This window comes from Streptomyces sp. NPDC030838 (genome assembly GCF_055572035.1).
Genome location: NZ_JBVIED010000012.1, coordinates 115,343 through 173,013, shown reverse-complemented (window position 1 = coordinate 173,013; position 57,671 = coordinate 115,343). Strand labels below are relative to the sequence as shown.

The window sequence follows — 57,671 nt, the reverse complement described above, 5'->3', positions numbered from 1 at the left end:
TCGAGGTAGGCGGCGAGCAGGTCGGGTCCGAGGACGGCCCGAGCCGGCCGGGTGGCCGCGACCGCGTCCGCGAAACCGGCGAACGCGGCGCCGGCCCGTCCGGCCAGCTCCCTGAGCGGACCGTCGGCCAACTCGGGGTGCTGATCGAGGAGTTGATCCACCAGTCCGCGGACGGACACCGCCCGGGCCCTGGCGTTCTCGACGCCGCTGAGGCGCTCGCCCGCCGGCAGGGTGCCGCCGAGCGTCTTCGCCGTGGCCGCGAGAAAGTCCGGCAGCCGCGCGAGATGACGCGACAGCGCCGCGACCCGTTCGTCGAACGGCGCGTACGCGCCGCGCAGATAGACGTGTACGTCGGTCTCGGCGAGCCATTCGTCGGGCCCGCGGTGGACGCGGCCCGCCTCGCCGATCCTGAACCGCTCGTCGGTGAGCACCCGCAGTGCCGTACCGAGGTCCGCCCGGACCTCCGGGTCCGCATCGTCCGGCAGGGCGTCGAGCTGCCCGGAGACCGCGGCGAGCAGACCGTCCACGTGGGAAAGGGAATCGGGTGCGACCTCGGGCAGCCGACCGTCGAAGTCATGACGGCCCGCCCGCCTGGCGACCTGCGGATAGCGGTCGAAAACGTAGTCGACCACAGCGGAAACAGAACTCAGGGCACCAGGCGTCATGCCACTTCCTGTCGTGCCGCTCCAGGGAGGCGACAAGGGCGAATCGTTCGGAAATCAATGTGGCTCGCGGCACGCGAAAAGGGACGCGCTGTGCGTGGTCACGAAATTGCGAGAGGGATTCGTCCGGTCAGGGCGCTTTCTCGGTACCCGGATCGGGGCTGGTCCGGCTGTCAGGCCGTTTCGGCGTTCGGGTTGGGCTCGATGACGTCGCCGTCCTCGCCGTAGACCACGTCGTCGTCGAGGCTGGCCAGCATCTCGCGCAGCTCCTCCGGCGACATGGCCTTCAGTTCATCGGCGTCCACAAGCTGAGAGAGAACCATGTGACTTCCCTGTGCGATAAGAGATCCGGCATTGTCGAGGGCCTCGCGCACGCTCTTCGGGCGCATGTCGGTCCAGACCCGTTCGATGTGGTCGAGGCACTCGTTGCGCGAGCGGGGACCGCCCACCGCCGTCCAGCCGGCCGGCAGATCGCGCGCCGCCGGCCAGATCGAGTACTGCTCCTCATCGTTGATCACGACCAGGTATTCGGCGTTCTCGTCGTCAAACATCAGCTCTGAGATCCCCCATACACAGTCGTTCACGACCGGAGCAACACAGGATGCGCCTTGACAGGATTCACTGCTGGTCACTGCTGGAATTCAACCGTCGCTCCCCGGGCGCCTCGGGCAAACCATCTTCCCCGCAGCTCAACGGGCCTCAAGCTAGATCGCGCCGCCAGAGACTGTCAAGGGTTGCCGACCCCCTGTCCATCGAACAGCCAAGTCAGCCAAGGGACTTGATCGCCGCCGCATATGCGCTGGTCAACGAGGGGGTTGGAGATGTGGCGCAACAGGGCGATTGCCGCAGGAACATGACTGGCCATTAGGCGATCGAACGGCCGGTGGGCGCCGAGAACCCACTCCCCAACCCGTCGATCAGCAGGTAGGGTCCGACGCAGTCAGAGTGGAGGCGAGGGGGCGCGCTTGCCGGGCGTCGACATCCGTGCGCCACGACATCAGCCGGCCCGGGCCCGCCTCCTCGGATGCCACGCCTGACCGGCGCCGACCGATCACCACCCTTGACACGCGCGCAGGCGACCCCGGTCGCCCCTGCCCGCGTGCGCACCGGCCGACGCGGAAGACGATAGGAGAGGTCAGTGACGACAACAGCCCAACCGTCCTCTGTGGACGTGCGGACCGAGCTGAGCCCCGACGAGTTCCGCGCCGAGTACATGGGGCGCAGGCCCGTGGTGATGCGCGGCGCGGTCGCCGGCATGCCCGCGGTGTCCACCTGGTCGGCCGACCGTCTCGCCGAGGTGGCGCCCGACCAGCGGGTTCGGCTGAAGGTCGGCACCGTCTCCGCGGGCCGCACGGCTGTCGTCCGTCTCGCCGACTACGCCCGCGAACTGGCCGCGTGGGAAGCCAGGTTGGCCACGGAGGACGACCCCGGCGACCCGCCCGGCTATCTGCACGACGTACCGCTGCTGTCGATGATTCCGGCGCTGCGCCGCGACCTGGAGCCGTTCCCCGTCGAGTACTTCCCGCCGTTCTTCCGCGAACAGTGGTGGTCGTTCACCCAGTTCTTCGTCGGGCCCTCGCGCGCGCAGACCCCCCTGCACTTCGACACCCTGCTCACGCACAACCTGTTCTTCCAGATACAGGGGTCGAAGCGGTTCGTGATGGTGGCCGACGCCGAGCGCGACAAGTGCTACACCTACAACTGGCGGTGGGCCGCGGTCGATCCGGAGGCGCCCGACCTCGACCGGTATCCGCGCTTCCGTGACGCGACGGTGCTGACCTGCGACGTCGAAGCGGGTGACATCTTCTACATGCCCCCCGGTACGCTGCACAAGGTCACCTCGCCCAGCGCGTCGATCTCGTTCAACATCGACTGGCACGACCGCGCCAGCGCCCTGCGCGGCATCGCCGCGGTGCGCGACGGCATGCCGCTGACGAACCTGCGGTACAACCTGCTGTTCGCGCTCGGCGTCGCCGGCCTGCCGCGCCGCCTGGTCATGCCGGGCCTGCGCTCGTACTACTCGTACATCTCCTAGCGAGGGCCGGACAGCGAGGGCCGGGCCGCGCTCCTACTACTCCCGTGGCAGGGAAAGGACTTCCTTGAACATCTTCGAGCAGCGCGAGTCCGGCGTACGGTCCTACAGCAGGCGCTGGCCGGTGGTCTTCACCCGCGCCGTCGGAAGCCGGCTGTACGCCGAGGACGGCCGGCGCTGGCTCGACTTCTTCGCCGGGGCCGGCTCACTGAACTACGGGCACAACAATCCGGTGCTCAAGCGGTCGCTGCTGGAGTACATCGAGAACGACGGCGTCACCCACGCGCTCGACATGTTCACCAGCGCGCGGCGTGATCTGCTCGACACGCTCGTCGAGGTGGTGCTGCGGCCACGGGGCATGGACCACAAGGTGGTCTTCCCGGGCCCCGGCGGCGCCAACGCCGTCGAGGCGGCCCTGAAACTGGCCCGTACGGTCACCGGCCGCACCGAGGTCGTGCACTTCACCAACTCCTTCCACGGCGCGACGCTCGGCGCACTCGCGGTCACGGGCAACCCCCTGCATCGGCGTTCCGCCGGGGTGCCGCTCACCGGAGCGACCCCGGTGCCGTTCGACAGCCACGACGAGCCGCCCCGCCCGGAGCAGCTGGCACGGCTGCTGGACGGCCCGGCCAGCGGGCTGGACCGGCCCGCCGCGGTGATCGTGGAGACCGTGCAGGCCGAGGGCGGGGTGAACGTGGCCCGCGCCGACTGGCTGCGGGCGCTGGCGGAGCTGTGCCGCGCGCACGAGATCCTGCTGATCGTCGACGACATCCAGGTGGGCTGCGGGCGAACGGGCCCGTTCTTCAGCTTCGAGGACGCGGGTGTCGTGCCGGACCTGGTCTGCCTGTCGAAGTCGATCGGCGGATACGGGCTGCCGCTCTCGCTGCTGCTGGTCCGGCCGGAACTCGACGTATGGCCGCCGGGTGCCCACAGCGGGACCTTCCGCGGGGTGAACCCGGCGTTCGTCACCGCGACGGAGGCGCTGCGCACCTACTGGCGGGACGACGCCCTGGAGAAGGCGACACGCGCCCGGGGCGAGTGGGTCGGCAGCGCGCTGCGGGACATCGTCAACGCCCACCCCGGGGCGGGCCTGTCCGCCCGCGGCCGCGGCCTCGTCCATGGGCTCGTGGTGGGCGCGGGCCTGGCCGACCGGGTGTCCGACGAGGCCTCCGCGCGGGGCCTGCTGGTGGAGACCTCCGGTCCGCGGGACGAGGTCGTCAAGCTGCTGCCGCCGCTCACGATCTCCGACGCGGACCTGACCGAGGGACTCGCGATCCTCGAGGAGTCCGTCCGCGTGGTGCTGGAGCGGACCGGATGAACGCGATCCCGGCCGCCGTCCGGCCCAGTCCGCCAATGATCCGAGATGGGGAGCCTTTTGTGACCTCGCAGAACGTCCGAGTGCCGGGGCGGACCGCCGCCACACCGCTGGGGGAACGCTGATGGCACAGGCCAAGGAGAGCGGCAGGCGGCGCGCCCTCGCGGAGGCGCTGGCGCCGTTCTCGATACGGGAGTTCCGCGTCCTGTGGACCGGGCAGGCCGTGTCGGCCGCCGGCGGCGGGATGACCAAGGTGGCGCTGATCTTCGCCGTGCTCGCGGTGGACGGCTCGGTCACCGACATCGGCTTCGTGATGACCGCGCAGGTCCTCACCCAGGTCCTCTTCACACTGGCCGGCGGGGTCTGGGCGGACCGGATGCGCCGCCAGTTCCTGATGCTGTCGTCCGACCTGATCCGCGCGGGCGCGCAACTGGTTCTGGCCACACTGCTGCTGACCGACCAGGCCCAGGTGTGGCATCTGATCGTCGGCTCCGCGATCTTCGGTGCGGCCCAGGCGTTCTTCGGTCCGGCGTCCAGCGGACTGATGGCGGAGATCGTGCCGCCGGAACAGCTCCAGCGCAGCAACGCGCTGATGTCCTTCTGCACCAGCGCCTTCACGGTGCTGAGCCCGGCGCTGGCCGGTGTCGTGATCGCGCTGTGGGGGCCGGGGCTGGTGCTGGCCATCGACGCCGTCACCTTCATCGTGAGCGCCGTGTCGCTGGCGATGCTGCGCCTGGCCCCGCGGGTCGTCCCCGCGCCCGAGACGTTCCTGGGCGAACTGCGGGCCGGATGGCGTGAGTTCGCCAGCCGGCGCTGGCTGTGGCTCAACATCATGGCGCACATGCTGCAGAACCTCGCCGTCGCGGCGTACTACGTGCTGGGCCCGGTGATCGCGGACAAGTCCCTCGGCGGACCGTCCGCCTGGGGCATCATCGTCGCGGGCTGGGCGGCCGGTGCCCTCACGGGCGGGCTGGTCGCGCTGAGGCTGGAGCCGAGCAGGCCGCTGATCGTCGGCAACCTCGCGCTGATCCTGACCGCGCTGCCGCTGCTGGCCCTCGCGGTGCCGACGCCCTTGTGGGTCGTGGTGGGCACGGCGTTCCTCAGCGGCACGGCGACCCTGTTCCTCGACGCGGTCTGGCAGGCGTCGATGCAGCAGATGATCCCCCCGGAGGTGCTGTCCCGGGTCGACTCCTACGACTGGATGATCTCCACGATCGCCGCACCGGTCGGCCTGGCCCTGGTGGGCCCGCTGGCCGCCCAGACCGGCAACGCCCAGACCCTGCTGATCGCCGCCGCGATGATCGTCATCCCGTGCGGCCTCACCCCGCTGGTGCCCGGCATCCGCGCGGTCCGGCGCCACCCCGACGGCCGGATCACCGGCCCCGCCCCGAAGCAACCCGTCCAGGTGTGAACGACGAGCGAGGAACCATGGCCGACGTACCAGGCAGGTGGATCCGCCGTTACCGGGCCGCGCCCGATGCGGCGGTCCAGTTGGTGTGCCTTCCGCACGCCGGTGGCGCCGCGAGCTACTACCGGCCGCTGGCGATGGAGCTGTTCCCCGCGGTCGAGGTGCTGGCGGTGCAGTATCCCGGCAGACAGGACCGCATCGACGAGCCGTGCCTCGGTGACTTCGCGGAGCTGACCGAGCGCGTGCTCGCCGCGGTGCGGCCCGAACTGGACCGGCCGGTGGCGTTGTTCGGGCACAGCATGGGTTCGCTGCTGGCGTTCGAGGTGGCCAAGCGGCTGCAGGCCGACGGGGTCGAGCCGCGGGCGCTGTTCGCGTCGGGCGGGCGGGCCCCGGACCGGCCGGTCCGGCAGTCCTCGCACACGGCGACCGACGAGGAGCTGATCTCGGAGGTCGCCGCGCTGGAGGGCACCGACAAGCGGCTGCTGGACAGCGAGGACATGCGGGTGCTGTTCCTGCCCGCGCTGCGCGCGGACTACCGGACGATGGGGACCTACCGGTTCGACGGCACCCGCCTGGCGTGCCCCGTCGTGGCCCTGACCGGCGAGGGCGACGACCTGGTCACGATCGACGACGCGGCCGGCTGGGCCCGCCACACCACCGGCGGCTTCGACCTGCATGTCTTCCCCGGCGGGCACTTCTACCTCACCGAGGGGTGGGACGCCGTGGCCGAGGCGGTGACGAAACAGCTCGGGGCACATGTGCCGTCGGGGACCGGGTGACGCTCGGGAACGCGGGGGATGGCGAGGGACGGGGGCTGTGCGGCCCTGGAAGGGCTGTGCGGCCCGGAAGGGCGTGGGGCCCCAGGACCGGCAGCCCTCCCTCAGCGATCGACCTGCCAGGAGGGCTTGGCGACGATCTCCAGCACGGCGCAGCCGAAGGCGAACCCGGTGGAGTCGCCGAGCATGACGACCCGGTCGCCGACCGCCGCGGCCCCCGTCTCCAGCAGGTGGTTGAGCCCGACGACCGGGTCGCCGCCGCTCAGGTGGCCGACCGTGCGTCCCAGGTCCCAGGTCGTGGACTCGTCCGCGATGCCGAAGTCGGCGCAGAACTCGCGGTCGACCATGAACCGCCCGTTGTACGGCAGAAGCCAGTGACCGATGTCGCCGGCTCCGACCCCGGCGTCGGCGAGCGCGGCGCGCACACAGTCGCGCTTGGCCTCGGTCATCGCCCGCATCATCGACACGACCCGCCGGCGCTGTGCCTTGCGGAACTCCTGACGGTCCTCGAACCGATCGGGATCGAGGGGGCTCAGCTTGCTGAACCGTCCGTCGCCGACGATCTCGGTGGACAGCAGCCGGGCGACGCCGTCCCCCCGGCCCAGCACCATGGCGGTCGCGCCGTCGGCGGGCACACAGCCCTGGTCGTCGCGGTAACGGTCGCCGTCCCCCGCGTACTTGTCCGCGGAGGTCAGCACGGCCACACCGCCGGCGGCCACGTACATCGCGCCGACCTCCAGCGACGCGATCGCGCCGTTGCAGCCCTGCCGCAGCCCGAACGCCCGCGCCCGGCCGTCGTGGGCCATGCCCTGGACGTACGAAGCCGGCTCGGCGACGCCCTCCGGACCCTGCTCGTCGACGTAGGCGTGGACGAACACGGAGATGTCCGCCGGGTCGACCTCGGACCGGGTGATCGCGAGCCGGGCGGCGTCGACGGCCATGTCCGCGGCGTACCTCGAACCGGCCACCGAAATCGACTCATAGCCGTGTGCGGCGCGGATGGCGGGGTCGTAGCGGCCGGCCGCCACCGCGGCTTCGACCGGCTCCAGCTCCCCCAGAGCCACGGCACTGGACCTGACACAGACGTCGCCCCAGCGCACGCGGCAACCTCCCACATCGGAACCGGAGTTGGAATGGTCGAAGCGAACCGACCGCGGCGAGTCTTCGATCAACTGCGCCTCATATGCCTGAGGCCAGGTCCCGCCGACGACGCGAGCCTAACTCACCTGGTCACACCGCACCAGCCTCAAGTGACCGTGATGGCACGGCAGTTCACAGGCGTGCCTTCACGAACCAGCTGAGCTGTGTATAGCATCCCCCGGCGGACCCAGAACCGGTCGGGACTGCAGTTGAGCGCACTCTGTACTGATACGGGCGTCCGACCGGAGGCCCGGTCCGAGAGGAGCACCATAGGTGACAGCCGTCGAGCTGCCGAACGTGAACACCTTGGACATCGTGGGGATCGGGTTCGGTCCAGCCAACCTCGCTCTGGCCATCGCCGTCGAGGAATCGGACGCACCGGTCACCATGGCCTTCCACGAGCGGCAGGCGAGTTTCGGCTGGCACACCGGGATGCTGATCGAGGGCGCCACCATGCAGGTGTCCTTCCTCAAGGACCTCGCGACGATGCGCAACCCGAACAGCCGCTACACGTTCCTGACCTACTTGCACGCGCACGACCGGATGCCGGCGTTCATCAACAGCAAGACGCTGTATCCGTACCGGATCGAGTTCCACGACTATCTCCGCTGGGCCGCGGCGCAGCTCGACACACACGTCTCCTACGGCTCGACGGTCGTGGGCGTCCGCCCGGTGCAGGGCGCGGACGGCCACGTCGACCTCCTCGAGGTGGTCACGGAGGGCGCGGACGGCGAGCGGCGGGTCCAGCGGGCGCGCAACGTGGTGCTCGGCACCGGGACGGCGCCCAACCTGCCGCCGGGCGTGACCCCTTCGGCACGGATCCGGCACAGCTCGGAGCTGCTCAGCCGGGACTTCGGGACGCCGCGCCACGGGCGGTTCCTGGTCGTGGGGGCCGGGCAGAGCGCCGCCGAGTGCGCCGACTACCTCCACCGCACCCACGGCGACGCGGCGGTGCACACCGTCTTCACGCGCTACGGCTACAGCGTCTCCGACGACAGCCCCTTCACCAACTCCATCTTCGACCCGGTCGCCGTCGACGACTTCTACCGCGCGCCGGAGCAGACCAAGGAGACGCTGCTCGCGTACCACGCCAACACCAACTACTCGGTGGTCGACCTGGATCTGAGCCAGGAGCTGTATCGGCGGGTCTACCTCGAGGAGGTCCAGGGCCGGCCGCGGCTGCACCTGCACCGTGCCTCGCGGGTGCGGTCCTGCACCGAGACCGCCGACGGCGTCGTGGTGGAGGTGGAGTCCCTGGTGAGCGGCGAGGTGACGCGGCTGACGGTGGACGGCGTCGTCTATGCCACCGGCCACCGGCCCGCCGACCCCCTGCCGCTCCTCGGCGACCTGGCCGACGAGTGCAAGCGGGACGAGTCGGGCGGCCTGTACGTGGACCGCGACTACCGCGTGCGCACCTCGGACCTGCTGCGCTGCGGCATCTATCTGCACGGCGCGGTCACCGAGGGCAGCCACGGCCTGGGGGCGGGCCTGCTGTCCAACACCGCGGTCCGCGCGGGAGAGATAGCGCGATCGATACTCGGCCAGCCGGCCTGAGACGGGGGAGACACCTTGTTCGTACCACCGATCTACCGCACCGACGACCCGGGCCGGGTGCACGACGTCATCCGGCAGCACCCGATGGCCATGCTGGTGAGCAACGGGCCGACCACCCCGTACACCACCCACCTGCCGATCATCCACGAGCCGGGAGCCGAGCTGCCGGACACGCTGACCGGGTTCTCGCTGTTCGGCCACCTCAACCGGGCCAACCCGCACTGGCGCGCGCTGGCGGGCGGAGCCCCCGCGACCCTCGTGTTCTCGGGCCCGTCCAGCTACGTCACGCCGGCCCTGTACGACACCGAAGTCGCCGCGCCCACCTGGAACTTCGTCACCGTCGAGCTGACCGGTGACCTGGTGCCGCTGACCGACCGCGAGGAGACCCTGGAGGTCGTCCGGCGCACGGCCGAGCTGTTCGAGGAGCGGTTCGGCAAGGGCTGGGAGGCCAAGGGGTCGCTGGACTACTTCCGCAGCATCGTGCGCGGGGTCGGAGCCTTCCGCTTCGACGTGGTCACCGGGCAGGCGATGTTCAAGCTCAGCCAGGAGAAGGCGCCCGAGATCCGGGACCGGGTCGTGGACGGCATGCTCGCCGACCCGGACAGCACACGTCGCCGACTGGGAGTGCACATGCGGCAGTTCGGACGGACGAAGAAGGCGGAGCGGCTGTCGCTGTGGGGTGGCTCCGCGCAGCCGGAGTGCCTGCTGCACGGCCTGGCCCGTACGGCGGCGGAGCGGCCCGACGCGCCGGCCCTGGTCGACGGGGAGACCCGGCTGACCTACGCGGAGCTGTGGGCGTGGACCGCCGACCTCGCCGCGACGCTCACCGGCCACGGCGTCGGACCCGGCAGCCGGGTCGCGGTCACCGGCGAGCGCGGTGCGCGGACCGTGGCGGCCCTGCTCGCCACCCTCGCGGTCGGCGCCACCTACGTACCGCTGGACGCCTCGTACCCGCAGAGCCGGCTCACCTTCATGCTGCGGGACAGCGGAGCGAGCCTGCTGCTGCACGACGGGCCCCGGCCGTCGTTCGCCGGGGACATCCCGACCCAGGCCATCGCCGGCCCGTCCGCGGGCGACGTCGCCGGCTTCCAGCCGGTCGCCTGCGACCCGGACCTGCCGGTGTACACCATCTACACCTCGGGGTCGACGGGGCAGCCCAAGGGGGTCACGATCCAGCACAGCTGCCTGGACAACATGGTGACCTGGCAGCGCACCGACTCCGTCCGTCCCGACCTGCGCACCGCGCAGTTCGCGCCCCTCAACTTCGACGTGTGCTTCCAGGAGATCCTGGGCACGCTGTGCGGCGGCGGCACGCTCGTCATCGTCCCCGAGACCCTGCGCCGCGACGCGTTCCGCTTCCTGGACTGGCTGGTCGACCAGCGCATCGAGCGGCTGTTCCTGCCGTACGTCGCCCTGCACATGCTCGCGGTGGCGGCGTCGGCGCAGGACGGCGAGCCGGCCCTGTCGCTGCTGGAGGTGAACACGGCCGGGGAACAGATGCTGTGCACGCCGCCGATCCAGGCGCTGTTCCAGGCGCTGCCCGGGGCCCGGCTCGGCAACCACTACGGGCAGAGCGAGTCCGCGATGGTCAGCTCCTACGTGCTGCCCGCGGACCCCGGCGAGTGGCCGCTGCTGCCGCCCATCGGCACGCCGCTGCCGGGCTGCGAGATGCTGGTGGACCCGGCCGATCCGGCCGACCCGACCACCGGCGAACTCCTCGTGGCGGGGCTGCCGGTGTCGCTGGGCTACCTCGACCGGCCGGAGCTGAACGCCGAACGCTTCATCACCGTCGAACGCACCCCGCACGGCCACACCAAGGCCTTCCGCACCGGCGACCTGGTGCGCATCGAGGACGGCCTCGTGTACTTCCTCAGCCGGCTGGACCACGACGTCAAGATCCGCGGGGTCCGGGTGAACCTGCTGGAGATCGAGGCGGTCCTGATGCAGCAGCCCGGTGTCGCCACCGCCGTCTGCGTCGCCCTGGAGCTGGTCCCCGGCTCGCGCCAGCTGCGCGCCGCGGTGACCCTGGACCCGGACGGACCCGAGCCCGGTGATCTGCGCGCGAGGCTCGCCGAGCTGCTGCCCGAGGCGTCGGTGCCGGTGTCGGTGGAGGTGCTGCCCGGTCTGCCGCGGACGCCGAGCGGCAAGATCGACCGCGACTCGGTCGCCAAGTCCCTCTCCCCCGGCGGTGACCGATGACGGCCGAGCCGAGGACGGGAGAGCTGACCGGGCCGTACGAGGAGCGGATCGCCGAGATCTGGTCGGCGGCGCTCGGCGTGCCGGTCACCACGGCCGCACACGACTTCTTCGCGGGCGGCGGCGACTCCTTCCAGGCCGCGGTCGCCACCGCGCATGTGCGCCGCGAGTGGGATCTCGACATCACCGTCCAGCTGTTGATCGACCACCCGGTCCTGGCCGACTTCGCGAACCGGGTGGCCCGGTTCGTGGACGAGCGATGAGGGATCGGCTCGATCTCGTCGTCGCCGAGTGGGCACGCCGCACCCCCGATGCCACGGCCGTCCTGCACGACGGCCGGGGCATCGGCTACGCCGAGCTGCTGGCGCGGGCGGACGCGGTCGCCGGCGCGCTGCGGCGCGAGGGAGTCGGCGGCGGGGACGTGGTCGCGGTCGTGTCGGACGGGTCCGTGGCGCGGGTCGTGGCGCTGCTCGGCTGCCTGCGGGCCGGCTCCACCGCGATCGTGCTGGACCCGGCCTGGCCGTCGTGGTGCACGGAGGACGTGCTGGACCGCGCCGCCGTCCGCGCCGTGGTCCGCGACGACGCCCGGGTGACCGTGCTGCGGTCCCGTGCCGACGAGAGCACTGACGGCAGCACGGACGCGGCGTGCCTCGTCTTCCCGCCCGGTGCCCGTCCCCGTCCCGTGGCCCTCTCCCACCAGCGCCTCGTGACGGCTCTGACCGACGCCGGATCCTCCGCCCCGCGGTTCCTGCAGACGGCTCCGCCGGGCAGCGAGGACTTCGCGTACGAGGTGTGGGCGGCGCTCCTCAACGGCGGATGCGTGGTGTCCGGCCCGCCCGAGGACGCCGATCACCTCCGGCTGTCCACAGCCGAGTTCCACGCGCGTGCCGAGCACCGGAAGTCCTTCGCCGGTCTGCGCGGGCTGGTGATCGCCGGCCCGTCACCCGACGCGTCGGCGCTGCGCGCGGTGGTGCGCCACAGCCCACGGCTGCGCCTGCGGCACGACTACGGATCCGCCGCGACCGCCCTGGTGAGCCGCGTGGTGCGGGAGCAGGACATCGACGGCGAGCCGCTTCCGCTGGCGCCGGACGAGCGGATCGCGCTGGGCCCGGACGGCGAGGTGACCGTCGCCGGTGCGGCGACCGGCGACATCGGCCGGGCCGACGAGCACGGTGTGATCCGGGTGCTGGGCCACCGGGACGACCTGCTGCGGGTCGCCGGCCGGTGGGTCGACCCGTACCGGATCGAGGCCGCGCTGAGGGCGGAACACGGGCTCGCCGAGTGCGTCGTCTTCCCCGTCGATGACGTCCTGGCCTGCGCCTACACCACGGACGACGGGCGGCCCCGCCCTCCGCTGCCGGGGGTGTCGCTCCAGCTGCACCTGCCCGGCCTGCCCCCCGAGGCGGTCCTGCGGGTGGACTACTCGTCCCTGGTCGAGCGGCTGCGCGCCCACGAGCCGGACTCCCTGCTCGCCGAGGTCCGCGGCCTCCTGGGGGTCACCGCCCTCACGGCGGACGACGACCTCCTCGACGCGGGCATGACCTCGCTGGACGCGATACGGCTCGCGACCGTGCTCAGTGTGCGCGGCCGCAGGAAGGTCACCGTCGCGGACGTCTACCGGGAGCGGCGGCTGGCCGCCCTCGCCGGCGACGCGCTCGCGGGACCCGCACCGGTCACGCCGGTGGACGACGACGACCAGGACCGCCCTCTGGCCCACGCGCAGAAGAGGTTCCTGTTCGCGGAGGCCTACGCGCCGGGCAGCGCGGACAACCTGGTCGTGGAGGCGTACGAGCTGACCGGCCCCCTGCGTCCCGACGTGCTGCGCACGGCGCTCGGCGACGTGGTGGCCCGCCACGAGGCCCTGCGCACCGTCTATGTCTGGGAGCGCGGCCAACCGGTCCAGCGGGTGCTCGACGACACGGCCGTGCCCTGGACCGAGGTGCCGCCGCCCGAGGGCCGACCGCCGCTTCGGGAGATCGCCGAACGCGTCGCCGCGGAGCTGTGGGACACGCCGTTCCGGCTCGACCGGGAGCTGCCGGTCCGCGCCCGTCTGTGCCGACTCGCCCCGGACCACGCGCTGCTGTGCCTGCAGTTCCATCACATCGCCTTCGACGGCTCGTCGGAACCACCCCTGCTCGCCGACCTGCGGCACGCCTACGTCACGCGGGCCGAGGGCGGCGTCCCCCGGTTCCCGCCCGCCCCCGGCTATCCCCTGCTCGGGCGGCAGGAGGCGCGCCACCTCGCGTCCTGGGCCGCCGACGACATCCCGTACTGGCGCGAGACGCTCACCGGCTGCCCGCCGTCCTGCCTGCCACCGGCGGAGAAGGGCGGCGACGCCGAGGCGATCGCCCACGAGACGGTCCGCCGTCTCGACGCGGCCACGGTACGGCGGCTGGAAGCCGCGGCGGCCCGGTGCGGCGGTCCTCCGCTGGCCGCGCTGTCGGCGGGCACCGCGATGGCCCTCGCCCGCCGGTTCGACGTGGACGACGTGTGTGTCGGCACCCTGACGGCGGGTCGGTTCGACCCCGCCATGGACCAGCTGGTCGGGTACCTCGTCAACCCGTTCCCGGTCCCCCTGCGCGGCGTGCGGCGCGCGGCCGGAGCCGTACTGGCCGCGGCGGCCCGGCAGGTCGTCGACGGGCTGGAGCACGCGCGGACGCCGTACGACGAGGTGGTCCGCGAGCTGCGTGCCGGGCACGGCGCGCGCCCGTGGTTCGAGGCGTGGGTGGTGTTGCAGCATCCGCCACCCGCCGTCTCGTTGGGGCCGGTCGCGCTGCGCCCGGTGCGGGTGCGGCCACCGAGGACGTCGCGCGGCTGGATGGTCGAGGCGTTCCCCGTCGCCGACGGCGGCTGGGACCTGGTCACCACATGGCGCGAGGACGTGATGACCGGCCGGACCGGCTCGGCTCTGGCCGACGACGTGGCCGCCGCCCTCGCGGAACTGTCGGACGTGTGAGGAGAGTGCGCGACATGCTGGCGGTCCTGGACTACCCGGGGCGCAGGCCGGAGGCACCGGTCACCGCGCTGGGTCTCGACGGGATGGTTCCCCTGCTGACCGACCCGCTTCCGGTCGAGGTCACCGGTCCGGCGTACGCGGCACGGCTCGGCGACTGCCCCGGCCCGGTCCTGGCCTACTGCGCCGCGTCGGCGCTGGCGGTCCATCTCGCGCACCGGCTGGAGCGCCCACCGGCCCTGGTCTTCTTCGATCCGGTGCCGGCCACCGCCGCCGATGTCACCCAGGCCTACGCCAGGGCGGTCGGCCAGGTGCCGGGCGGCGGTGAGCAGACGGTGCCGGTCGGGGAACTGCCCGACGAGCCGGACCTGTTCCTGAAGGCCGCGCGCGAGGACCTGACGCGACGGGCGGAGACGGCGCTGCGGGCGCAGGGGCTGGGCGATGACGCGATCGCCGAACCGGTCGCGCACTTCGTCCGACAGCATGTGGCGTACCTCGCCTATCTGCTGGCGGCCCGGGGTCCGCTGCCGCGAAAGCCGGTCGGGCCGATGCTCCAGGTCCTCTCCCACGACCACCCCGACCACCGCGACTGGCTCCCCGAAGGAGAGCTGACCACGGTGCGCGTCGACAGCGACCGGGCCGGGCTCACGGCCCACGAGTCGACCAGATCCGTCGTTCTGTCGTTCCTGTCCGCCCTGTCCGCGACACCTAGGAGGCAATACTGATGACCGGCGAAGGACTGCGTGCCACGGTCGAGGAGATCTGGCGAGAGGTGCTCGGGGCGGATGTGGACGACGACAGCGACTTCTTCGACGAGGGCGGGCACTCGTTCGCCGCGCTGCGCATCATCGCGATGCTCAACGAGCACTACGACGAGCCGACGCCCGTGAAGGTTCTGTTCGACAATCCCCGGTTCGGGGACTTCGTGGCGGCGCTGGAGAAGGAGTTGCCGGGCCGGGAGTCGCTGGAAAAGGAGACGGGCCTCAGCCCGCGGGCCTAGCCCCGGCGGCGCGGGCGGGAGGCTCCGGCCTCTCGCCCTCGTCCCACCCGCCGGCCGCCAGGCGTGCCCGGTCGACCTTCCCGCCGACCGTCACCGGGAAGGCCGCCAGCCGGTGCACGGCCGCGGGCACCATGTACGCGGGCAGCACCTCGCGCAGCCGCCGCAGCATCTCGTCCGAGTCCGGCGCCTGCGCGCCGGTCACGTAGGCCACCAGCCTCCGGTCCTCCGCGGACCGGCCGGTGGCGACGACGATCGCGTCCTCCACCCCCGGGCAGGCCCGCAGCCGGTGTTCGATCTCGCCCGGCTCGACCCGGTGGCCCCGCACCTTGATCTGCTGGTCGATCCGGCCGAGGAACTCCAGCGTCCCGTCGTCCAGGCGGCGGCACAGGTCGCCGGTGCGGTAGACCCTGGCCTCGCCGAGAGAGGGCGCGGGCACGAAGCGTTCCTCGGTGAGACCGGGACGATTCAGATAGCCGCGGGCCAGTGAGTCCCCCGCGACGCACAGTTCGCCGGGCACACCGACCGCCTGGGGCCTGAGCAGCGAGTCCACGACGTGCAGCCGGGTGTTGCCGAGCGGCCCGCCGATCGGCACCCGCTCGTCGGGGACGTCGCCCACGGCGAAGTGGGTGACCTGCACGGTCGCCTCGGTGGGTCCGTAGAAGTTGACGAGGGGGGTCCGCGGGAACGCCCGGCGGAACCGGTGCACGTGGTCCGCGGCGAGTTCGTCGCTGCCGGTCGACACCAGCCGCAGCGTACGCATCCGGTCGGCGGCGTTCCGCGCCACGACCACGTCCCCGAGGGCGCCCAGCATCTGCGGGACGAGGTCGAGGGCGGTGACCTCGTACCGTTCGACGGCGTCGATGACGGCGTCCGGGTCGCCCTCGGCACCGGAGGGCAGCAGCGCCAGCGCACCGCCGCCCATCAGCCATCCGAACAGTTCCCACACCGACACGTCGAAGGAGATCGACGTCTTGTGCAGGATCACGTCGTCGGGGCCGAGCGGGTACGCGCGCTGGGTGGCGGCGAGCAGATTGACCAGGGACCGGTGCTCGACCACGACGCCCTTGGGTTCGCCCGTCGATCCGGAGGTGTAGATGACGTAGGCCGGGTCCTCCGGGCGGACGGTGACCGCGGGCAGCGGCCGACTCGGCACGTCCGTGTCCCCGCGGTCCCCGCGCAGCACCATGGACGCGCCGCTGTCGCGCACCACGAAGTCGATCCGTTCGGCGGGCAGCGACGGGTCGACGGGGACGTAGGCCGCGCCGGCCTTCAGCACGGCGAGGACCGCGATGACCAGCGCGGGCGAACGCTCGGCGACCACCGCCACCCGGTCGGCGCCCCGCTCCACGATCGCCGCCGCCAGCGAGTCGCTGCGCTCGTCCAGTTCGCGGTAGGTGAGGACACCGTCCGGCGACAGCAGCGCCCGCGCGTCGGGGCGTACGGCGACCGCGTGGGCGAACAGCGCCGGTACGGTCCGGTGGGGGCCGGCCGGCCACGCGGTGTCGTTGGACCGCTCCAGCAGCCGGCTGTCCGCCTCGGTGAGCAGGTCCACCTCGGTGAGTACGAGGCCGGGATCGGCCAGCACCTGCTCCAACAGGGTGGTGAGGTGGCGCAGCAGACGGGAGACGACGTCCTCATCGATCCCGGCCGCACGGGCGGTCAGTTCGCCGGTCTCCGTGACCTCCAGGAGCAGCGGCACGTCCTCCGGGCCCGGTTCGACGTGCAACCCCTCGACGCGAACGGCCACTTGGTAGGGGGCGTTGTGGCCCAGCACACCGAGGTCGAAGTTCTGGTGCGCGTAGGAGTCGAAGACGGCCGTCCGCAGTCGGTCCACGACGTCGGTGAACGTGTCGGTGCCGAAGACGGCGCAGCGCACCGGGATCAGCCGGTCGGGTCCGCTGCCGTCGATGCCGCCGCCGATCGGGGCGCCCTGGCCGATGACGACCGACTCGGTGCCTGTGTAGCGGTGCAGCAACGCGACCACGGCGCCGCAGACCAGCAGGTGCAGGCCGTGGGGCCGGCCGGCCGCGGCGTCCCGGAGCCCTTCCGGCAGCTTCTGTCGCAGCTCGTAGCGCCGCTGGTCGGCGGGGCGTGCGGAGAAGACCCGCGTGGGGCCCGCGGCCAGGACGTCCTGCCAGAATCGCGCGTGTTCCCGCCGCAGAGCTTCCGTCACATCGCACATGATCGTCGGTGACGTCAACGCAGTCAACGGGCCTGAGGGGGCTGGACTTTGACGGCGGCACCTGCTGCGATGGGGGCCGCCTGACAATCGGAAACCGGGGGGCGTTCTTGTCTGTGTCGTCGATGGTCGACCTGCTGGATTCGGCGCTGTACGTGGACGGGAACCCGCACGAAGCGCTGCGTGCCCTGCGGGAGACCGGCCCCGTGCACCGTCAGGTGGCGGCCACGGGTTCTCAGTTCTGGGCCGTGGTCGGGCACGAGGCGAGCCACCGGGTGCTGACCGAGTGGCGGACCTTCACCTCCACCCGGGGCACTACGCTGCGGGAGGACGACAACTCCGCGCCGTATCCCGGCGCCGGGAAGATGCCGGTCCTCACCGACCCGCCACGCCACACCGAACTGCGCCGGGCCGTGGCCCGGTTGTTCACCCCGCGGGCCGTGGAGCAGCTGTCGGTGCTGGCGCGCCAGGTGGCGGGTTCGCTCCTGGCCGACCTGCGCCGGCGCGGCGGCGGCGACTTCGTGACCGACGTGGCCGAGCGGTTCCCGCTCGCGGTGCAGGCCGAGCTGCTGGGGATTCCCCCCGAGGACATCCCGATGATGGCGGACGCGACCAACCGGGCCCTGGACAGCGCGGAGGACGAGGCGGCCGCCGGGCACCACGACGTGATGATGTACTACCTCAACGCGCTCGGCGCGCGACGCGGCGGGCCCGGCAAGGACCTGCTCGGTGCGCTGCTCGACGCCCGCGCGGGCGGGCTGCCCCTGTCGGACGAGGAGATCGTCCTGACGTGCGACAACATCGTGGTGGCCGCGAGCCAGACGGCCCGGCACTCCGCCAGCGGCGGCCTGCTGGCGCTGCTGGAGCGCCCGGAGGTCTGGGCCGCCCTGCGCGGCGGAGAGGTCGGCATCGACTCCGCCATCGAGGAGTTGCTGCGCTGGACCGCGCCGGTCACCCACGTGATGCGGACCGCCGTGACCGACACCGAACTGGCCGGCACACAGATCCGCGCGGGCGACGCGCTGGCCGTGTGGACGGCCTCGGCCAACCGCGACCGCACCGTCTTCACGGACCCCGACGACCTGGTCCTCGACCGTCACCCGAACCCGCATCTGACCCTCGGCGCCGGCATGCACTTCTGCCTCGGCGCGGCCCTGGTCCGCGTGATGCTCCGGGCCCTGCTGGAAGACCTGATCACGGCCGACACCTCACTGGCCCTCGCGAGCCCGCCCGTCTGGAGCTCCACCTGGGTCGTGAACGGCCTGCGGTCCCTACCGGTGAAGGTCGTCTCGCCCTGACCGACCGGCGACGGCCCCGCGGGGGCCGTACCCCGGCGAGGTCCATCAGGGACCGCCGGAGGCGGTCGCGACCATGAGACCGAAGCCGATCAGCACGGCGCCCGTGGTGCGCCCGAGCGCGCGGCGGGTCCGCGGCCGTTCGAGGACGTGTCCGGCCTTCGCCAGCAGGAGCACGTAGCTGCCCAGCCAGGCGACGGTGAGGGTGGCGTGGAGGAGGGCGAGGAGCGTCATGGCCCAGGCGGCGGGCAGCCGGGGCGGGGCCAACGTGGGCAGCAGCCCGGTGTAGAAGACGGCGATCTTCGGGTTGAGGACGTTGCTGATCAGGCCGGTCCGCCAGGGACTCCCGACGGCGGCAGGACCGGCATCCTCCCCCACTCTCGGCTTCGCTCGAGCGGGGGGACCCCCATGGCCGGCCGGGGCCGAACGGCGGTGCTGCCACAGCGCCTGCGCGCCCAGGAACACCAGGTAACCGGCGCCGAGGAGCTTGACGGCCAGGTAGGCCACGGGCGAGGCGGCCAGCACTGCCGCGAGCCCGGCCACGGTCAGCGCGCCCCAGAGCAGCAGCCCGGTCGCGATCCCGCCCACGGTGCGCAGCGCGTCACCGGGACCGGCCACGAGCGCACGTCGGGTCACCACCGCCATGTCCGGGCCGGGCAGGATGGTCAGCAGGCCGAGCACACCGAGCGCGGCTACGAGGTGGGTCAGCATGCCGGATGCGGGTTGGCGGCCGTGCCCTCGGTGCTCAGCAGCACGACCACCGAGGTGGGCCCGAGCCCCAAGGCCGTACGGCGTTCCTCGGCGCCCACGCCGGTGAGCGCCGCACGCAGACCGGCGAGCGCCGCGGCCCCGCAGGGGCCCGAAGAGACACCGGCAGCGGCGAGATCACCGGCCGCGCGGGCGCTGTCGGCGTCCGCGACGGCGACAGCGGCGTCCAGCCCGCCGTACAGGTAGGGCCAGGCGATGCTGGACGGGGTGCCGCAGTTCAGCCCGGCCATGCTGGTCTCACCCGTCGTGACGCTGACGAGTTCGTCGCACGCGAGGCTCTCCAGGACGCAGGCCGCGGCCTCCGGCTCCACCGACAGCAGTGCCGGGGCGTGCGCGGAGGGGCGGCTGCGGTAGTGGGTGACCACGGCCTGGGCCAGTGACCCCACGCCCACGGGTACGGCGACGAGGTCCGGTCCTTGGGCGACCCCTTCGGCCACCAGCTGCTCGTCGATCTCGGCGCAGAGGGTGGAGTAGCCCTCGACGATCCACCCCGGGATCCGCTCATAGCCCGGCCAGGCGGTGTCCTGCACCAGGACCGCGCCCGGCGCGGCGGCCGCCTCGGCCGCCAGGCGCACGGCCTCGTCGTACGGCCCTGAGACCTCGGTGACCTTCGCCTGTTCGGCGACGATGGCCGCCACGGCCTGCGGATGCACGCCCCGCGGAACGAGAACGTGGGCGTGCTGCCCGAACAGGCGGGCCATGCGGGCCACGGCGCGGCCGTGGTTGCCGTCGGTGGCGGTCACCAGGGTGACCGGCCCGTGCTCGGAGCCGTTCGCCGGCCGCTCGGCAAGGATGCGGTGGACCGCCCAGGACGCGCCCAGCGCCTTGAAGGCAGGCAGACCGAGACGGCACGACTCGTCCTTGACGAAGACCCTGCCAACCTCCAACTCACCTGCAAGGAACGGGAGTTCCTTCAGAGGAGTGGGTGAGTAGCCGGGCAGCTCGGCGTGGAAGTCACGCACCGCGCGGGGGGCGGGTTCACACCGCCAGGTGCGAGTGCGGGCACTGGGCCGCGCAAGCCACGGCAGCGTAGGAGGAGAGAGACGGTTCTGAGGCACACGATCAGGGTGCGGCCCCCGCCTACAATCGGTCCAGCGAATGTTTTCGACCTATATCCGTCGGAGAAACCGACCATTGAGCAAGCGCTCCGCGAGGGCGAGGAGAGCGAGCCACCCATGTTCGATCTGCACCGACTGCGCCTGCTGCGCGAACTCAAGCACCGCGGCACCCTGGCAGCCGTCGCCGCCGCCCTGTCGTACGCCCCGTCCTCCGTCTCCCAGCAGCTCTCCCAGCTGGAGGCCGAGGTCGGCGTCCCGCTGCTGGAGCCGGTCGGACGGCGGGTGAGGCTGACGGCGCAGGCCGAGATCCTCGTCGCCCACGCCGAAGCGGTCCTCGAACGCCTGGAGCGCGCGGAGGCGGACATCGCCGCCTCTCTGACCGACCTGACCGGCACGCTCCGTATCGCCTCGTTCCAGACGGCCGCGCTGGCCCTCGTCCCCACCGCGCTCGGCCTGCTGCGCGACCAGCACCCGCACCTGCGCGTCCACGTCACGCAGATGGAACCGGAAACGGCCCTTCCCGCCCTGCAGGCCCGCGACTTCGACCTGGTCCTCGCCGAGGAGTACCCCGGCAACCCGAACCCGCGGCCCGCCGAACTGGAACAGGAAGACCTGCTCGACGACCCCCTGCACCTCGCGCTGCCGGAGCCGGCCGACGTGTCGGACGCCGACGGCCCGACGGCGGCGCTGCGCTCACTCGCCCACCACCCCTGGGTGATGGAACCCGAGGGCACAGCCGCCCGGCACTGGGCCATGACCCTGTGCCGCAACGCCGGCTTCGAACCCGACGTACGGTTCGAGACCACCGACCTCCTGCTCCACCTCCGCCTCGTCGAGCAGAAACACGCCGCGGCTTTCCTGCCCGGCCTCGTCTGGAGCGAACAGCCCCCGACCGTCGCCCTGCGACAGCTCCCCCGCGGCCGGCGCACCCGCCGCATCTTCACCGTGGCACGCCGCGGCGGCGGCCGGCACCCCGCCGTCCAGGCCTGCCGGAACGCCCTCCTTCGGGCGGTCACCCTCCGCTCCGACCAGGCGTAAGCGACTCCGCCTCCGCCTGATGCGGCCGGGCCGGCCTACCCCGCGTCGCGGACGAGGAGTGCGATCTGCACCCGATTGGTCAACCCGAGTTTGGCGAGCGAACGGCTGACGTGGGCCTTGACCGTGGTCTCGGTCATGCCGAGCTCTCGGGCGATGTCGGCATTGGCCAGTCCGCGGGCCACCGCGCGGACGACATCCTGCTCCCGAGCGGTGAGAACGGCCAGCCGTTCCCGCGCGGCCCGGACGTCCGGGGACTGCCGGTCGGCGAAAGCGTCGATCACGCGCTTGGTGACCACGGGCGACAGCACGGAGCCGCCGCCGGCCACCGTGCGGACGGCGGCGATCAGATCGCGTGGCGCGGTGTCCTTCAACAGGAATCCGGCGGCCTTGGACCGCAGGGCGCCGTAGATGTACTCGTCGCGGTCGAAGGTGGTGAGCATGAGCACCTTCGGCGGATGGGGAGAGCGGCGGATCTCCCTGAGCGCGGTCACTCCGTCCATGCCCGGCATCTGCACGTCCATGAGCACGATGTGTGGCCGGTGGCGGCTGACGGCTGTGACGGCCTCCGCCCCGTTCTCCGCCTCGGCGACCACCCTGATGTCGTCCGCGGCCTCCAGGATCATGCGCAGCCCGGTCCGTACCAGAGCCTCGTCGTCGACGATGAGTACCCGGATCATGTCGGAAGCTTCGCAGACACGATGAATCCGCCGTCTTCCGTCGGCCCGGCGGTGAACTCGCCGCCCAGCAGTTCGACGCGTTCGCGCAGCGAGATCAGGCCGAGGCCGGTGCCGGACATCGCCGGCGGGCAGTCGTGCGGTGCGGCGTTGCCGACCGTGACCTCCAGCGCGGAGGGAAGGTGGCGTACCACCACCCGCGTGGCGACAGCGCCCGCGTGCTTGTGGATGTTGGTGAGGGCCTCCTGGACGACACGGTAGGCGGTGTGTCCGACCACGGCCTTCAACTCGGTCGCCGTTCCCTCGTCGCGCCGTTCCACGGGAACGCCGACTGCTCTCGACTGGTCGAGCAGTGCGTCGACATCGGCCAGTGTCGGCTGCGTCCGGAACGGATCCGGCTCTCCGTTCCCCTGACGGAGGATCCCGAGAACGGCTCTGAGCTGAGTGAGCGCCTCCTTGCCCGTGGTTCGGATGAGCTCCGCCTCCGCCGCGGTCTTCTCGTCGGGCGCGTTGATCTCCAGCGCCCCCGCGCGCAGGACCATCAGCGACACCTGGTGGGCCACCACGTCGTGCATGTCCCGTGCGATGCGGGCGCGCTCCTCCCCGCGCGCCCGCTCGACGAGCACGGCCTGCTCCCGCTCCAGCCGTTCGGCACGCTCGCGCAGCCCGGCCACCACCTGCCCGCGCGCGCTGATCCACAGCCCGATCGCCAGCGGAAGCCAGACGAACAGGGGTGCGCCACCGAGTGCGGAGACGATGTCGACGCCGGGTCGGGGCACCAACGCCAGGAGGCTCGCGGCCGCCGTGAAGATCGCCAGGTGGAGGGGGCGTCGAAAGGTGGTCGCCGCGACATAGGTCGCCAGGGACAGTACGAGCCCGGGTGACCGGGCCACCGAGTCCGCGGCCGCGATCACGAACAGCGGCCAGCGTCGTTGCGGCGCCATCCACGCACCCGCGGCCGCCAGCAGCCCGACCACCGCGGCCTGGACGGACGCGGGCACCGAGGTCGGCCCGAGCAGGGACTGCGGCGTCGCACCGGGCAGGGCCGCCGGCACGAAGGCACCGCAGACGGCGGCGGCGGGAAGCGCGAACGGCACCAGCCGTGTCACCAGCTGAGCCATCGCAGGCGCCTTCGGTCGTCGACGGAGCCGTGCTCCGCACGCAACTCGGGGACGGCATCCCGGAGCACTCGGACACCGAGCGGCACGAACACCAGGCACAGGACGCCGTTCGACACGACACCGTCGAACAGCTCGCTCGCTTTCAGCACGCCTCCCCACAGCGTCCCCGACCAGAGGAACAACAGACAGCGTCCCAGCCCGAACGTCCCGGAGCGGAATGCCCCGACGGTCAGCAATGCCATCCCGGCGTACTGGCAGGCGGACGCGCTCACCGGGACCCTCCATGGCCCGTAGGAGATGTCCGTGTACGTGGACGCCACGGTCGCGATCGCCTCGTCGAGGCCGCGCGCTTCGGCCAGTTGGAAGGCTGTCTGGTCGACGCCGGCGAAGTACAGGCGGGCGAACAGACCCATGATGACGAGAGTGCCGCCCCACACGGCGAGCCGCGGACACCTCGCCCCGACGATCCTCGCGAGTGTGGCGAAGGCGGGCCACAACAGCAGGGCCCCGGCGGCGAAGCACGCGTAGCCGGCCGTGACCAGCGCGGGGCTGTCCACATAGGCGGCCAACTGCGACGGTGCGGCGAACTCCTTGCCGAACTCCGTCGACTGGCCCCGAGCGAGGGCTTCCGAGTCGAGCGCCAAGTACCGCAGGAGCAGCCCGGCCGCCCACACCACGGGACCGAGGACGAGAGCCACTCCCCCGATGATCCGGCCGGGGAACCACGCATGGTTGCCGCGCACGGGAGGAGGCGTCTTCCACCCGCCTCCTGCCCGGGCGGTTTTCTCTGTTCGCGTCATGACCGGCATCGTCGATCACGAGTGAGGCGACCACATCCTCCGATCGATGCGATCGATGTCTCTTTGGTTGCACGGCTGGAAGCCTGGGGGCCTCGCAGAGGATTCGCGGTGGGGTCAGCGGGACTGGCGGGAGCGGGCCAGCCAGCCGAGGGTGACGGCGAGCAGGCCCAGGAGCATGGCGAAGTAGGCGCCGCCGAGCCCGTTGCCGGTGCCGAGACCGCCGTCGGCGGTGGCCGCGACCGCCCCGCCGACGACCAGGGCGACCAGACCCGCCGCGAGAGCCGTGACGGCTCCGTTCCGCCGGGCCCAGGTGCCGATGTGTCCCCGACCGGTGGGGCGGGCCAGGGCCAGGCCGCCGTTGACCGCGCCGAGGAGGCCGACGAGCGCCGACAGGGAGGCCCCGACCCGGCCGACGCTCACGGTGAAGACGCTCGCGGCGACCGGCTGGGCCGAAGGGTCCGCGGCGGCCGGTGCGGCGAGCGCGAGACCACCGATGAGGACGGCTGCGGTCACGGTGAGCACGGATCGAACGGACATGAGGTGTCCTGCCTTTCTGATACGGGTCTGAACGGGTCGTGCGTGAGATCGGTGACCGGGAGGACGGTGCGTCGGGCGGCTACGGCCTGGCAGCGGGGCGCGGCAGCGGGCGCGGGGAGAACGCCTGGGCCAGGGCCAGGGTGCTGAGGGCGAACATCACCACGCCCAGGGGGACATGGAGCGAGGACACGTGGGCGACGCCCAGCGCCACCTGCGCCGAGGCGAGGACGAGGAATCCGGTGGCGTACAGGACGGGACGGGGCGATCCGCCGCCCCGGCGCCACGCCAGGACCGCGGCGAGGACGTACAGCATGGCGGCGGCGTACATGACCTTCGAGCCGATGTCGTGCAGGAGGTAGCCGTGGGACGACGTCAGGAGCACACCCGCGGTGGCCGCCTGGAAGAACAGGGTGAGGGTCTGAAGGGCTATCGCGGTTCTGAGGAGGGTGCCGCCACGGTGGTCGGCGGTCGTCGTCGGTCTGGCCATGGTGGGTGGTCCTCTCGGTGGTTCGGAGCGTTCGCGTTCGGGCGGTTCGGGTGGTCAGCGGAGGGTGAGCGGGGTCTCGGCGTCGATGCGGTTGAGCTTCTCGGGGTTGCGGACGTAGTAGAGGCCGGTGATGCCGGCGTCCTCGACGCGCATCGCCATCACGCCGTCCAGCTCGCCGTCCACGGACACGGCGAGGGCGGGGCTGCCGTTGATCACGGTGGGTTCGCAGCCGACCGTGACGCCGGCTTTCCTCGAGCCGCCGAAGTAGAAGCGGACCACCTTGTCGGCGCCGACGACGGGTCGCAGCGCGGCCCGCTTGAGGCCGCCGCCGTCGCTGACCAGGACGACATCGGGCGCGAGAACGTCGAGGAGGCCCTGCGGGTCTCCGGTCTCGATCGCCCGCCGGAACGATTCGACGGCGGCCCGCGCCTCTCCCGGGGAGGCGGTGCGGCGGGGCCGGCGGGCGTCGACGTGCCCGCGGGCGCGGTGCGCGATCTGCCGTACGGCCGCGGGGGTCTTGCCGACGGCCTCGGCGATCTCGTCGTAGCCGACGTCGAAGACCTCGCGCAGCACGAACACGGCCCGCTCGGTCGGCGTGAGGCTCTCCAGGACGAGCATCATCGCCATCGACATGCTCTCGGCGAGTTCCACGTCCTCGGCCACGTCCGGGGTGGTGAGCAGCGGTTCGGGCAGCCACTGGCCGACGTACGCCTCGCGGCGGCGCTTCACGGTCCGCAGCCGGTTGAGCGCCTGCCGGGTCGTGATCCGCACCAGGTAGGCCCGCTCGTCGCTCACCTGCCCCAGGTCGGCCCTGACCCAGCGCAGCCACGTCTCCTGGAGGACGTCCTCCGCGTCGGCGGCCGAGCCGAGCATCTCGTAGGCGACGGTGAAGAGCAGATTGCGGTGGGTGACGAACGCCTCCGTCGCGAGGTCGGTGGCGGGGACGGCGTCCTGCTGATGCTCGGTCATGTCTCGGTCCTTCTGCGCCAGATGCTCGATCAAGCCCGGGTAACTGCTGTGCTTGATCTTCGCGCCAAGACGGCCCGTCATGGTGTCTCCTCCGTCCCCAGGGGGTTCGGGCACAGGACACCGCAGGCCCGACGCCTGTGACAGCAGGTGACGCGGATCACATTCAGGGGCGCGGCGCAGTCAGTGACAAGGCCCGGCACAACAGTGCCGGGCCCAGGTGTTCCTACGCGATCACTTGTAGAGGACGTCCCAGTGGTTCAGCCAGTACTCGTCGGCGTAGTCGACCGTCCTGCCGTTGATCGTGCCTCGGTACACGGGCGCGCCGTCGCCCCGCTTGTGGTGGTACTTGACGTTCTTGTGGATCCAGTTGGTGAGGCACTTGCCGCCGGTCTGGCTGCGGCGGAAGTCGAGCTTGTAGCCGTTCCAGTGGGTGTACTCGCCGCGCCGGGAGTGGCCGGCCTCCGTGCCTCCGGTGACGACGACGGCGCAGCCGCTGAGCTTCTTCAGAGTGATGGCGCCGTTGACGGTGCCGAGGCGGATCTGCTCGTAGCTGGTGCAGCCCTCGCCGCGGTGCCAGCAGTTCTTGCTGCTCACGCGGGTGATGCCGGCGGCCTTCATCTTGGCGGCGGCCTGGGAGTCGGTGAGCTTGGTGGCCGGGTCGCCGGGGGTGGTCCCACCGCCGCCTCCGCCGCCCGCGCCGCTGACGAGCCTGGCCCAGGTGTTCAGGCCGGCGATGCCGTCCGCCGTGAGGCCCTTGGCCTTCTGGAAGGCCTTGACCTTGGCCTCGGTGCCGGCTCCGAACACGCCGTCCGCCGTCGTGGCATAGCCGTTCGCCGTCAGCTGGCGCTGAAGGGCCTTCACCGCCTCGCCCTTCGCGCCGTTCTTCAGCGTGACGATCAGCTTCGACCAGGTCTGCGAGCCGACGACGCCGTCCGCCGTCAGACCGTTCGCCTTCTGGAACGCCTTCACCTTCGCCGCCGTACCCGAGCCGAACACCCCGTCCGCCTCGGTCGCGAAGTTCCGCGCCGTCAGCAGGAGCTGGACCGTGCGGACGTCCTCACCGCGGTCACCCTGCTTCACTACGGGGAACGTTGCGGAAGCCCGCGTCTGCTGGCCGGCCGCCGCCGCTGCCGGGACGTCCTGGAGGGTCGTCGCCATGACGCCGCCCGCCACCGCGGCGGCGAGCGCCAGCGTCGTGATGGCCGTCCCGCGGCCCCTCTTGTGCGCGGGAGCCTTCTTCGGAGCACTCATCGTGCCGTGTTCCTTCTCTCTCTTGGGATCTCTGAGTTGGTGCGGGATCAACCGCTGACCAGCCTGGCCCAGGTGTTCGGGCCCGCGATGCCGTCCGCCGTGAGGCCCTTGGCCTTCTGGAAGGCCTTGACCTTGGCCTCGGTGCCGGCTCCGAACACGCCGTCCGCCGTCGTGGCGTAGCCGTTGGCCGTCAGCTGGCGCTGAAGGGCCTTCACCGCCTCGCCCTTCGCGCCGTTCTTCAGCGTGACGATCAGCTTCGACCAGGTCTGCGAGCCGACGACGCCGTCCGCCGTCAGACCGTTCGCCTTCTGGAACGCCTTCACCTTCGCCGCCGTACCCGAGCCGAACACCCCGTCCGCCTCGGTCGCGAAGTTCCGCGCCGTCAGCAGGAGCTGGACCGTGCGGACGTCCTCACCACGATCGCCCTGCTTCACGACCGGGAACGACGGCTGGGCCGGTGCCGTGCCGAGGTTGGCCATGGCGCGCAGTTGCGCGAGGCTGCCGCGGAAGACGTTGCGGTCGGCCTTGCCCTTGATGCCCGGCACGGAGTCGGTCTCCGTGTACTGCCAGAACGTCCAGGACTGCCGCGTGCCCGGGAGTTGCCTGGGCTCGTTGGCGCCGCTGCCGTAGCGGGGGATCCACTGGACGTAGCCGTCGAAGACCTGGCCCTTGCCGCCCATGCACTCGTTGATGAAGGGCGCGGAGGTGTAGACGATCGGCTTCCGGCCGAACGCGGCCTGCACCCTGTCCATGAAGATCTTGAGCTGCGTGGTGCGCAGATTGACCGGGCAGATCTGCACCCACTTGCCGTTGACCTTCTTGCTGATCTTCTCCACGTCCAGCACCGGCGGCAGTTCCCCGGGCTTCTTGCCCGTGTAGCCGGCGGCCTTGGCGGTGCGGATGAAGTGGTCGGCCTGGGCGGCGCCGTTGGTGGGGTTGTCCGGGTTGTAGAAGTGGTACGGCGCCCGCATCATCCCGCGGGCCTCGGCGGACTTGAAGTCCCGGGCGAACCAGCCGTCCTTCCAGGTGTGGCCCTCCGTCGCCTTCAGGAAGACGAACTTGTTGGAGGCCGCCACCCTGTCCCAGTCGACCGGGTTGCCGCCCGCGTGGTTGTGATGGCTGGTGTCCGTGCCGACGACGGAGTACGTCGACGGGTGGGCGGCGTGGCCGGCGGGGGCCAGGGCCAGCCCGGCGCCCGCCACGGCGGCGGACAGGGCGACCGTGCCGGCGGCCAGCCGCTTTCCGGTCCATTGCGAAGCGTGCTTGCTCACTGGATGTGTTGTCCTCCCGTTGGGCCGGGACGGTGCTGGGTCCCGGGTGGGTCGTCCCGCGGCGACGGGCCGCGCGCAGGGGCACGCGTCGGCGGCGGGACGTAGTGGTTGTCGAGGGGTGCGGGGCCGGGCGGTTGTCGCCCGGTCCTGTCGTCCGGCGCGATCCCTCGCGCCGGTCCGTCCCGCCCGGCGCGGTCGCGCTGCCGGGCCATGGCGGACGTACCGCGCACCCGGGCCGCTTCGGTCCAAGCGGCCGGTCGGTCGGCAAGACCGTGACAGGGCAATTGATGACCAGCAAGGCCGCTGAACGTACTGATCAAAGAATCAACAGCGTTCGACCGAAGTCCGCCTGCGGAAGAAAGGCGGAGGCGAATGCAACCTTTCGCTGGTCGGCAGGCATCATCTGTGGCTGACAAACGCGACTGTGCGGTTGCCGTGAGTGGTGAGGAAGGCCGAGAACGTGGGTCGGCGGGAGAGGGAGCTGGACCCTGCGCAGGGGCCGGTGCAGGAGTTGGCGCATGCGCTCAGACAGGCGCGGGCCAGGGCGGGCAGTCCGCCGTACCGGCAGATGGCCGCTCGGGCGGCCTTCTCCGCGTCGGCCCTCTCCACGGCGGCCAGTGGCCGGGATCTGCCGAGTTGGCCGGTGACGGCCGGGTATCTGCGGGCCTGCGGGGTGACCGACCTCGGGGACTGGGAGCGGCGGTGGCGGGAGGCGGCCGCCGGCCTGGCGGCGACCAGGAGCGCCGAGGAGTCGGTGGCGTCCCCGGAATCCGCTTCGGTCGCGGCTCCCTCCCCCGGCTGGCTCCCCGCCGAGGCCACCTCCTTCCTCGGCCGGGAGGCCGAACTCCGCGCCCTGCGAAGCCGGGTGCGGACCTCACGGCTCGTCACCGTCACCGGCACCGGCGGGGTCGGCAAGACACGCCTCGCCATGCGTACCGCCGCCCTGGTGCGCGGCGACTTCCCGGACGGCGTGTGGTGGATCGAGCTGGCCGACACCCGCGAACCGGCCACCCTGGTCCACACGGTGACCGCCGCGCTCCAGCTGCCGGAGGACCCCTCGGCGCCCGCGCTCGCCACCCTGCTGTCCTTCCTGGCCGGGCGGCGGCTGCTGATCGTCCTGGACAACTGCGAGCACCTGGTGGATCCCTGCGCCCGCCTGATCCGGGAGATCCTGCGCGCGGCGCCCGGCGTGACCGTCCTGACGACCAGTCGGCAGTGCCTCCGGCTCACCGAGGAGAGCGTCTTCCCGCTCGAGCCGCTTCCGTTCCGGCCCTGCCCCGGTACGGCCGTGAGAGCCACGCCGCCCGAAGCCGCCGACGCCGACTCCGTCGCCGTGCGCCTGCTCCGCGACCGCGCCGCCGCCGCGGCCCCCGGATTCCGGCTGCCGGACGCCGACCGAGCGCTGGCGGAACGCATCTGCGCCCAGCTGGAGGGCCTGCCCCTGGCCATCGAACTGGCCGCCCGGTGGCTGCGGGTGCTGTCTTTGCAGCAGCTGTCCGAGCGGCTGGACGACCGTTTCGGCCTGCTCCGCAACGGCGACCGCGCCGCCCACCCGCGCCACCGCTCACTCCAGGAACTCCTCGACTGGAGCTTCGATCTGTGCTCGCCGGCGGAGCGGACCGTGTGGTGCAGGCTGTCGGTGTTCGCGGGGGACGCCTCGCTGGACGCGGCCGAGAACGTCTGCGCGGGAGGCACGATCGGACCGGCCGACGTGCTCGACGCCGTGGCGGAGCTGACCGACCGGTCCGTGGTCTCCACCGTGACCACGGAGGACGGCGTCCGGCTCCACATGCTGGAGAGTGTCCGCGAGTACGGGCTGGCCCGGCTGCGGGACTCCGAGGGCGAGGCGTACGCGCGGCGCCGCCACCGCGACTGGTACGTCGGCTTCGCCGAACGCCTGGCCGCGGCGCGCCAATGTCCCGACCAGGACCGGCTGTTCGCCCGGGTACGCCGTGAACTGCCCAATCTGCGCGGTGCGCTGGCGTACTCCCTGGCGACCTCCGACGGCGCGTCCGCCGCCCAGCGGATCGCGGGCGCGCTGTGCCTGTACTGGATCACCGACTCGTCGTTCGAGGAGGGCCGCCACTGGCTGGAGCAGGTCGTACGGCGCACCGACGCCGAGGCCTGGGTGCGCGCCCAGGCGCTGTGGGCCTGCGCGTATCTCGCCGTGCTGCAGGGCGACCTGGCCGCCGCCGACCGGCACGCCCGCGCGGCCGAGGACGCCGCCGCCGTGGAGGACCGGCACCGCTCGGCCGCCGGTGCGGCGCTCGTGCGCGGACTGGTCGCGCTGTTCAGCGGCGACCCCGAGACGGCGGGCGCCCACACCCGCCGCTCGCTGGAGCTGTACCGCGAGGCCGGCGACTCCTTCGGCGAGCAGCAGGCGCTCAGCCAGTCGGGCCTCATCCAGCTGCTGCTCGGCCGTACCGAGGACTCGTTCGACACCCTGCAGCAGGCGCACGCGCTCGCCGTCGAGCACGGTGAGCAGTGGCATCGGTCGTACATCCTGTGGGCGCTGGCCCTGCACCACCTGGCCCGCGGGGAGGCCGGCGAGGCGGCGGCCGTGCTGCGCGAGTCCCTGCTGATCAAGCAGACCTTCTCCGACGGTCGCGGCATCGCCACCGTGCTCGAAACCCTCGCCTGGACCAGGGTCGAGCAGGACGACGCCCGGTCCGCCGCCCGGCTCCTCGGCTGCGCCCACGCCATCTGGCCCGCGGGCGACAAGCGGCTGTTCGGGTTCCGGGAACTGGTCCGGCGCAGCGAGCACTACCGGCGGCGCGCCCGCGCGGACCTCGGCGACACCGCCTTCGACGAGCACTTCACCCGAGGGCTGCACACGTCCACGGCGGAGGCGGTGCGCTTCGCGCTGGATCTCGGTACCGGAACGCGGGAGGGGGCGGCGGAACGCCGGTGCGACAGCCTGCTGAAGATCGGCGGTAACGATCCCGCGGCGGCGACCACTACCTCATGACAGACGTCTTCCGGCGGAACGGAGGTAGGGCAGTGCCTGACGACGCGGATCGCTTCACCGCGATGTACGACGCCTGCCGGCAGCGCGTGTGGGCCTACGTGGTCAGCCGCGCGGGCCGGCAGGTCGCCGACGAGGTGGTGAGCGAGACGTTCACCGTCGCGTGGCGCCGGCTGGACGACGTACCGGACCCGCCGCTGCCATGGCTGCTCGGCGTCGCGCGCAACGTGCTGCGCGACAGCATCCGCAAGGAGGTCAGGCGCGCGTCCTTCACCGCCGAGCTGGCGGGCTGGACCGAGGAGGCCGAGTCGGACATCGCCGACGAGGTGTCCGAGCGCAACGCGCTGCTGCGGGCGCTGGCCGAACTCCCGGAGGACGACCGCGAGGTGCTGATCCTGGCGGCGTGGCAGGGGCTGGGCCCGGCCGACGCCGCGCGCGTGGTCGGCTGCTCGCCGGTCGCGATGCGGGTCCGGCTGCACCGGGCGCGCAAACGGCTGGTCCGGCAGCTGGACCAGGCCATGGCGGACGCCGTATCCCCTCGGCCGCTGCCCACCCGGGTGCGGATCGCAGCAGGAGAGGAAGCCCGATGAACAACGAAGTGGTGCGGCAGCTCGCGGCGGCACGACCGGCGCATCTGGATCCCGACCGGCCGACGGCACCCACGACGCGGGAGAAGGAGCTGGCGGCGGCCATGGGAACGCCGCGCGTGCGGGAGGCCGTACCGCGCGGGTCCGGGTCGGCCGGCTGGTTTCCCCGGCGCGTCCCCCGCTTCGGCCTGGTCGTCGCGACCGCCGTCACGGTCGTCAGCGCCCTCACCGCGACCGCGGTCACCCTGGGCGCCGGCCCCGGCGGCGGGACCGGTCGGGCGACCGCCTCGGACGGCCCGGCCGCGACCCTCTCGGGCAGCCGGATCCTGCTCGCCGCCGCCTCCGATGTCGAGCAGCAGCCCGAGACGGAGGGCGCGTACTGGTACCAGGAGGAGCGGTACGGCAGCCTGCGCGAGGTCCCCGGCAAGGACTACGTCCTCGACGTCCGGCAGCTGTCCCGGGTCTGGATGGCCCGCGACGGCGGCAAGCGGTGGTCGCAGGACGTGGACTCCGGCGCGCGCCCGGCGACCCCGGCCGACGAGGCGGCCTGGCGGGCCGACGGCTCCCCCAGGCAGTGGGATCTCATGGACTACGAGGAGACCAGGCGCCGCCTCGCCCGCGAGTGGAAGGAACAGGGCCGCGAGGGCGAACCCCCGGAGCCCACCCCGGAGATCGTCACCTACGAGGGCGCGGGCGAGCTCGAACACGACGCGCCCGGCGGCATCGCGGACAGCTCCCGTATGGGCGAGATCCCCCTGGAACAGCTGCGCACCCTGCCCACGGACACCGACGCCCTGCGCGCACGCCTCCGGGAGATCGTCGACGAGGACTACGACGCCCCCGAGAAGATCCTGCACGGCATCGTCGTCGACACCGCCGTGGCGATCGCCATCCACCTGCCCGCCACACCGGAACTCCGCGCCGCCGCCTACCGCGTCCTCGCCGACGAGCCCGGCGTGCGCTCCCTCGGCACGGTCGAGGACCACGCCGGGCGCACCGGATACGGGGTGGCGATGCCCGCCGCCGAGAACGGCACCGAGGTCCGGCTGATCTTCGACCGCACGACCGGAATGCCCCTCGGCCGGGAGACCGTGGCCGCCAGGAACGGAGACGGCCACACGAAGGGCGAACTCCTCGGCTACACGACGATCACCGCCATGAAGTGGACCGACGAGGCCCCGCCGTTCGACAGCGACTACACCGCTGCCCGATGAGGCACCCCGCACGGAAGAACCGCCGCCGCCCAGCCTCCACGGCCGTGGCGGCGACGGTCGTGAACCGGTCGCCGGCGGGATCAGAACAGCGCCTTGTACCCCTGCCAGCCGGTGGCGATCTGCACGCGCGCCCCGAAGGACCCCTTGCCGTTGCCGCTGCTGCGCCACACGGCACCGGCGGTGTCGCGGGAGACGAGGTCGGCCCTGCCGTCGCCGGTGATGTCCCCGACGCCGACGACGGTGTTGTAGGACGCGCCCCAGTCGTTGAACACCTTGACCCGGGCCTTGAAGGTGCCGGAACCGGTGCCGTCGTAGCGCCACAGCTCGTTGGACTTGTCCTGGGCGAGCAGATCGCCGCGGCCGTCACCGTTGAGGTCGCCCGCGCCGACGATCTTCTTGTAGCCGGTCCAGTTGGAGTAGAGCTTGGTCCGCGCCGAGAGCTTGCCGGTGCTGGTCGCCTTGTAGAGGTAGACGTCGCCGGTCGAGGACTGGCGGGCGATCAGGTCCGCGCGTCCGTCGCCCGTGAGGTCGCCGGGCGAGGTGAGGATGTCGTACTGGGTCCAGCCCGAGGTGGCGAGGGACGTGTACGGCGTCGACGTCGTGAGCGCCTTGCCGCAGCCGGGGTGGTAGGCGCGCAGGGCACCACTGCTGAAGCGGACCAGCACGTCGTTGCAGCGGTCGCCGTTCAGATCGCCGTACGGCACCGCCTTGACGGTCGTCGGCCAGCCCGTGCCGGTCGTCTTGGTGGAGAACTTCCCGGCGCCGTCGCCCCGGTGGTAGGTCAGGCCGCCCGAGCCGTTCAGCGTCAGCAGCTCGCCGATGCCGTCGGAGCCGACGAAGTCACGGTGCACGGCGGCGCCGCCGCTGAGCTTGACGGTCCCGGACCTGGTGAGGGCAGCGCCCTGGCCGTCGGCCGCAGTGGCGGTCAGCGTCCAGGTGTAGGTGCCGTTGGGCACCAGCCGGCCGGCGCCGTCCCTGCCGTTCCACGCCGTGGCGACCAGACCGCGGGCCAGGCCGCCGGAGAGTGTCCGCACGGTCGTACCGGTGGCCTTGTTCTTCACCACGAGCTGCCAGGAGGCGGCCGGCTTGTTCAGCCACCACTTCGGGCTCCACTGCCCGGCGCCTCCCTTGACGTCCACCGACGTGGCGACGGTGGCGTCGAGCTGGGAGAGCGGCGAGACGGGGACCCCGCTGGGGGTGAGGCGGACGGCGCCGTCGCCGCGGAGCTGGGCGATGACGCCCGTGTGCGGGTCGACGTCCCAGGGACCCCACTCGAACGCACCGGCGGTGTGGGACACGGGCGTCCCGCTGCGGACGTCGGTCACCTTCAGCTGCCCGTCCTCCACCGTCGCGACGAAGCCGTCACCGAGGTGGGCCTCGGACCAGACGGGACCGGAGACGAGCCTCAGGTTCGTCTCCGTGGCCGTGTTGTAGACGCCCAGGCCCTCCGCGGAGCCGACGCACTGCCACAGCAGCCACTGCTTGACAGCCTGCATGTTCTCCAGCAGGCATCCCTTGCCGAACCACACCGGCTCGCCCCGCTGTCCGGTCAGCAGGTCGACGGGGACCACGGTGTCGTTGCCGTCCCGCAGCCACAGGGTGGTGCCCCAGATCGCCTGGACACCCTCCATCGTGGTGAACACCGTGCGTCCGGTGTCGAGGTCCACGACCCGCGTCTCCGCCCCGGTGTCGCCGTACGGCCCCCTCAGCGCGGCGAAACGGCCGCTGACGGCCGACACCACTTCATAGACGCGCGAGCTGTCGATCCGGGTGCCGGGCATCGACTGGGTGGGGCCGAGGAGGTGGGGCTGCTGGGCGGCGGTCGTGCCGTAGCCGGAGACGACCGTGCGGCCGTCACCGGTCTCGTGCAGGCGCGGGCGCTCGTTCGTGTAGTTCTCCGGGATCACGCGGCCGCGCGTGGTGCGCTCCCCGACCGTGAGGGAACCGGCCACACCGTTGTCGCGGGTGTGGAGATACGTCCACTTCCTCGAGGGGTCCAGCTCGACGGTGTTCAGCCGTCCCTGGGTGAGGGTCAGCTGGGAGACGCGGTGGTTCGCCTGCCGGAGGGATCCGTCGGCGATCCGGCGCACCGTCAGTCCGCCGTCCGCGGCGGCCTCGACGAGGGAGACGCCCCAGTCCTCCGCAGTGGGCCCGCCCGGCACCAGCAGCCCGCCGTCCGGGGTCGGCAGGCCGCGCCCGAACGACCTGTCCAACAGCGTCTTGGTCGTGGAGCCGTCACCCATCGCGACGGCCTCGACCCGCCACACCGGAAGCCCGACGTCGTAGCCGCCCAGGGTGTCGTCGTACCGGGAGACGACGAGCGACTCGCCGACCAGGCCCAGCAGCTGCACCTCGCCGAGGACCGACACGGTCCGCGGGGCGGCGGCAAGGTCCGCGCGGTCGGCAATGGCGACGGTCCCGTACTTCTGCCACCACAGCAGGTGGGTGGGGGTGAGCACGAAGCCGTACGGGATCTCTTCCGTGCCGTACGGCAGCGGGACCAGCCGCCCCTGAGCGACATCCAGCCAGCTGGTGTACGGCTTGCCGTCCGCCCGGTAGGTCACGACCTGCCCCTTCGGGTCGCCCAGCGCGCCGTTGGCCTCGGCCGCCCAGGTCATGCCGTCGGGGACGCCCTCCACCGCGCGGTCCGTGTAGGAGCCGTCGTCCTGGGTGTCGAGGAGGTGCCAGCGGGCGTCGGTGCCGAACGTGCCCGCCATCGTCACGACCGTCCAGCCGAGGCTGCTGAAGTACCGGTGGCCGTCCGGGATGGCGATCGTGCGGGACTGCCCGCTCGCCATGTCCCGCAGCGTCACGCTCCGTGCCGCCTGGTCGTAGCGGGCGACGACGTCCGAGCCCACGCCGGACTTCGGGATGTCGTACCCGGCGGACGCGTCGACGACCGTGTCCGCGCCGGCGTACGTCGTCCACACCTGACCGCGCCCGTACTCGTGACGGAGGAACCCGGAGGGCCCCGCGCTCAGCAGCCGTGTCTCGGGGAGCATCACCGTGGTGGCGGGGACCACCACCTCCCCCGCGACCGCCTCACCGTGCGCGGTGCCGATCGTCAGCTGGGCGAGGCCCACGGCGAGGGACAGGGAAACGGCGGCGGCGGTGGCAACGCGTCCGAGCGCACGTCTGGCCATGCGGGTGTTCTCCAGGACTGGGATACATGGGACACGACGTCAGGCATCCCCCCCGACGCGAGTGGCCGGATCCTAACCCAAGTCGCCCTGTGCATGATCGATGGCGTCGGCCTCGGCGTCCCGCGAGAGTGCCGGCAACAGCTTCCGCAGGTGGTCGAGCGCCTCCGGCAGGGGTGGACCGCCGGAGTGCCAGCGGGTCTCCAGCTCCAGGGAGAGGGGTCCGCGGTAGCCGACGGTCCGCAGGGCGGCCATGACCTCGGCCAGCGGCAGCGCGCCCTCGCCCGGCAGGACCGGAGTGCGGTCGTGCCGTCCGGGCACGTCCTTGAGCTGGACGAGCCGGAGCCAGGGGCGAAGGAGCGCGGCCGACTCGTCGGGGCGCTCTCCGGCGAGCCAGGTGTGCAGTACGTCCCAGATCGCGCCGACCGCCGGATGGCCGACCCGTTCCAGCACCCGGGCCACATCTCGGGCACCCCGGTGGGAGTCGTGAGTCTCCAGCAGCAGGCGGACGGGGCTGGTCCGGGCCGCCTCGGCGAGTCGCCGGACCGCGCGGTCGTCGGCCGCGGGCCCCGGCTCGGCCGCGCCGGGGAAGACGCGTACGGCGGCGGCGCCCAGGTCGTGGGCGAGGGCGCAGTGCGCGCGCAGGTCGGCCAGGCACTCCTGGTCGGAGACCGCGCCGTCGGCCACCCGGACGTAGGAGGCGACGCTGAGCAGCTCGATGCCGGCGGCGCGGAACTCGGCGGCGAGCCTGCGGCGTTCGGACGGGCCGAGGGCCACGGAGAAGGGCTCCTCGTCGGCGGCCCGCAGTTCGACGGCTCGGCAGCCGCTGACGTCCGCGACGCGGATGATGTCCCGTACGGTCGCGCCGGGGCAGCCCAGGGTGCTGAAGCCGAGGGGGGCGGTGGAGGGCAAGAGGTTGCTCCCAGGGTGGCGGTCAGGCGATCCGGGCCAGGTCCACGGCGCGGACGGCGCCCTGGAGGGGCTGCCCCGTGACGAACCGCTCGACCTCGGAGGCGGCGAACTCGCCCAGGCGGCGCAGCTCGCGGCCGTGAGCCCCGGCCAGGTGCGGGGTGAGCAGGACGTTGGGCAGCGCGCGCAGCGGGTGGCCGGCCGGCAGCGGTTCCGGGTCGGTGACGTCGAGGACGGCGTCGATCCGGCCGCGGGCGCACTCCTCGGTGAGGGCGTCGGTGTCGACGAGGCTGCCGCGTGAGGTGTTGACGAAGACCGCGCCGTCGCGGAGCAGGGCGAGCCTGCGGCGGTCGAACATGCCGCGGGTCTCAGGGAGTTCGGGCGCGTGGAGGGAGACGATGTCCGCGGTCGACGCCAGGGTGTCGAGGTCGACGAGTCGTACGCCCAGCGAGCGGGCCTCCTCTTCCGTCACATAGGGGTCGCTGAGCAGGATGCGCACGCCGAGCGGCAGCAGCCTGCCGATGACCAGGCGGCCGATGCGGGAGGCGCCCACAATGCCCACGGTGGCGCCGTTGAGGCCGATCCCGTCGGGGCTGTGCTCGTCCAGCTCGGTGTGCGGGTCGCGGGCGAGGGCGAACACCCGCTTGGCGGCCAGGGTCATCGCGGCGACGGTGTAGTCGGCCACCGGACCGGCGTTGGCGGTGACGGCGGAGGAGACGGCGATCCCGCGCTCGAACACCTCCGGGGCGACGTGGTGTTTGACGGTGCCCGCGGCGTGGATGACGGCGCGCAGCCGCGGGGCGCGGTCCAGCACGTCCGCGTCGATGAGCGGGCACCGCCAGCCGGTGATCAGGATCTCCACGTCGGCGAGGCGCGCGTGTGCCTCGTCGGTGTCGAACCGGGTCAGCGGGCTCGCGGAGTCCAGGCGCACCCGGCGGCTGAGCCGGTCCACCACATCGGGCGGAAAGACTCCGGGAAGGAACATGGGTGCCAGGGCGAAGGCGGCGGTGGTCACTTGAGGGCCCCTGCGGTCAGGCCGGACTGGATCTGGCGGTGGAAGAGGACGTAGACGACGAGCAGCGGAATGATGGAGATGCTCAGGGCCGCGAACAGCCCGCCCCAGTCGGCCTGGTAGCCGGCCTCGACGGAGATGTTGCTGATGCCCTGGGTCAGGACGAACTTGTCCTCGGCGTCGCCGGGCAGCAGCGCCATCGGCAGGAGGTACTGGTTGGCCTGGCCGATGATGTTGAAGATGGTCAGGCTGACCAGACCGGGCTTGGCCATCGGCAGCATGACCTGGAAGAAGATCCGGACATGGGAGCAGCCGTCGATGAGCGCGGCCTCGGCCACCGAGGTGGGCAGCGTCTTGAAGAAGGCGGTCAGGAAGAAGACGGTGAACGGCAGCGAGTAGGCCGCGTAGGCCAGGATCAGCCCGGTGTGCGTGCCGAGCAGCCCGAGGTTTCGTACGACGAAGAAGAGCGGCACCAGGGCGAGGAACATGGGGAAGGTCATGCCGGCGATGAACAGGTAGTACACCGCTCGGTTGCCGGGGAAGGTGTAGCGGGCCAGCACGTAGGCGGCCATGGAGCCGAGCAGCATCGTCAGCGTGACGCCGCCGGCGACCACGATCACCGTGTTGAACAGGTAGCGGGCCACGTGCGCGGTCTGCCAGGCGTGGACCCAGTTGTCGAAGCGGAGTTCGCCCGGCAGGGACAGCGGGGAGCCGAAGATCTCCGTGTTGTTCTTGAACGACCCCAGGAAGACGAAGACCAGCGGCACGACGACGATCAACGCCCAGAGGGCGAGGGCCACATGGGCCAGCCGCAGACAGACCGAGACCTGGTTGCGTGCGGTCCGCCGGGGTGCCGCCGTGGGCTCGGGCCGGACCCTGCTCGTCGGGACTTTGTTCAGCAACGCCATGTCAGAACTCGATCTCTTCACGGTTGCGGGTGAACCGCATGGTCAGCAGGGCGAAGGTCATCACGATGAAGAACAGCACGACCCCGAGGGCGGAGGCGTAGCCGAAGTTGTAGTGGGTGAAGGCGCTCTTCCAGACCTGCATGCCGAGCACGGTGGTGGCCCCGTCGGGACCGCCCTCGCCGACCGACAGCACCTTGATCAGCACGAAGTAGTCGAGGACGCCGATGCCCAGGTAGATCCAGCCGGTCTGCACGTGGTTCCGCAGGAGCGGGAGGGTGACGCCGAAGAACGTCCTGACCCGGCCGGCCCCGTCGAGCGCCGCGGCCTCGTACAGCTCCTGCGGTATCGCGGCCATCCCGGCCGAGAAGAGCACCACGTAGAAGCCGATCTGGGACCAGACCATGACCGCGATGACCGACCACAGCGCCAGGTCGGGGTCGGTGAGGAACCCGACGGGGGCGATTCCGGCCTTGCCGAGGAGGCTGTTGAGCAGGCCGCCCTCGTCGGGCCGGTAGACCAGCTGGAAGAGCACGCCGAGGACGGCGACGGACAGGATCTGCGGGAAGAAGAAGACGATCTTGTAGAAGCCGGAGCCGCGCAGTCCGCGGGTCGCGCTGCCCGGACCGCCGCCGGCGACGTTGAGCAGGTAGGCGAACAGCAGCGCGACCGCGAGGGTGAGCAGGGGCACGGTGAGCAGCAGCTGCCCGTGGTTCCTCAGCGCCTTCCAGAACATCTCGTCCTGGAACACCCGGGTGAAGTTGTCGAGCCCGATGAACTTGATATCGGGCGACAGGCCCCGCCACTCGGTCGTGGAGATGTAGAAGGCCTGCAGGTAGGGCCCGATCACGAAGACGAGGTAGAGCACCACCGGGGGAACCAGGAACCCGATGACGAACGGATACTTGCCGTGCCGCATGATCAACGCGCTCCGTTCACCGGGAGAACTTCATGAGGGAGGAGTCGGCCTTGACCGCCGCGGCCTTCTTCTCCATCCGGGCGGCGAACTGCGCCGGGGTGGCGTCCTCGAAGAACAGCGCGAGGGTCGCGGAGATGAGTTCCTCCTTCATCGGCGCGTACCACTCGGTGAGGCGGAAGTTGACGATGTCGTCGCCCGCGGCGGCCAGTGCGTCGGCGGCGGACTTCGTGCCCTGCGTCAGCGTGAGGCCCTGGTGGCTGTCCTTGACGACGGTGAGCGCGCCCGTCTGCTCGGTGAAGCCGGTCGCCCCCGCCTTCGACAGCATCCGGCGGAGGTACTCCATGCCCGCGCCGGGGTTCTTCGCCTTGGCCGGCACACCGAACGGCTCCCCCGCCGTGGCGCGGACGGCCGTCGCGGGCAGCGCGTCGGAGGAGGTCAGGCTCGGCACCGGCATCATGGCGAAGGTGAAGCCGGACGGGGTGTCCTTCTTCATCTCGCTCTCCAGCCAGCTGCCGGAGGAGTAGAAGGCGAGCTTGCCCTGGACCTGGCGCAGCTGGGCCTCGGTGTGCATGAGCCCGGCGTAGCGGTCGTCGACGTACTTCCGGGCGAACTCCTGCCAGGCGGTGAGCGCCTGGATGACGGCGTCCTGCTTCCAGGCACCGGGTTCCAGATTGTCGATGTTCTTCAGTACGTCCGCCCCGCCCGCCTTCCCGGCCTGGGTGAGGACGGCGAACGCGGCGTAGTCCGCGGCGTTCTTGCCGCCGATGCCGAAGGGGTCCAGGCCGGCCTTCTTGAGCTCGCCGGCCAGTTCGGTGAAGGCGTCCCACGTGGTGGGCACCTGCCAGCCGTTCTTCTGGAACAGCTGGGCGTCGTACCAGAGGCCGTAGACGGTCTGCGCGTACATCAGCCGGCAGAACGTGCCGTTGACGGTGCCGGCCTCGATCGCGCCGGGACCCAGGATGTCGCGGACCTTGGTGTTCGGGTCGTCCACCGTGGGGGCGTCTAGCAGCGGGGTCAGATCGGTCAGCGCCTTCGACTGGACCAGCGCGCCGAGGTCGAGCTTCGCGAGGCTCGCGACGTCGGGGACATCGCCGCTGACGAAGCGCGGCTGGAGTGCCTCGACGATGTTCGGGGTGCCGGAGTGCTTGATCTCGAGCTTGGGGAACGCCTTGCGCAGCAGGGGCTCGTGCACCTCGGTCGCGTAGGCGTCGCCGTACCCGCCCTTGAAGATCACCACTTCGACGGTGCCGCTGTTGACGACACCGAACGGGTTGGCCTTGCTCGTCGCTCCCTTCGACGCGGTGGCCTTGCCGGGCGAGTCGCCGGGGGCGGCACAGGCGCCGAGGGCGCCGACGGCGGAGACGGCCAGGGTGGAGCTCCCCGCCCAGCGGAGCAGCTGCCGCCGGGAGATCTGCGAGCTGGACATGGTTCTCCTCGTTGAGAGACAGGGGGAACGAGTGATCCGCGAACATCTGCGAGGCGGGTCGCGGCTTCCGTGGATTCTGGGGGCGGGTCCGAGCCACCGGCAAGAGCCGACCCGAACATCGAACACAAACGAACACCAAGCGACGGCCACCCCGCTTGAACAGGGGTTATTCGCTGGAAGCAACGCCGGACAGGCCATCGGATGTGCGATCCGGACAGTAGGGTTCGTACGAACGAAACCCTCGACGAGAGGTCGAACATGCACGCCGCCCAGAGGCAGGACGCCATCCTCCGGCTCCTGCGCAGGTACGGCTCCGTCAAGGTGACCGAGCTGGCCGAGCGGTTCGGGGTCGCCCAGCTGACCATCCGCCGCGACATCGCCCTGCTGCACGAGCGCGGCGATCTCGTGCGCGTGCACGGGGGCGCGCTCCTGTCCCGGCCCGAGGACACCGTGCCGGCCGCCGGGCCCGCCGCGCCCAGGCCCGGCAAGCAGCGGGCCATCGGGATGCTGGTCCCGGGGGCGAGTCTCTACTTCAACGAGCTGGTCCAGGGGGCGCAGAAGGCAGCCGCGGCCCACCATGTCCGGCTCGTCGTGGGGGTCTCCCGCCACGACCGGGAGGAGGATCTGGTCCAGGCCGAGCGGCTGCTGGCCTCCGGGGTCGAGGGACTGCTGCTGACTCCCAGCGCCGCCGCGCCCACGCCGTCGTGGGCCGCGGAGCTGCCCGTGCCCGTGGTCTTCGTGGAACGCCGCCAGCCGGTGGACGCCGATTTAATCGAGTACGTGGCGTCCGATCACGAACTGGGCACGGTGCAGGCCCTGCGGCACCTGGCCGAGCTCGGCCACCGCAGGATCGCGGTCATCACCCAGACCACGCCCACCTCGCCACTGGTCCACCGCGGCTTTCGGATGGTGGCCGACGCGATCGGGCTCGAACAGGACGTCCCGCTCGTCGACATGGCGACTTTGGCAGGGCTCGACGACGTGGTGGAGGAGGCGCTGTCGGCCGGGGTGACCGCGATCCTCGCCCACTCGGACGACGTCGCGATCGCCGTGCAGCAGGGGTTGCTCAGCCGCGGCCTGGCCGTACCGGACGACGTCGCCCTCGTCGCCTACGACGACATGTTCGCCGCGCTCGCCGACATCCCCATCACCGCCGTGGCCCCGCCGCGCCGGGCCATCGCACACACCGGGGTGGAGATGCTGCTGGGGCGCATGCGGGCAGGGGACAGCCTGGTCAAGCGGCATGTCCGCCTGATGCCCACCTTGCGCGTCAGAGCGTCCACCCTGGGCGAGCGGGCACCTCTTCCCGCCCCCGAGCGGGAAGAGGCGTGACGCCGACGGGAAGAGGCGTGACCTCAGGGCCCTCCCCGTCGGTCAGCCGCGGGTGACCGAGACCCGGCAGCGCAGGACGTGCTCGCCCGGCTCCAACCTCCCCCGCAGCATGGGCAGCACGGTCCGGGGATGCACCAGGTGCGTGCCCGCCATCGGCGTCACGGCCTCGCCGGCCCGGCGCCGGCCGTCCGCTCCGTGGCACACGATCTCGCCGGCGACCCCGTCGGCGACGGCGCTCGCGACGCCTTCCCCCTCGACGGTTCCCGCAGGGGTACGGCCCCCCGCGCGCAGCGGCACGCAGAACCCGCCCTCGGCCGTGTGCAGCGGGCGGGCGGTGGTGATGCGGTGCTCGCGCAGGTGCCCGCCGTCGTCCGGGGTCAGCCGGGTCTCGACGGTCACGTCGGGCCAGGGGCTCCAGCGCAGGATGAGGGTGTCGCCGTCGAAGTCGGCCTCCCCACCGGTCCGGGTCCGCCACGAGGCGCCGTCGTCGGAGAGGGCCAGGGTGCTGTCGAAGGCCCCCTGCTGCAGGCTCCCCTGGTCCAGGGGGACGCTGAAGCCGGCCAGTGAGGAGTAGGCGAACTTGGCGTACTTGGCCGCCGCGCCGCGCGGTCGGAAGGCGGGCGGCGTCTGACCGGCGAGCGCGACGACATCGCCGTACGCGTCCCGGCTGAGGACCATCGCCGCGGCCCGCTGGACACTGACGCTCCCGCCCGGCGCCGGTCGGGCGGGCTCGCGACTCCAGAAGGGATGTGCGGCGGGTGCGGCGAGGGCGGCGAAGACCTTGGTGCCCCAGTACGGCGAGCCGCCGCCGATGTACTCCTCGACGACTCCCGCGTTCGGATAGGCGTACCCCGGTGTCAGCAAGCCGTCCTCGGCGGCCAGCGGCTGCCGCCACCACCACTCCAGGTTGCGTTCCACAAGCCCCCGCGCCACCGGCCACTCCACGGCCGGCAGATCGGCCGCCGCGAGCGCGGACCAGAACGAGCCCTGGGCGAACCGGTAGGCGAGGCTGCGGCCGAAGGGCACCGCCGCGCCGTCGGCCGCGAACCAGTGCCGGAACTGCGCCGCGAACTCGGTCGCCCGCCGCCGGTACAGGGCGGCCCGGTCGTCGTCCACGGCCTTCAGCGAGGCGAGCAGCAGGCCGTAGAAGTGGAAGCCGAACGGCACGTAGTAGTCGCGTGCGCCGTGGTCGCCGTCGGCGTACCAGCCGTCGGCGCGGGCGAAGTCCTCGATCCTGTCCAGGTGTGCGTCGGCGACGGCCTCGTCGACGGGCACGCCCACGGCCCGCAGCCCGGCCGCGGCCAGCACGGGGAAGAAGCGCCAGTTGTTCTCGTGCGGGCGCGTGAGCGCGGCGGCGGACAGCCAGTCGGCGAGCCGCTCCCGCTGCCTCGCGGTCAGCGGCTCCCACAGCCGCCCCGGCGCCGCCGCCAGGGCGTAGCCCACCGCCGCCGCCTCGACCAGGCGCTGTTCCAGGTCCATCGGCGCCCCGATGTACCAGGCGTGGTCGGGGTCGACCGCGGCGGCCAGCGCCGAACGGGCCTGGTCCCACTGGGTTTCCGCACCGGTCAGTCCCCCGGCGGCGTGGGCGGCCAGCCCCCACAGCGGCCGGGCGACCAGCTCGAACCAGGTGGCGCCCGGGTCGTTGGAGCTGCCGTACACGGGCTGCCGCCCGGGACCGAGTGCGGCCAGCCGGGTGGCCGGGGCGACGATCGCGACGAGGGCCTTGGCCCAGGCGTCCCGACCAGCCGGGGCGGCGCCGTGCAGTTGAAACAGAGTCGGCATGATTCCCTGCCCTGTCAGTCGGTGACGATCTGGAGGAACGGCTGGTGGGCGGCGCTCTCACGGCTGTTGAGCAGCACGGCGAGCCCGGTGGCCGGCTGGGCGAGGGCGATGGTGGCCGTGCCGTCCCCGGCGTACTGGTTCTTCACGTGCGCGGTGACATCGAGCGGCACCCAGTCATTGAGGGAGCCCACCGGGCGGGAGGACAGGACGCCACCCAGGGCCGGCTGGCCGTTCCAGGTCACTCCGGTCTCGGTCCAGCCGTCGCCGCTGACGGAGTACGCGCTCACGGTCGACTGGGTGCCGCCGCTGTCGGCGGTCCTGCCGTACACCCAGAGCACCGCGCGGCGCGGTGCGGCGGGCAGGCCGGAGACGTCGAACTTCAGGAACGAGCGCCGGGCGTATCCGCTCGTGGCGTTCTTGACCACCAGCGTGGTGTCCGACCCGTAGTTGACGGCCGCGTAGGACCCGTCGCGGACATAGGCATCGGCGGTGGGGCTCACCGACCGCGCGCGCCCGGCCGCGACCGCCGAGCCCGTACCGAAGGTGATGTTCCGGGACGCCCCCTGGCTCCCGCCCACCTCGACCACCAGCGTGATCGGGTCCAGGCCCGTCACCGAGACCTCCGCGTCACCGCCCGCCTTGGTGAAACCGGAGCGGTCGATCGTCACGGTGACCGTCGCGGCGGTCTGGGTGGGGTCGGCGACGCTGACGCCGAGGGTGCCGCCGCTCTCCCGCATCAGCACCGAACAGGGCCCGGAGACCGTGATCGGACCGGCGGTGCCCGCGGTGAAGAAGTTGGCGGCGGTCACCCCGGTGGCGCTGTCGGTGACGGCCTGCACGGCCGCGGTGTTGGCCAGGACGCGGACGGTGGGGCTCGCGGCGCGTGCGGCGGTCGTGGCGGCGGTGGCGCCGGGCAGGAGGACGTAGGCGTAGGAGCCGCCGCTCGGATCGGTCCCGTGGTCGAACCAGAGGGTGACGTACCGACGGGTCAGCGGGCTGCTGGAGGAACCGGTGTTGATGTCACGCCAGGATCCGGTACGGGCCTCCCGCAGCGCCTTGACCGTGGCGCCGCCGGGGAACACATAGCCGCCGAAGCCCTTGAGCGCGGCCCACGAGGCGCCGGTGAAGGTGTCCGACCAGCCCGGGGTGGTCGGCTGGTCGGCCCCGTCGACGGTGAGGGCCGTGGACGCGGTGGCACCGAGGTTCCGGTTGTCGATGGTCGTCTCCACGGCGTACCCGTCGCTCGCCGTGATCCCGGCGCCGAGACAGACCACCTGGTCGGCCAGGCAGAACCAGGACTTCTTGGCCGCCAGCGTCGAGGTGAGGCCCCGGGTGTCCTGGCCGACGGCGGAGTACGTGCCGTCGGTCGCGCCGCCCACCCACACGGCACCGGCGGGTGCCGGTCTGCCGAAGGACCCGCCCTGGGCATCGGCCAATGGCTTGCGAGACACGGTCGTCCCGGGCAGCCGACAGGGGTCGACGGTCGGCCAGAAAGCGTCGGAGTACTGCCCGTTGCCGTACGTGTCACCCCACCAGTACGTCATCCCGGAACCGGTGTGCCAGCCGCGCAGGTTCTCGCCGTTGCCGGTCTCGTAGAACGTGGTCCTGGCCGAGCACATCGCCACCGCGAACGCCCATCCCGGCCTGCGGTGGGTGGCCCGGTCCATGGCGCCGAAGACCTGGCTGCCGACGGTCTCGGGGAGCGGGGTGACGGAGGTGTCGGCGAGCAGCGCCTGCCCGCGCGCCAGCGCCGGGACCTGCAACGACTTGTCGGAGAGGAAGGGGCTCCAGTAGTCGCGCTGCAACCAGCCCTTGGCCAGCGCCCGCCACCGCGCCTTCTGCTCGGCCGGAGCCGCCTCGGCCAGCAACAGCAGGCCGCTGATCACGGCGTGCCCGCGGGTGTGGTCGTCCTGCTGGACGCCGAGCGTGTTGTCGGCGGTCCTGACGCCACGGCTGATGGCACGGCCGGACTGACCGTCCATCATGAGCCCGTTGAACAGGAATGGTGCGGTCGCGGCGATGGCGGCGTCGAACAGAACCTGCCGCCCGGGGTCGGTGACCGCCCAGCTGGACCCGGTGAGCAGCGCCAGCAGTCCGGCGAGCCCGCCGACCAGGACCTGGCCGTAGGTGCCGATGTAGGGGACGGTGGTGTGCTGGATGAACGAGCCGTCGGCGTAGAACCCGTCGCCGTTGCGCACCAGCGGGAACACCGGCGACAGCGCGTCCCGCCCGGTCGCGATCTTCGCCGAGCTCTTGCCGAGGACGCCGCGCAGGACGAGCACCTGGCACAGGTCGACCCGGTTGCCGCCGGTGCTGGTGCCGCTGTAGGAGGCCACCAGCGAGTCGGGCACGAAGTGATCGACAGCCGCCAGGCAGCCGCCGATCTGACTGCTCGACAGCGCCCCGTACACCAACGCCATGGCGTCGAGCAGCAGCTTCGGCGCGCCGATCTGCCAGTCCCACCAGTTGTTGTACGACGTCGTGGTGGCCGTGTACGCGTGGGCGACGACCCAGTCCAGACCACTGACGACGGCGCCGAGCAGCCCGCTGTCGCCGGTCAGCCCGGTCCCGGGCAGCGCCCACGCCTGCGCCATGGTCTTCAGCCTGCTCAGACACGAGGTCACGTTGGCGCTGGGGTACGCGCTCCCGGTGGGCAGGTCCGGCCACAGCGCCGAGGCGGAGGGGGTCATGGCCGACCGGAAGGCCGAGGCCGCGCTGCCGATCTGGGTGAGCTGCCCGGCGTACGGCTCGGCCGAGGGGTCGTAGCCCGACCCACCGATGGTGATGCTCACCCAGCGCGCACGCAGTTCGTCGTACTCGTCGGCGGCGAAGGCCGGGCGGGACACGGACGCGAGGCCGAGGCCGGCCCCGGCGAGCACGGCGGCACGGAACAGCCGACGACGGCTGATCTGGGACATGAGTGGCTCCAAGGTAAGTGAAACTGCCTGAGGATGAAGCCGTCCCAGGCCCAGCACGGTGGCATGGACCATTGCCGTTCGGCAAGAGTGATCGCACAACTCACACGACCGGGTGTTCGTTTATGTGCGATCGACCTTCCCGGCCTTGACCCTCCCGCCCACCGCCCGGACCATCTGATCCCTGGCCGTCCCGCCGGACCACGCACACGTCGAAGCCCCCCGCACGGAGCGGGGGGCTTCGAGGCGCTGCTGCGGATGAACCCAGCACGTCCCACAAGGGACAGGTGGGTGTCGGTGCAGTGGTATCCGGCCCGGGAGTTGGCCGCCTGGCCGAGGATGACCTGTGTCCACTCGTCCATCAGGAATTCGGCGTCCCACTTGGTCTCGCCGGTTTCGAGCAGTATCTGCCGCCACTCGTTCAGCGGGCGTGTATGTCGTCGATCCGTCGACGTGGACGATCTCCACCCAGTCGACGGTTTCCGGACCGCCGAGGCCGGCAGCTTCGCGCGCAGGTCCGCCGCCAGGTTCTTGTTGAAGGTGGTGAGCAGGACCTGCTGGCCGTTGCCCGGGCCGAGCCGGTCCACGAGGTGCTTCACCCTGTGCAGGGCGACGATCGTCTTGCCGGTGCCCGGACCGCCGCCGACTTTACGGGGGGGGAGGGGCAAGCGCTGAGGAAACTGGTGCCGGAAGTAGTGTGTGTGCGCGAGGTGAAAGCCGCACTCTGCGTGAGCAGTTCGCACCTGGAACAAGGTGAGAGAGTGACCTGCAATGATTTTTTCGCGGACCTGGGACTGGAATTCCCTGGAGACGCTCAGCATTCCGGCGGCCGAGCTTCACACCCACCTCGAACGCCTTCTCGAACAGGACCCCGACGAACGGACCCGTGCCGGTCGGCTTCTCTACTGCGAGGTCGCCAATCAGGGACATCTGTACAGCACCGCCGCCCCTTGCGTCGACGCCCTCACGACGCGGGCCAGAGCGGGCACGCCGCTGACGCCGCAATCCGTGAGTCTCCTCGAGTCCATTCTGAATGCCAGGAATGCCGGTGTGCGCGCCGGGCTGGAGGACGGGTCCGTCGACGTCACGAGCTACTGTCGGAGCGAGATCCTGGCAGCGCTCCCTCAGTTGCTGAGCCACGCCGACGGGTCGGATGACGAGTATTTTCGCGAGGTCTGCTATCTGATCCCCCAGCTGGCCGACTCCTCCGACGAGGTGGTCGCCTTCCTACGCAAGTCCGTTTCGACGCTCGAGGGAGAGCTGCGCCAGGCGGCGGCCGACGCGCTGGAGGAGGCCGAAGAGGTGGCCGAGGAAGGCCACATGCAATAGAGCCGCCGCTCTCCGACGTGGCGGGGCGAGCCAGGCGACCATGGGCCGGCTCTCGGACAGCCCAGGCCGGCAGTGCAGATCAGATGAGGGCCGACGGTCTACCTCACCTCCATGGTCGATCAGTTGTCCGGCACCCGGTCGTTCGAGCTCGGCAACGTCGGCCGTGTCATCGCCGTCAACGCCCACGGGTGGACCGAACGCTACGCCTACGACCTCGTCGGCAATCAGACCGAAGCCTCCTGGCCCTCATCTCATCCAGGCCACGAGACAACCGGCCCTCGCACGTACACCGGCACCATGATCACCCGTGCCGCAACAGCCGCTTCGAACACGACCGTCTCGGGCGCGTGGTCCGAGAGCCGCCTCACCTCGGTCGTCACACCGGACGGCACCCTCTGGAACTACCGTTACGACCCACTGGGCCGGCGCATCGCCAAGCGGCGTCTCGCGGACGACGGTGAGACCGTCCTGGAGGAAACCTGTCTCACCTGGGACGGGATGGTCCTGTGCGAACAGACAACCGTCTCCCATGACCTGCCCGACATCGTCGCACTCACCTGGGACCATCGCGGCTCGACCCCTCTCGCCCAGACCGAACGCATCCTCGCCCGCAACGCGGGTCAGCGTGAGATCGACCGCCGTTTCGTCGCCATCGTCACGGACCTCGTCGGCACCCCGACCGAACTGGTCGCCGAGAACGGGGACATCGCCTGGCGCACCCGGTCCACCCTCTGGGGCACCACCGCCTGGAACCGGAGCAGCACCACCTACACGCCCCTCCGCTTTCCCGGCCAGTACCACGACCCCGAAACCGGCCTTCACTACAATCTCTTCCGGCACTATGCCCCCCCACGGGCCGCTATCTCACCCCGGATCCGCTCGGCCTCGCTCCCGCGCCCAACCCGGCCGCCTACGTCCACAATCCGCACACCCGGACGGACCCACTAGGCCTTTCTCCCTATCAAGAGAAGGGAGGAAACGCGGAGATCGATCCCCGAAAGCTCGACTACCTTTTCAACAAGGACATCAAACCGGACTCCCACAACTCACCGAGGGCACTCCAGGAGTGGCCCGGCGGAAGCGGCGAATTCGGCGTGACGGAATCTGTCCTCTACGGCCCGCACGGAGCACTTGGTGTCGAAAGCACCTGGCAGATTCTGCCGGACGGCGGACATAGACTCTCCACAGTCATCTTCCGCGGCAGTGGCCCGAATGTAAGCATCCACGGCACCCTGGACCACTGGCCGCCGTACAGTGGAAAGTGAAGGCGGACGTGTACCGAGAGTTCCTCACCCCCGACGACGAAGACGTCTACGAGGCCATCGGCGAATGGCCGGATTCGGACGAGAGTGGCGCACGGGTTCTCACCCTGCAGGATCGTTCCGGACAATCGCTCATTTTTTCCTACGATGCACTGGCAAGGTCAGTGAGGATCCGCTGGGTGAACGATCAGGGAATCGAGATGCTGAATTCCTTCCGCGAAAGCGCAACACGCCTTTCCTTCACCTCAGGGCAATCAACCAAGCACATTTCCGTCGAATTCAGTACGGGCGAGTGCACGGGGACCATGGAGATCCAGGTGACGCCCCACCTGTCGGTACGTGACCGCCTCCTGTTCCAATAAGGAAGCGCTCTCCCTGCCGGACTGGGCGCAGCCCGAAGGTCGCCGAGTCTCGTGAGTGCCCGGACCGCCGGGGCGTTGACGAGCGCGGCCAGAGCCTCGCGGGCAGGCTCGGCGATCACATCCCAGGCGTGTCAGGTCGGCGCTCCAGTGAATCATCGACAAAGGATTTCTGTGGTGACCAGTCCAGGACACGAAAAGTCATCGGACCTCAGGAACGTGCTCGATACGGACGGCGCCTTCGCCTCGTCCTGGCTGCGGGAGAAATCAGTGGCCCCGGTGCCCGTGGGCGCGCAGATCGACGCGGTGCTGGCCCGCCGGATCAAGGCCGGCTGCCGTGCCGTCGGGGCCACGTACATCCTCGCCACGAGCCTCGTCGACACCCCCGGTGCGACATCCCGGCTTCCCGTCGACGCGGACTGCACAGGCATCCGCCCGCCCTGCCTGCTGCGCACACCCGGCACGCAAGGAGCCGTCCTCTTTCCGGAAGAAGGCTACGCACTGATCGCGGGAACCGCCGCTTTCATGGCCGCCGCCGTCAGCGAGGGCACCGACACAGCACGCGCACGCTTCGGCCGTTACGCACGCAGTCTCCTGGAACGTCACCCCTCACTGGCGTCCGTGGCCGCCTCTTACTCACCCGGCCACAGGGCCTGGTCCCACCCCGGCGACGTCGCCCCGGACAGTGCGGCAGCACGGCAACTCGAGCTGCTCGACGCATTCACCGACGGGACGTGCAGCGCACCGGACTTCGCGCATGACTGGTGGGAGGCCCGGCGCGCTTCCCAGGCGAACGGGGAGCGGGTCCAAGGGGCACTCGGCGATCTCTTCGACCAGGTGTTCATGATCCTCGAGGACTACTCGGTCGACCCTGACCTCGCAGAACCCGGCGATCTCGACGACGCCGGACTCCAGACCGCCGTACGCGCGGCCTGGGAGGCGTTTCGTCAGGGCGGAACCGGCCGGAGCTCCCGTCACGTATCTCCGGGGTGACGGGTCACCCGGTTCGTGGCCGTTTCGGTAGACGGCCGCCACCTGTGTGCCGCCTCGGTCGCAGAATCCGACTACTCGGTGGTGGTGCACGAATTCTGAGGCCAATGAGCGTCACGAGCGTCATTTCAACATCAAGACATGGTCCGTAATGCCCACGCCGCTGGTCAGGCGTGAACCACTCCGGCGGCTTGACCGCGAGGGAGAAGCCGATGCTGTGGCGCGAAGGCATCATCAAGGGCACCGCGGGCCTGGTGAACTTCGTCCGAGGCATCAACCCCTTGGACCCGTACAACCTCACCCACCCCGCCGAGTACGCCACCAACCTCAACAGCCTCGCCGCCGGACTGGTGGTCGCCGCCAACGACCCGGTCGGCACCGGCAAGCAGATGGTCAGCGACTTCATGAAAGACCCCTTCGAGGGCTTCGGCCGCCTGCTGCCGGATGCCGCGCTGGCCGCCGCCACCGGAGGAGGCGGTGCCGCAGTCAAGGGCGTGCGCATCGCCACGGACGCCGCCGACGCCGCCCGTGTGCGCAAGGTGATCGACGACGCCCCCGGGCGGCGCCACCGAGTCATGGACCTACGACGACGAGGGCAACCGCCTCACCCACACCAGCCCCGTCGGCGGGGTGACCCGCTTCGAATACACCCACTTCGACCTGCTCGCTGCCCGTACTTACCCGGACGGCGCCCGCTACGAGTTCGAGCATGACGCCGCCCTGCGTCTCACCAAGGTCACCAATCCGCACGGGCTCGACTGGACTTACACGTACGACGCGGCCGGGCGGCTTACCACCGAGACGGACTTCGACGGCCGCACTCTCCTCTACCGCCGTGACCCCACTGGCAAGTTGACGGCACGTGTCGACGCGCTCGGCGGCATCATCTCTCTCACTCACGACGCGTTGGGCCGGGTGATCCGCAGGGACATCGGAGGGCAGGTCACCGAGTACGCCTACGACGCGGCTGGCCGTCTCGTTCATGCGTCCGGTCCGGACACCGAACTGATACGCCGCTACGACCGCTGCGGCCGACTCAAGACCGAACTCGTCGACGGCCGCGCCACCACGTTCACGTACGACGCGCTCGGCCGCCGAATCCGACGCGTAACCCCCAACCGGCCATGTCACCACGTACGCCTACGACGAGGCCGGCCGCCCCGACCACCTGACCACCGGTGGCCACCACATCACCTTCGCCTACGACGTCGCGGGCAAATCAGGGCCTATTGAGGTTTTCTCAACACCCTTCGCTACAGACGGTGCGGAGTACCGGGTGGCTTGGGTAATGGGACCGGCGCGGCTGGGCCGAGGGGAACGCATGCCGACGGTGAGTGCGGCGCCAAGGCCGTCGGCCAGTAGCGGGTCCCCCATGGCTTCGGCCTGGCGGCCGAAATGCCAGGTGCGGGTCAGGTCGGCCTACTGATCCGTTCCGCGCCACGGCTCCAAAGGGCGTGCGCAGATGATGGGTTGAAGCGAGGGCGGCAAGGACCGAGGAAGGCGGAGGTCGGACCTGTCCCATCGGCCCGGCGCAGCACGAGCCGCACAGATCTGGGGGCGGAGCCGATGAGCTCCGCCGCCAGGCCAGCCGTCCTCGACCAGGTCAGGGCGGCCCACTTCGCGTCGGCACGCTGGGCCAGTGCAGGCCTTCTCTGCCGGCCGTCCAGGAACAGGACATCAACCGGCGGTCGAGGCGTGCCGGGGCCGCGGTGTCCGAGCGGCGATCCGGCAGCCGGCCGGCAGTTCCGCGACGGCACCCTCGCCCTCCACGGGTGAGGTCGCAATCCCGCTGACGCGGCCGTCACATGGGTACGCGACGCTGCGGTCGGCGCGAGGCGCCGTAGCGGGCAGGCGTCAGCGTGCCGCCGCCTGTTCGATGAGGTCTGCGGCGGTGCGCAGCCCGTCGCGGGCACGGATGGTTCGGGCGGCTTCGGCCAGGGTGGCTCGGGCCCGGGTGTCGCCGAGCAGGCCGGAGATGGCGCCGTGCAGTTGTGCGTCGGTGCAGCGGTAGGGGTCAAGCCGGACTCCGAAGCCCAGTTCGGCGGCCCGCTGGGCATTGTCGTACTGGTCCCAGAACAGCGGGAGGAGCACCATCGGCTTGCCGTGGTGGAGGCACTCGGTGACGGTGTTGTTGCCGCCGTGGGTGATGACGAGGTCGACCAGCGGCAGAATCCGGGTCTGCGGGACGAACTCGGCTCCCCACATGTTCGGCGGCAGCTCGATCTCCTCGTGCAGCGGCCCTTTGGAGACGAGGTAGCGGTGCGGCGTGCGGGCCAGGGAGGCGGTGATCCGGCGCATGAGGTCCACGTCGGCGGAGCCGAGCGAGCCGAGGCTGAAGTAGATCAGCGCGCTGTCCTCCGCGCCGACGGGTTTGGCGAGTGCGGCCGGCAGCGTGAAGTCGTCGTCGGTCTCCCGTACCGAGGAGTCCAGCCGGTGCCAGGAGGGGCCCAGTGGCCGGGCGTCGGTGTAGTCGGCGATCTCCGGGTAGACGTAGAGGTTCAGGTCGCCTTCGTGGATGAACTCCAGGTCGGGCAGCGGCCGTGCGCCCTGTTCGACGACCCAGCCGTTGAAATCGGTCCACAGCTGCCGGTGGGTCCGGTCGTACTCGGCGCGGAACTCCGCCCAGCCGGTGGGGTCGTCGGCCGGGTAGCCGGAGAAGGGCGGAGGGACGCCGTCGCCCTTCAGTTCCAGTGGGTTGCACGAGACGATCCGCACGAACGGTACGCCCGCCGTGGTGAGAGCGGGGAAGCAGACGACGTTGTCCTCGACGATCACGTCCGGCCGGACCCGCTCGATGATCGCCCTGAGCTGCGGCTCGCAGTACCGGGCGCCGGAGACCAGCTCCTCCCAGACGGGCCTCACCCAGGTGCCCAGCTGCTCGATGGTCGGTTTCCTGAACTCCGGGGCGGTGTCGCGGACGAAGTCCTTCCAGAACTGTCCCGCCTCCTGCGGCCGGTCCGGCGGCGGCGCCAGGTCGATCAGCTCCTCCTCGAAGCCGAACACGTCGAGCCTGCCCTTCCAGGACGCCTCCGCGGCGAACACCACCCGGTGCCCCCGGCGGCGCAGTACGTCGCCTATTCCTATGCAGTTGTTCGTCGGGCCGTACGCGCTCTCCGGCGCGAAGAGAATCGTCAGCGGTGTCACCAAGGTCTCTCCTCCTGACTGCTCGGCCCCGTGCGGGGCGTCACGACCCGGTGTGGGGATCGCAGCACCCCTCGCGCCGCATCCACCGGCTCACCTCCAGCCAGTCCTCAGACGAGGACGAAGTCAAGGACGAAGGCAAGGAGGAAGGCAAGGACGAAGACGAAGACTGGGCGTCTGCCTCGAAGGCCTCCACCAAGTCGGCCTGTTCGAAGAGGACGCCGCCGCGCAGGACGGCCGGTGTGCGGACCAGGGTGGTGAAGTCGGTGAAGGGGTCGCCGTCCACGAGCGTGAGGTCGGCCAGCTTGCCCGCTTCCGCCGTGCCCAGGTCGGCGTCCGCGCCGAAGACGCGGGCCGGCAGCAGGGTGGCGGTGCGCAGTGCCTCGGCCGGAGTGAGGCCGGCGCGGTGCAGGGCGCGCAGGGCGAGGTGCAGGTGCAGGCCGACCGGGACCAGGGGCTGGTCCGTGCCGAGGGCGATCAGGCCGTCGGCGGCGAGAACGCGCCGGTAGAAGCCCAGTTCCCGGTCCAGCGTGGCCAGTTGGGCGGCCGTGGGCGGCTGGGCCGCCTGCTGCCGTACGAGCGCGGTGTCCCAGGGCGGCATGAGGGTCGTGACCCGCGGGTCGTCGGCCAGGTCCGGGTCGGCGCCGAGGAGGGGCAGGGCGGTGAACGGGGTGGCGACGAGGTGGAAGCCGGCGCGGGTGTAGATCGCCTCGACGTCCTGGTAGGCGTGACCGCCCGCCGAGGTCGCGTGCCCGAACTCCAGTCGCTGGGTGGCCTGCAGATGGGTCGTCAGGTCCTGGCCGAGCTGGACGCCGGGGGTGCACAGATGGCTGCCGCTGCGGACGCCGAGCCGTTCGTGGCCGAAGTCGGCGGCCTCCTTCATCACCCAGCCGGGCGCCCGGACGTATGTCTTCACGAAGTCCCAGTCCAGCGCAGCCCCGCGCGCCAGCGATCGCCGCAGGCCCTCGCGGGTGCGGTGGGCGCGGCCCATGCTGTAGGCGACGCGCGCTCCGTCGAGGAGTTCCCCGGTGGTCAGCAGCCGGGGCCCGGCGAGCGCGCCCGCGGCGACCGCCTCCCGGATCCGGGCCTGCTCGTAGGCGAAGCCGCCCAGCGAGACGGCCGTGGTGATGCCGTACGCGAGTTGCAGCGCCGTCTGGCGGCCGCCGTACGTCGTCTGCCACGGGTGGGTGTGGGCGTCCCACAGGCCCGGGATCACCGTGCGCTCGCTCGCGTCGACGTGGCGCGCGGCCGGGCGGCCGGTGCGGTGCGGGGCGACCTCCGCGATGCGGCCGGCGCGGATCACGATGTCGACGTCGTCGCGTACGTCCGCCCCGGTGCCGTCCCAGAAGCGGCCCGCGTGGACGACCGTGTCGGCGGGGCGGGGTCTGCGGTAGTCGAGCGGGACGCGGACGGTGCGGGTCCTGCCGGTGGCGACGTCCATCAGGCGCAGGGCGCCCGCCGAGAGGTAGAGGAGGCTGCGGGCGTCGGCGGACCAGGACGGGTGGTCGGCGGGCTCCGTGGTGAGCCTGCGCGGTGCGCCGTCGGGGGTGCCGGCGGCAGTGACCGGGAGGAGCCACAGCGCCGATTCCGCGATCACGGCCATCCAGCGGCCGTCCGGGGACCAGACGGGACCGGAGTCGTAGCGGTCGGAGAGCGAGGTGTGCGGGGCCAGGGCGTGCAGGGCGGCCGTACCAGTGGTGGTGTCGACGACCCGGATGAGGTTGTAGCCCTCGCGGAAGCGCTGGTTGAGGCGGTTGCGGTCGCACAGCGCGACGTACCGGCCGTCGGGCGACCAGCTGGGCCGGCCCGGCAGCCCGCCCCCGCCGAGCGGTGCGGCGAGGACGCGCTCGGCACCGTCGGGCAGCTCGCGCACCACCAGGTTGCCGGCCATGTCCAGGCAGGCCAGTCGTGTCCCGTCGGGCGAGAGCGCCGGGAAGACCCGGCCGCCCTCGGCGAGCACGGTCTCCGCGCCGGAGCCGAGATCGCGGCGCCGTACGGCGAACAGGCCGTCGCGGTCGTCGGCGTACACCAGCCCCGCACCGTCCGGGGTCCAGACCGGCGCCGACAGGTAGCGCGTCGCCGGGGCCTGGAGGATCTTGCGGGGTGGCCTGCCGCCGGTCACGCCGGCGGTCCACAGGGCGTTGAGGGCGGCGAAGGCGACGCTGCGCCCGTCCGGGGAGAGGGCGGGCAGGTGCAGCGCGCGGACGGGGTGGGTGGTGCCCGCGCCGTCGAAGTCGTAGGCCTTGCCGCGGTAGCGGGGCCGGTCCACGGGTAGTGCGGCCGTGAACGGGATGATCTCGGCGTCCGCCGGGGCGTCGGGGTCGAGCAGCCGGAACCGTCCGTCGACCGCGAGCAGCAGCCGCCCGTCGTCGGTCCAGCGGGGCGGTGCCGGAAGGACATCGCCGTCGACGGCGACCGGTTCGCCGTCCACGACGAGGGTGCAGGAGGCGGTGGGCGCGGGCGTCGTCCGCAGGTGGGCCAGGCGTCCGCGCGGCGACACGGCCGGGGTCATCAGCTGGGCGCCGGAGTCGTCGGTGTGCTCGACGGTGACCGGGCCGGAGCCGTCGGCGGCCACGGAGGCGATGGTCGCCGCGCGCAGGCCGCCGGTGGCGGTGACCGCCGCCCGTACGAACAGCACGCGCTCGCCGTCGGGCGACCAGGCCGGGTCGAAGTCCTCCTGGCCGGGGGCTCCGGTGAGCCGTGTCAGGGCGCCGGTGCGGACGTCCACGACCCAGATGCGGTACGGCGATCCGGTCACCGTGTCGCCGCCGCGCTCGGAGGCGAACGCGATCCGGGTGCCGTCCGGCGACCAGGCCGGGCCGCGGTCGTCCCACGGCCCGTCGGTGAGCTGCCGCAGCCCGGTGCCGTCGGGCCGCAGCGTCCACAGGTGGAAGCCGCCGCCGCGGTAGGCGCAGACGACGAGCCGGCTGCCGTCGGGCGAGAACTGCGGACGAGTGGGTTCGAGACCGGGTGAGGTCAGCGCGGTGGCGGTGCCACCGC

Annotated in this window: 43 protein-coding genes and 3 pseudogenes (2 of these 46 running past the window's edge); 21 read left to right on the top strand and 25 right to left on the bottom strand. The window is 71.7% G+C overall.

Annotated elements, in window-relative coordinates:
- Positions 1-632: the 5' end (the start) of a DUF885 family protein gene (locus ACZ42A_RS27870; RefSeq protein WP_468530015.1), read on the bottom strand. Its footprint begins 949 nt before the window's first position; only the first 632 of its 1,581 coding nucleotides appear in the window; it begins with the start codon at positions 630-632; its stop codon lies beyond the left edge, outside the window.
- Positions 633-835: 203 nt separating this feature from the next.
- The gene (locus ACZ42A_RS27865; protein WP_468530014.1) at positions 836-1,213 is read right to left on the bottom strand and encodes an MbtH family protein; all 378 of its coding nucleotides are present in this window, start codon (positions 1,211-1,213) and stop codon (positions 836-838) included.
- Between the two features lie 620 nt (positions 1,214-1,833).
- Here ACZ42A_RS27865 and ACZ42A_RS27860 point away from each other — a divergent pair.
- The 4 genes from ACZ42A_RS27860 (at position 1,834) to ACZ42A_RS27845 (ending at position 6,196) form a co-directional block, all read left to right on the top strand.
- A complete protein-coding gene (locus ACZ42A_RS27860) occupies positions 1,834-2,697 on the top strand; it encodes a cupin-like domain-containing protein (RefSeq protein ID WP_468530013.1) in 864 nt (287 codons plus the stop codon).
- Positions 2,698-2,761: 64 nt separating this feature from the next.
- Entirely contained in the window at positions 2,762-4,012 is a 1,251-nt protein-coding gene (gene ectB, locus ACZ42A_RS27855; RefSeq protein ID WP_468530012.1) for a diaminobutyrate--2-oxoglutarate transaminase, read from the top strand.
- A 121-nt stretch (positions 4,013-4,133) separates the two neighbouring features.
- The gene (locus tag ACZ42A_RS27850) at positions 4,134-5,420 is read left to right on the top strand and encodes an MFS transporter (protein ID WP_468530011.1); all 1,287 of its coding nucleotides are present in this window, start codon (positions 4,134-4,136) and stop codon (positions 5,418-5,420) included.
- A gap of 17 nt (positions 5,421-5,437) precedes the next feature.
- Positions 5,438-6,196, top strand: a complete 759-nt coding sequence (locus tag ACZ42A_RS27845; protein WP_468530010.1) for a thioesterase II family protein — start codon at positions 5,438-5,440, stop codon at positions 6,194-6,196.
- Positions 6,197-6,297: 101 nt separating this feature from the next.
- On the opposite strand, the gene ACZ42A_RS27840 is transcribed toward ACZ42A_RS27845, so the two are convergent.
- The gene (locus tag ACZ42A_RS27840) at positions 6,298-7,257 is read right to left on the bottom strand and encodes a ketoacyl-ACP synthase III family protein (RefSeq protein WP_468530009.1); all 960 of its coding nucleotides are present in this window, start codon (positions 7,255-7,257) and stop codon (positions 6,298-6,300) included.
- Positions 7,258-7,606: 349 nt separating this feature from the next.
- On the opposite strand from ACZ42A_RS27840, the gene ACZ42A_RS27835 reads away from it, so the two are divergent.
- The 6 genes from ACZ42A_RS27835 to ACZ42A_RS27810 are packed head-to-tail and all read left to right on the top strand — an operon-like array spanning position 7,607 to position 15,036.
- Positions 7,607-8,887: a lysine N(6)-hydroxylase/L-ornithine N(5)-oxygenase family protein gene (locus ACZ42A_RS27835; RefSeq protein WP_468530008.1), complete on the top strand. Its 1,281-nt coding sequence runs from the start codon at positions 7,607-7,609 to the stop codon at positions 8,885-8,887.
- 15 nt (positions 8,888-8,902) lie between these two features.
- Entirely contained in the window at positions 8,903-11,086 is a 2,184-nt protein-coding gene (locus ACZ42A_RS27830; protein ID WP_468530007.1) for an AMP-binding protein, read from the top strand.
- Positions 11,083-11,346: a phosphopantetheine-binding protein gene (locus ACZ42A_RS27825; RefSeq protein ID WP_468530006.1), complete on the top strand. Its 264-nt coding sequence runs from the start codon at positions 11,083-11,085 to the stop codon at positions 11,344-11,346. Before ACZ42A_RS27830 ends, ACZ42A_RS27825 begins: the two co-directional genes overlap by 4 nt.
- Entirely contained in the window at positions 11,343-14,039 is a 2,697-nt protein-coding gene (locus ACZ42A_RS27820) for a condensation domain-containing protein (RefSeq protein ID WP_468530005.1), read from the top strand. Before ACZ42A_RS27825 ends, ACZ42A_RS27820 begins: the two co-directional genes overlap by 4 nt.
- 14 nt (positions 14,040-14,053) lie before the next feature.
- On the top strand, positions 14,054-14,761 hold the full coding sequence (locus ACZ42A_RS27815; protein WP_468530004.1) for a hypothetical protein: 708 nt from the start codon (positions 14,054-14,056) through the stop codon (positions 14,759-14,761).
- Positions 14,761-15,036, top strand: coding sequence for an acyl carrier protein (locus ACZ42A_RS27810; RefSeq protein WP_468530003.1), 276 nt, complete (start codon positions 14,761-14,763; stop codon positions 15,034-15,036). Before ACZ42A_RS27815 ends, ACZ42A_RS27810 begins: the two co-directional genes overlap by 1 nt.
- Here ACZ42A_RS27810 and ACZ42A_RS27805 read toward each other — a convergent pair.
- Positions 15,020-17,209, bottom strand: a complete 2,190-nt coding sequence (locus ACZ42A_RS27805) for a non-ribosomal peptide synthetase (RefSeq protein ID WP_468530002.1) — start codon at positions 17,207-17,209, stop codon at positions 15,020-15,022. The genes ACZ42A_RS27810 and ACZ42A_RS27805 overlap by 17 nt on opposite strands.
- A gap of 122 nt (positions 17,210-17,331) precedes the next feature.
- Here ACZ42A_RS27805 and ACZ42A_RS27800 point away from each other — a divergent pair, with 122 nt between their 5' ends.
- A complete protein-coding gene (locus ACZ42A_RS27800; RefSeq protein WP_468530106.1) occupies positions 17,332-18,513 on the top strand; it encodes a cytochrome P450 in 1,182 nt (393 codons plus the stop codon).
- A gap of 45 nt (positions 18,514-18,558) precedes the next feature.
- Here ACZ42A_RS27800 and ACZ42A_RS27795 read toward each other — a convergent pair whose 3' ends face one another.
- Complete coding sequence (locus tag ACZ42A_RS27795; protein ID WP_468530001.1) at positions 18,559-19,221, bottom strand: LysE family translocator; 663 nt, start codon at positions 19,219-19,221, stop codon at positions 18,559-18,561.
- Complete coding sequence (locus tag ACZ42A_RS27790) at positions 19,215-20,306, bottom strand: diaminopropionate ammonia-lyase (RefSeq protein ID WP_468530105.1); 1,092 nt, start codon at positions 20,304-20,306, stop codon at positions 19,215-19,217. Before ACZ42A_RS27790 ends, ACZ42A_RS27795 begins: the two co-directional genes overlap by 7 nt.
- Positions 20,307-20,453: 147 nt before the next feature.
- On the opposite strand from ACZ42A_RS27790, the gene ACZ42A_RS27785 reads away from it, so the two are divergent.
- Positions 20,454-21,374 carry a LysR substrate-binding domain-containing protein gene (locus tag ACZ42A_RS27785; protein WP_468530000.1) on the top strand — a complete coding sequence of 307 codons (921 nt, stop codon included), beginning with the start codon at positions 20,454-20,456 and terminating at the stop codon, positions 21,372-21,374.
- Between the two features lie 35 nt (positions 21,375-21,409).
- On the opposite strand, the gene ACZ42A_RS27780 is transcribed toward ACZ42A_RS27785, so the two are convergent.
- The 8 genes from ACZ42A_RS27780 to ACZ42A_RS27745 all read right to left on the bottom strand — a co-directional run bounded on the left by ACZ42A_RS27780 (position 21,410) and on the right by ACZ42A_RS27745 (position 28,484).
- Entirely contained in the window at positions 21,410-22,051 is a 642-nt protein-coding gene (locus ACZ42A_RS27780; RefSeq protein WP_468529999.1) for a response regulator, read from the bottom strand.
- Positions 22,048-23,169 (bottom strand): sensor histidine kinase, encoded by a 1,122-nt coding sequence (locus ACZ42A_RS27775; RefSeq protein ID WP_468529998.1) that lies wholly within the window; start codon positions 23,167-23,169, stop codon positions 22,048-22,050. The genes ACZ42A_RS27780 and ACZ42A_RS27775 overlap by 4 nt, the downstream gene beginning before the upstream one ends.
- Positions 23,154-23,867 carry a hypothetical protein gene (locus ACZ42A_RS27770; RefSeq protein WP_468529997.1) on the bottom strand — a complete coding sequence of 238 codons (714 nt, stop codon included), beginning with the start codon at positions 23,865-23,867 and terminating at the stop codon, positions 23,154-23,156. The genes ACZ42A_RS27775 and ACZ42A_RS27770 overlap by 16 nt, the downstream gene beginning before the upstream one ends.
- Positions 23,868-24,083: 216 nt before the next feature.
- Positions 24,084-24,506: a DUF6223 family protein gene (locus ACZ42A_RS27765; protein WP_468529996.1), complete on the bottom strand. Its 423-nt coding sequence runs from the start codon at positions 24,504-24,506 to the stop codon at positions 24,084-24,086.
- Between the two features lie 79 nt (positions 24,507-24,585).
- The gene (locus ACZ42A_RS27760; RefSeq protein ID WP_468529995.1) at positions 24,586-24,993 is read right to left on the bottom strand and encodes a hypothetical protein; all 408 of its coding nucleotides are present in this window, start codon (positions 24,991-24,993) and stop codon (positions 24,586-24,588) included.
- A 54-nt stretch (positions 24,994-25,047) separates the two neighbouring features.
- Positions 25,048-25,962 carry an RNA polymerase sigma-70 factor gene (locus tag ACZ42A_RS27755; protein ID WP_468530104.1) on the bottom strand — a complete coding sequence of 305 codons (915 nt, stop codon included), beginning with the start codon at positions 25,960-25,962 and terminating at the stop codon, positions 25,048-25,050.
- A gap of 231 nt (positions 25,963-26,193) precedes the next feature.
- Complete coding sequence (locus ACZ42A_RS27750; protein WP_468529994.1) at positions 26,194-27,213, bottom strand: peptidoglycan-binding domain-containing protein; 1,020 nt, start codon at positions 27,211-27,213, stop codon at positions 26,194-26,196.
- A 47-nt stretch (positions 27,214-27,260) separates the two neighbouring features.
- Positions 27,261-28,484, bottom strand: a complete 1,224-nt coding sequence (locus tag ACZ42A_RS27745; protein ID WP_468529993.1) for a peptidoglycan-binding protein — start codon at positions 28,482-28,484, stop codon at positions 27,261-27,263.
- 568 nt (positions 28,485-29,052) lie between these two features.
- On the opposite strand from ACZ42A_RS27745, the gene ACZ42A_RS27740 reads away from it, so the two are divergent.
- Genes ACZ42A_RS27740 through ACZ42A_RS27730 form a run of 3 tightly spaced genes read left to right on the top strand, consistent with a single transcriptional unit; the run spans position 29,053 to position 33,250 of the window.
- Positions 29,053-31,452, top strand: a complete 2,400-nt coding sequence (locus ACZ42A_RS27740) for an ATP-binding protein (RefSeq protein ID WP_468529992.1) — start codon at positions 29,053-29,055, stop codon at positions 31,450-31,452.
- A 32-nt stretch (positions 31,453-31,484) separates the two neighbouring features.
- Positions 31,485-32,039 (top strand): RNA polymerase sigma factor, encoded by a 555-nt coding sequence (locus tag ACZ42A_RS27735; RefSeq protein ID WP_468529991.1) that lies wholly within the window; start codon positions 31,485-31,487, stop codon positions 32,037-32,039.
- Positions 32,036-33,250: a CU044_5270 family protein gene (locus ACZ42A_RS27730; RefSeq protein WP_468529990.1), complete on the top strand. Its 1,215-nt coding sequence runs from the start codon at positions 32,036-32,038 to the stop codon at positions 33,248-33,250. Before ACZ42A_RS27735 ends, ACZ42A_RS27730 begins: the two co-directional genes overlap by 4 nt.
- Before the next feature lie 80 nt (positions 33,251-33,330).
- Here the strand turns inward: ACZ42A_RS27730 and ACZ42A_RS27725 are convergent, their stop codons facing one another.
- The 6 genes from ACZ42A_RS27725 to ngcE all read right to left on the bottom strand — a co-directional run bounded on the left by ACZ42A_RS27725 (position 33,331) and on the right by ngcE (position 41,561).
- Complete coding sequence (locus ACZ42A_RS27725) at positions 33,331-36,393, bottom strand: FG-GAP-like repeat-containing protein (RefSeq protein ID WP_468529989.1); 3,063 nt, start codon at positions 36,391-36,393, stop codon at positions 33,331-33,333.
- A gap of 72 nt (positions 36,394-36,465) precedes the next feature.
- Positions 36,466-37,302: a sugar phosphate isomerase/epimerase family protein gene (locus tag ACZ42A_RS27720; RefSeq protein WP_468529988.1), complete on the bottom strand. Its 837-nt coding sequence runs from the start codon at positions 37,300-37,302 to the stop codon at positions 36,466-36,468.
- 22 nt (positions 37,303-37,324) lie between these two features.
- Positions 37,325-38,284 carry a hydroxyacid dehydrogenase gene (locus ACZ42A_RS27715; protein WP_468530103.1) on the bottom strand — a complete coding sequence of 320 codons (960 nt, stop codon included), beginning with the start codon at positions 38,282-38,284 and terminating at the stop codon, positions 37,325-37,327.
- Between the two features lie 26 nt (positions 38,285-38,310).
- Positions 38,311-39,219, bottom strand: coding sequence for a carbohydrate ABC transporter permease (locus ACZ42A_RS27710; RefSeq protein WP_468529987.1), 909 nt, complete (start codon positions 39,217-39,219; stop codon positions 38,311-38,313).
- Between the two features lies 1 nt (position 39,220).
- Positions 39,221-40,135 (bottom strand): carbohydrate ABC transporter permease, encoded by a 915-nt coding sequence (locus ACZ42A_RS27705; protein ID WP_468529986.1) that lies wholly within the window; start codon positions 40,133-40,135, stop codon positions 39,221-39,223.
- Positions 40,136-40,151: 16 nt separating this feature from the next.
- A complete protein-coding gene (ngcE, locus tag ACZ42A_RS27700; protein WP_468529985.1) occupies positions 40,152-41,561 on the bottom strand; it encodes an N-acetylglucosamine/diacetylchitobiose ABC transporter substrate-binding protein in 1,410 nt (469 codons plus the stop codon).
- Positions 41,562-41,819: 258 nt separating this feature from the next.
- On the opposite strand from ngcE, the gene ACZ42A_RS27695 reads away from it, so the two are divergent.
- Entirely contained in the window at positions 41,820-42,893 is a 1,074-nt protein-coding gene (locus tag ACZ42A_RS27695; protein ID WP_468529984.1) for a substrate-binding domain-containing protein, read from the top strand.
- Between the two features lie 42 nt (positions 42,894-42,935).
- Here the strand turns inward: ACZ42A_RS27695 and ACZ42A_RS27690 are convergent, their stop codons facing one another.
- The 3 genes and pseudogenes from ACZ42A_RS27690 to ACZ42A_RS27680 all read right to left on the bottom strand — a co-directional run.
- A complete protein-coding gene (locus ACZ42A_RS27690) occupies positions 42,936-44,675 on the bottom strand; it encodes a DUF2264 domain-containing protein (protein ID WP_468529983.1) in 1,740 nt (579 codons plus the stop codon).
- A gap of 14 nt (positions 44,676-44,689) precedes the next feature.
- Positions 44,690-47,593, bottom strand: a complete 2,904-nt coding sequence (locus ACZ42A_RS27685; RefSeq protein WP_468529982.1) for a polysaccharide lyase family 8 super-sandwich domain-containing protein — start codon at positions 47,591-47,593, stop codon at positions 44,690-44,692.
- A gap of 302 nt (positions 47,594-47,895) precedes the next feature.
- Positions 47,896-48,246: pseudogene (locus tag ACZ42A_RS27680) on the bottom strand (UvrD-helicase domain-containing protein); the annotation flags it as partial.
- Between the two features lie 115 nt (positions 48,247-48,361).
- Between ACZ42A_RS27680 and ACZ42A_RS27675 the strand changes: the two are divergent.
- The 5 genes and pseudogenes from ACZ42A_RS27675 to ACZ42A_RS27655 all read left to right on the top strand — a co-directional run.
- Entirely contained in the window at positions 48,362-48,919 is a 558-nt protein-coding gene (locus tag ACZ42A_RS27675; RefSeq protein WP_468529981.1) for a hypothetical protein, read from the top strand.
- Positions 48,920-49,018: 99 nt separating this feature from the next.
- Positions 49,019-49,893, top strand: a pseudogene (locus ACZ42A_RS27670) (RHS repeat-associated core domain-containing protein); the annotation flags it as partial.
- A gap of 287 nt (positions 49,894-50,180) precedes the next feature.
- Positions 50,181-50,543 carry a hypothetical protein gene (locus ACZ42A_RS27665; protein ID WP_468529980.1) on the top strand — a complete coding sequence of 121 codons (363 nt, stop codon included), beginning with the start codon at positions 50,181-50,183 and terminating at the stop codon, positions 50,541-50,543.
- Positions 50,544-50,825: 282 nt separating this feature from the next.
- Positions 50,826-51,533 (top strand): hypothetical protein, encoded by a 708-nt coding sequence (locus ACZ42A_RS27660; protein WP_468529979.1) that lies wholly within the window; start codon positions 50,826-50,828, stop codon positions 51,531-51,533.
- 546 nt (positions 51,534-52,079) lie between these two features.
- A pseudogene (locus tag ACZ42A_RS27655) lies at positions 52,080-52,749 on the top strand (type IV secretion protein Rhs); the annotation flags it as partial.
- Between the two features lie 635 nt (positions 52,750-53,384).
- On the opposite strand, the gene ACZ42A_RS27650 reads toward ACZ42A_RS27655, so the two are convergent.
- Both ACZ42A_RS27650 and ACZ42A_RS27645 read right to left on the bottom strand, forming a co-directional pair.
- Entirely contained in the window at positions 53,385-54,674 is a 1,290-nt protein-coding gene (locus ACZ42A_RS27650; RefSeq protein ID WP_468530102.1) for a glycosyltransferase, read from the bottom strand.
- Between the two features lie 40 nt (positions 54,675-54,714).
- A protein-coding gene (locus ACZ42A_RS27645) for an amidohydrolase family protein (protein ID WP_468530101.1) crosses the window boundary here: on the bottom strand, positions 54,715-57,671 show its 3' portion. Its footprint extends 256 nt past the window's final position; the window shows 2,957 of its 3,213 coding nt (coding positions 257-3,213); its start codon lies off the right edge, out of view; it ends in the stop codon at positions 54,715-54,717.

Coding starts and splice junctions, on each gene's coding strand:
- ACZ42A_RS27685 (WP_468529982.1), bottom strand. CDS start 47,593: ATGTCCCAGATCAGCCGTCGTCGGCTGTTCCGTGCCGCCGTGCTCGCC.
- ACZ42A_RS27715 (WP_468530103.1), bottom strand. CDS start 38,284: ATGTTCCTTCCCGGAGTCTTTCCGCCCGATGTGGTGGACCGGCTCAGC.
- ACZ42A_RS27775 (WP_468529998.1), bottom strand. CDS start 23,169: ATGGCTCAGCTGGTGACACGGCTGGTGCCGTTCGCGCTTCCCGCCGCC.
- ACZ42A_RS27825 (WP_468530006.1), top strand. CDS start 11,083: ATGACGGCCGAGCCGAGGACGGGAGAGCTGACCGGGCCGTACGAGGAG.
- ACZ42A_RS27750 (WP_468529994.1), bottom strand. CDS start 27,213: ATGAGTGCTCCGAAGAAGGCTCCCGCGCACAAGAGGGGCCGCGGGACG.
- ACZ42A_RS27730 (WP_468529990.1), top strand. CDS start 32,036: ATGAACAACGAAGTGGTGCGGCAGCTCGCGGCGGCACGACCGGCGCAT.
- ACZ42A_RS27785 (WP_468530000.1), top strand. CDS start 20,454: ATGTTCGATCTGCACCGACTGCGCCTGCTGCGCGAACTCAAGCACCGC.
- ACZ42A_RS27850 (WP_468530011.1), top strand. CDS start 4,134: ATGGCACAGGCCAAGGAGAGCGGCAGGCGGCGCGCCCTCGCGGAGGCG.
- ACZ42A_RS27765 (WP_468529996.1), bottom strand. CDS start 24,506: ATGTCCGTTCGATCCGTGCTCACCGTGACCGCAGCCGTCCTCATCGGT.
- ngcE (WP_468529985.1), bottom strand. CDS start 41,561: ATGTCCAGCTCGCAGATCTCCCGGCGGCAGCTGCTCCGCTGGGCGGGG.
- ACZ42A_RS27810 (WP_468530003.1), top strand. CDS start 14,761: ATGACCGGCGAAGGACTGCGTGCCACGGTCGAGGAGATCTGGCGAGAG.
- ACZ42A_RS27675 (WP_468529981.1), top strand. CDS start 48,362: ATGATTTTTTCGCGGACCTGGGACTGGAATTCCCTGGAGACGCTCAGC.
- ACZ42A_RS27865 (WP_468530014.1), bottom strand. CDS start 1,213: ATGTTTGACGACGAGAACGCCGAATACCTGGTCGTGATCAACGATGAG.
- ACZ42A_RS27740 (WP_468529992.1), top strand. CDS start 29,053: ATGGCCGCTCGGGCGGCCTTCTCCGCGTCGGCCCTCTCCACGGCGGCC.
- ACZ42A_RS27845 (WP_468530010.1), top strand. CDS start 5,438: ATGGCCGACGTACCAGGCAGGTGGATCCGCCGTTACCGGGCCGCGCCC.
- ACZ42A_RS27705 (WP_468529986.1), bottom strand. CDS start 40,135: ATGCGGCACGGCAAGTATCCGTTCGTCATCGGGTTCCTGGTTCCCCCG.
- ACZ42A_RS27695 (WP_468529984.1), top strand. CDS start 41,820: ATGCACGCCGCCCAGAGGCAGGACGCCATCCTCCGGCTCCTGCGCAGG.
- ACZ42A_RS27795 (WP_468530001.1), bottom strand. CDS start 19,221: ATGCTGACCCACCTCGTAGCCGCGCTCGGTGTGCTCGGCCTGCTGACC.
- ACZ42A_RS27815 (WP_468530004.1), top strand. CDS start 14,054: ATGCTGGCGGTCCTGGACTACCCGGGGCGCAGGCCGGAGGCACCGGTC.
- ACZ42A_RS27690 (WP_468529983.1), bottom strand. CDS start 44,675: ATGCCGACTCTGTTTCAACTGCACGGCGCCGCCCCGGCTGGTCGGGAC.
- ACZ42A_RS27710 (WP_468529987.1), bottom strand. CDS start 39,219: ATGGCGTTGCTGAACAAAGTCCCGACGAGCAGGGTCCGGCCCGAGCCC.
- ACZ42A_RS27755 (WP_468530104.1), bottom strand. CDS start 25,962: ATGACCGAGCATCAGCAGGACGCCGTCCCCGCCACCGACCTCGCGACG.
- ACZ42A_RS27820 (WP_468530005.1), top strand. CDS start 11,343: ATGAGGGATCGGCTCGATCTCGTCGTCGCCGAGTGGGCACGCCGCACC.
- ACZ42A_RS27760 (WP_468529995.1), bottom strand. CDS start 24,993: ATGGCCAGACCGACGACGACCGCCGACCACCGTGGCGGCACCCTCCTC.
- ACZ42A_RS27725 (WP_468529989.1), bottom strand. CDS start 36,393: ATGGCCAGACGTGCGCTCGGACGCGTTGCCACCGCCGCCGCCGTTTCC.
- ACZ42A_RS27780 (WP_468529999.1), bottom strand. CDS start 22,051: ATGATCCGGGTACTCATCGTCGACGACGAGGCTCTGGTACGGACCGGG.